Annotated in this window: 53 protein-coding genes (1 of these 53 running past the window's edge); 21 read left to right on the top strand and 32 right to left on the bottom strand. The window is 61.8% G+C overall.

Annotated features, from left to right (window positions below; genetic code table 11):
* The 3 genes from CKW24_RS07850 to CKW24_RS07840 form a co-directional block, all read left to right on the top strand.
* On the top strand, positions 1–154 hold the 3' portion of the coding sequence (locus CKW24_RS07850) for a pilin assembly protein (RefSeq protein WP_095166736.1). It extends 191 nt beyond the left edge of the window; only the last 154 of its 345 coding nucleotides appear in the window; its start codon lies beyond the left edge, outside the window; its stop codon occupies positions 152–154.
* 284 nt (positions 155–438) lie between these two features.
* Entirely contained in the window at positions 439–852 is a 414-nt protein-coding gene (locus CKW24_RS07845; RefSeq protein ID WP_095166735.1) for a DUF4398 domain-containing protein, read from the top strand.
* A 54-nt stretch (positions 853–906) separates the two neighbouring features.
* Positions 907–1695, top strand: coding sequence for an OmpA family protein (locus CKW24_RS07840; protein WP_095166733.1), 789 nt, complete (start codon positions 907–909; stop codon positions 1693–1695).
* Positions 1696–1852: 157 nt separating this feature from the next.
* Here the strand turns inward: CKW24_RS07840 and CKW24_RS07835 are convergent, their stop codons facing one another.
* The 15 genes from CKW24_RS07835 to CKW24_RS07765 form a co-directional block, all read right to left on the bottom strand.
* Positions 1853–2182: a hypothetical protein gene (locus CKW24_RS07835; RefSeq protein WP_095166731.1), complete on the bottom strand. Its 330-nt coding sequence runs from the start codon at positions 2180–2182 to the stop codon at positions 1853–1855.
* Positions 2179–3093 (bottom strand): alpha/beta hydrolase, encoded by a 915-nt coding sequence (locus CKW24_RS07830; protein WP_095166729.1) that lies wholly within the window; start codon positions 3091–3093, stop codon positions 2179–2181. The genes CKW24_RS07835 and CKW24_RS07830 overlap by 4 nt, the downstream gene beginning before the upstream one ends.
* Positions 3094–3138: 45 nt before the next feature.
* On the bottom strand, positions 3139–4416 hold the full coding sequence (locus CKW24_RS07825) for a flavohemoglobin expression-modulating QEGLA motif protein (RefSeq protein WP_095166715.1): 1278 nt from the start codon (positions 4414–4416) through the stop codon (positions 3139–3141).
* Between the two features lie 26 nt (positions 4417–4442).
* Positions 4443–5003, bottom strand: a complete 561-nt coding sequence (locus CKW24_RS07820; RefSeq protein ID WP_095166713.1) for a hypothetical protein — start codon at positions 5001–5003, stop codon at positions 4443–4445.
* Between the two features lie 53 nt (positions 5004–5056).
* Entirely contained in the window at positions 5057–5773 is a 717-nt protein-coding gene (locus CKW24_RS07815; RefSeq protein WP_095166711.1) for a TetR/AcrR family transcriptional regulator, read from the bottom strand.
* A 97-nt stretch (positions 5774–5870) separates the two neighbouring features.
* Positions 5871–7373: a lysine--tRNA ligase gene (gene lysS / locus CKW24_RS07810; RefSeq protein ID WP_095166709.1), complete on the bottom strand. Its 1503-nt coding sequence runs from the start codon at positions 7371–7373 to the stop codon at positions 5871–5873.
* A gap of 115 nt (positions 7374–7488) precedes the next feature.
* Positions 7489–8584 (bottom strand): peptide chain release factor 2 gene (gene prfB, locus CKW24_RS07805; protein ID WP_143501160.1). Its coding sequence is split into 2 segments (ribosomal slippage): positions 7489–8511 and positions 8513–8584, totalling 1095 coding nucleotides; the frame shifts between segments, so codons are not numbered across the junction.
* Between the two features lie 107 nt (positions 8585–8691).
* Entirely contained in the window at positions 8692–9693 is a 1002-nt protein-coding gene (locus CKW24_RS07800; protein WP_095166707.1) for a PleD family two-component system response regulator, read from the bottom strand.
* 48 nt (positions 9694–9741) lie between these two features.
* Complete coding sequence (locus tag CKW24_RS07795) at positions 9742–10752, bottom strand: chemotaxis response regulator protein-glutamate methylesterase (RefSeq protein ID WP_095166705.1); 1011 nt, start codon at positions 10750–10752, stop codon at positions 9742–9744.
* Positions 10749–13040: a hybrid sensor histidine kinase/response regulator gene (locus CKW24_RS07790; RefSeq protein WP_095166703.1), complete on the bottom strand. Its 2292-nt coding sequence runs from the start codon at positions 13038–13040 to the stop codon at positions 10749–10751. Before CKW24_RS07790 ends, CKW24_RS07795 begins: the two co-directional genes overlap by 4 nt.
* A complete protein-coding gene (locus CKW24_RS07785) occupies positions 13037–13720 on the bottom strand; it encodes a chemotaxis protein CheW (protein WP_095166701.1) in 684 nt (227 codons plus the stop codon). The genes CKW24_RS07790 and CKW24_RS07785 overlap by 4 nt, the downstream gene beginning before the upstream one ends.
* Complete coding sequence (locus CKW24_RS07780; protein ID WP_095166699.1) at positions 13717–14994, bottom strand: protein-glutamate O-methyltransferase CheR; 1278 nt, start codon at positions 14992–14994, stop codon at positions 13717–13719. Before CKW24_RS07780 ends, CKW24_RS07785 begins: the two co-directional genes overlap by 4 nt.
* On the bottom strand, positions 14991–15527 hold the full coding sequence (locus CKW24_RS07775) for a chemotaxis protein CheW (protein WP_095166697.1): 537 nt from the start codon (positions 15525–15527) through the stop codon (positions 14991–14993). The genes CKW24_RS07780 and CKW24_RS07775 overlap by 4 nt, the downstream gene beginning before the upstream one ends.
* Positions 15527–17149 (bottom strand): methyl-accepting chemotaxis protein, encoded by a 1623-nt coding sequence (locus tag CKW24_RS07770; protein WP_095166695.1) that lies wholly within the window; start codon positions 17147–17149, stop codon positions 15527–15529. The genes CKW24_RS07775 and CKW24_RS07770 overlap by 1 nt, the downstream gene beginning before the upstream one ends.
* A 266-nt stretch (positions 17150–17415) precedes the next feature.
* On the bottom strand, positions 17416–18090 hold the full coding sequence (locus tag CKW24_RS07765; protein ID WP_095166693.1) for a tellurite resistance TerB family protein: 675 nt from the start codon (positions 18088–18090) through the stop codon (positions 17416–17418).
* Positions 18091–18288: 198 nt separating this feature from the next.
* Here CKW24_RS07765 and CKW24_RS07760 point away from each other — a divergent pair, with 198 nt between their 5' ends.
* The 11 genes from CKW24_RS07760 (at position 18289) to CKW24_RS07710 (ending at position 30991) form a co-directional block, all read left to right on the top strand.
* Positions 18289–19203, top strand: coding sequence for a LysR family transcriptional regulator (locus tag CKW24_RS07760; protein ID WP_095166691.1), 915 nt, complete (start codon positions 18289–18291; stop codon positions 19201–19203).
* Between the two features lie 101 nt (positions 19204–19304).
* On the top strand, positions 19305–20795 hold the full coding sequence (locus tag CKW24_RS07755; RefSeq protein WP_095166689.1) for a gamma-aminobutyraldehyde dehydrogenase: 1491 nt from the start codon (positions 19305–19307) through the stop codon (positions 20793–20795).
* A gap of 87 nt (positions 20796–20882) precedes the next feature.
* Positions 20883–22034 (top strand): putative ABC transporter substrate-binding protein YdcS, encoded by a 1152-nt coding sequence (gene ydcS, locus CKW24_RS07750; protein WP_095166687.1) that lies wholly within the window; start codon positions 20883–20885, stop codon positions 22032–22034.
* 249 nt (positions 22035–22283) lie between these two features.
* A complete protein-coding gene (locus tag CKW24_RS07745; protein ID WP_095166685.1) occupies positions 22284–23321 on the top strand; it encodes an ABC transporter ATP-binding protein in 1038 nt (345 codons plus the stop codon).
* 1 nt (position 23322) lies between these two features.
* Positions 23323–24270 (top strand): ABC transporter permease, encoded by a 948-nt coding sequence (locus CKW24_RS07740; RefSeq protein WP_095166683.1) that lies wholly within the window; start codon positions 23323–23325, stop codon positions 24268–24270.
* Positions 24260–25069 carry an ABC transporter permease gene (locus tag CKW24_RS07735; protein WP_095166681.1) on the top strand — a complete coding sequence of 270 codons (810 nt, stop codon included), beginning with the start codon at positions 24260–24262 and terminating at the stop codon, positions 25067–25069. Before CKW24_RS07740 ends, CKW24_RS07735 begins: the two co-directional genes overlap by 11 nt.
* A 165-nt stretch (positions 25070–25234) precedes the next feature.
* On the top strand, positions 25235–26659 hold the full coding sequence (locus CKW24_RS07730) for a gamma-aminobutyraldehyde dehydrogenase (RefSeq protein WP_095166679.1): 1425 nt from the start codon (positions 25235–25237) through the stop codon (positions 26657–26659).
* A gap of 228 nt (positions 26660–26887) precedes the next feature.
* The gene (locus CKW24_RS07725) at positions 26888–28372 is read left to right on the top strand and encodes an APC family permease (protein ID WP_095166677.1); all 1485 of its coding nucleotides are present in this window, start codon (positions 26888–26890) and stop codon (positions 28370–28372) included.
* 62 nt (positions 28373–28434) lie between these two features.
* Positions 28435–30297 (top strand): NAD(P)/FAD-dependent oxidoreductase, encoded by a 1863-nt coding sequence (locus CKW24_RS07720; protein WP_095166675.1) that lies wholly within the window; start codon positions 28435–28437, stop codon positions 30295–30297.
* A 177-nt stretch (positions 30298–30474) separates the two neighbouring features.
* A complete protein-coding gene (locus CKW24_RS07715) occupies positions 30475–30732 on the top strand; it encodes a CopG family ribbon-helix-helix protein (protein ID WP_095166673.1) in 258 nt (85 codons plus the stop codon).
* Entirely contained in the window at positions 30701–30991 is a 291-nt protein-coding gene (locus CKW24_RS07710) for a type II toxin-antitoxin system RelE/ParE family toxin (protein ID WP_095166671.1), read from the top strand. Before CKW24_RS07715 ends, CKW24_RS07710 begins: the two co-directional genes overlap by 32 nt.
* Before the next feature lie 46 nt (positions 30992–31037).
* On the opposite strand, the gene CKW24_RS07705 is transcribed toward CKW24_RS07710, so the two are convergent.
* Positions 31038–31223 (bottom strand): hypothetical protein, encoded by a 186-nt coding sequence (locus CKW24_RS07705; RefSeq protein ID WP_095166669.1) that lies wholly within the window; start codon positions 31221–31223, stop codon positions 31038–31040.
* Positions 31224–31617: 394 nt separating this feature from the next.
* Between CKW24_RS07705 and CKW24_RS07700 the strand changes: the two genes are divergently transcribed.
* The gene (locus tag CKW24_RS07700) at positions 31618–33252 is read left to right on the top strand and encodes a glucan biosynthesis protein D (protein WP_095166667.1); all 1635 of its coding nucleotides are present in this window, start codon (positions 31618–31620) and stop codon (positions 33250–33252) included.
* Between the two features lie 76 nt (positions 33253–33328).
* On the opposite strand, the gene CKW24_RS07695 is transcribed toward CKW24_RS07700, so the two are convergent.
* The 3 genes from CKW24_RS07695 to CKW24_RS07685 all read right to left on the bottom strand — a co-directional run bounded on the left by CKW24_RS07695 (position 33329) and on the right by CKW24_RS07685 (position 36937).
* Positions 33329–34435, bottom strand: a complete 1107-nt coding sequence (locus tag CKW24_RS07695; protein WP_095166665.1) for an NADH:flavin oxidoreductase/NADH oxidase — start codon at positions 34433–34435, stop codon at positions 33329–33331.
* A gap of 168 nt (positions 34436–34603) precedes the next feature.
* Positions 34604–36313 (bottom strand): single-stranded-DNA-specific exonuclease RecJ, encoded by a 1710-nt coding sequence (gene recJ / locus CKW24_RS07690; RefSeq protein ID WP_095166664.1) that lies wholly within the window; start codon positions 36311–36313, stop codon positions 34604–34606.
* 81 nt (positions 36314–36394) lie between these two features.
* Complete coding sequence (locus tag CKW24_RS07685) at positions 36395–36937, bottom strand: YaeQ family protein (protein WP_095166662.1); 543 nt, start codon at positions 36935–36937, stop codon at positions 36395–36397.
* Between the two features lie 149 nt (positions 36938–37086).
* Here CKW24_RS07685 and CKW24_RS07680 point away from each other — a divergent pair, with 149 nt between their 5' ends.
* Together CKW24_RS07680 and CKW24_RS07675 are read left to right on the top strand one after the other, a co-directional pair.
* The gene (locus CKW24_RS07680; RefSeq protein ID WP_095166660.1) at positions 37087–38286 is read left to right on the top strand and encodes a CaiB/BaiF CoA-transferase family protein; all 1200 of its coding nucleotides are present in this window, start codon (positions 37087–37089) and stop codon (positions 38284–38286) included.
* Complete coding sequence (locus CKW24_RS07675) at positions 38267–39193, top strand: TIGR02285 family protein (protein WP_371917575.1); 927 nt, start codon at positions 38267–38269, stop codon at positions 39191–39193. Before CKW24_RS07680 ends, CKW24_RS07675 begins: the two co-directional genes overlap by 20 nt.
* Before the next feature lie 167 nt (positions 39194–39360).
* Here the strand turns inward: CKW24_RS07675 and CKW24_RS07670 are convergent, their stop codons facing one another.
* The 6 genes from CKW24_RS07670 to xerD all read right to left on the bottom strand — a co-directional run bounded on the left by CKW24_RS07670 (position 39361) and on the right by xerD (position 45987).
* Positions 39361–39648, bottom strand: a complete 288-nt coding sequence (locus CKW24_RS07670; RefSeq protein WP_095166656.1) for a DUF3509 domain-containing protein — start codon at positions 39646–39648, stop codon at positions 39361–39363.
* Positions 39649–39815: 167 nt separating this feature from the next.
* Positions 39816–41177, bottom strand: coding sequence for a transporter substrate-binding domain-containing protein (locus tag CKW24_RS07665; RefSeq protein WP_095167139.1), 1362 nt, complete (start codon positions 41175–41177; stop codon positions 39816–39818).
* A 110-nt stretch (positions 41178–41287) separates the two neighbouring features.
* Positions 41288–42697, bottom strand: coding sequence for a threonine synthase (thrC, locus tag CKW24_RS07660; RefSeq protein WP_095166655.1), 1410 nt, complete (start codon positions 42695–42697; stop codon positions 41288–41290).
* Between the two features lie 63 nt (positions 42698–42760).
* A complete protein-coding gene (locus CKW24_RS07655) occupies positions 42761–44065 on the bottom strand; it encodes a homoserine dehydrogenase (RefSeq protein WP_095166653.1) in 1305 nt (434 codons plus the stop codon).
* A gap of 136 nt (positions 44066–44201) precedes the next feature.
* Complete coding sequence (locus tag CKW24_RS07650; RefSeq protein ID WP_095166651.1) at positions 44202–44933, bottom strand: DsbC family protein; 732 nt, start codon at positions 44931–44933, stop codon at positions 44202–44204.
* 157 nt (positions 44934–45090) lie between these two features.
* Positions 45091–45987 carry a site-specific tyrosine recombinase XerD gene (xerD, locus tag CKW24_RS07645; protein ID WP_095166649.1) on the bottom strand — a complete coding sequence of 299 codons (897 nt, stop codon included), beginning with the start codon at positions 45985–45987 and terminating at the stop codon, positions 45091–45093.
* Between the two features lie 107 nt (positions 45988–46094).
* Here xerD and CKW24_RS07640 point away from each other — a divergent pair, with 107 nt between their 5' ends.
* The gene (locus CKW24_RS07640) at positions 46095–47903 is read left to right on the top strand and encodes a sodium:proton antiporter (protein WP_095166647.1); all 1809 of its coding nucleotides are present in this window, start codon (positions 46095–46097) and stop codon (positions 47901–47903) included.
* Between the two features lie 73 nt (positions 47904–47976).
* Here the strand turns inward: CKW24_RS07640 and rplS are convergent, their stop codons facing one another.
* From rplS to ffh, 5 genes are all read right to left on the bottom strand, one after another.
* Entirely contained in the window at positions 47977–48327 is a 351-nt protein-coding gene (gene rplS, locus CKW24_RS07635) for a 50S ribosomal protein L19 (RefSeq protein ID WP_003175895.1), read from the bottom strand.
* A 45-nt stretch (positions 48328–48372) separates the two neighbouring features.
* On the bottom strand, positions 48373–49146 hold the full coding sequence (gene trmD, locus CKW24_RS07630) for a tRNA (guanosine(37)-N1)-methyltransferase TrmD (RefSeq protein WP_174244565.1): 774 nt from the start codon (positions 49144–49146) through the stop codon (positions 48373–48375).
* Positions 49128–49664 (bottom strand): ribosome maturation factor RimM, encoded by a 537-nt coding sequence (gene rimM, locus CKW24_RS07625; protein WP_095166646.1) that lies wholly within the window; start codon positions 49662–49664, stop codon positions 49128–49130. Before rimM ends, trmD begins: the two co-directional genes overlap by 19 nt.
* 5 nt (positions 49665–49669) lie before the next feature.
* Complete coding sequence (rpsP, locus tag CKW24_RS07620; RefSeq protein ID WP_003198088.1) at positions 49670–49921, bottom strand: 30S ribosomal protein S16; 252 nt, start codon at positions 49919–49921, stop codon at positions 49670–49672.
* A gap of 249 nt (positions 49922–50170) precedes the next feature.
* Positions 50171–51547 carry a signal recognition particle protein gene (ffh, locus tag CKW24_RS07615; RefSeq protein ID WP_095166644.1) on the bottom strand — a complete coding sequence of 459 codons (1377 nt, stop codon included), beginning with the start codon at positions 51545–51547 and terminating at the stop codon, positions 50171–50173.
* 208 nt (positions 51548–51755) lie between these two features.
* Between ffh and CKW24_RS07610 the strand changes: the two genes are divergently transcribed.
* From CKW24_RS07610 to CKW24_RS07600, 3 genes are all read left to right on the top strand, one after another.
* Entirely contained in the window at positions 51756–52568 is an 813-nt protein-coding gene (locus tag CKW24_RS07610) for an inner membrane protein YpjD (RefSeq protein ID WP_095166642.1), read from the top strand.
* Between the two features lie 12 nt (positions 52569–52580).
* Positions 52581–53822, top strand: coding sequence for a transporter associated domain-containing protein (locus tag CKW24_RS07605; protein WP_095166641.1), 1242 nt, complete (start codon positions 52581–52583; stop codon positions 53820–53822).
* Between the two features lie 234 nt (positions 53823–54056).
* Complete coding sequence (locus CKW24_RS07600) at positions 54057–55373, top strand: MFS transporter (RefSeq protein WP_095166640.1); 1317 nt, start codon at positions 54057–54059, stop codon at positions 55371–55373.
* Positions 55374–55486: 113 nt separating this feature from the next.
* Here CKW24_RS07600 and purT read toward each other — a convergent pair whose 3' ends face one another.
* Positions 55487–56668 (bottom strand): formate-dependent phosphoribosylglycinamide formyltransferase, encoded by a 1182-nt coding sequence (gene purT, locus CKW24_RS07595; RefSeq protein WP_095166638.1) that lies wholly within the window; start codon positions 56666–56668, stop codon positions 55487–55489.
* A gap of 101 nt (positions 56669–56769) precedes the next feature.
* On the bottom strand, positions 56770–57237 hold the full coding sequence (locus tag CKW24_RS07590) for a VUT family protein (protein WP_095166637.1): 468 nt from the start codon (positions 57235–57237) through the stop codon (positions 56770–56772).
* Positions 57238–57671 lie beyond the last annotated feature (434 nt).

The raw sequence follows: 57671 nt of genomic DNA, 5'->3' as shown, positions 1-57671 counted from the left end.
AAGCTTTCCCTACATCAAGGGCCAGCAGGTGATCGCCACCGACGAAGAGGGCGATCCGCTCTACGAGGACGTCGGCCCTACCCCGCGTTTCCTCGCCCTGTCACGGCAACATCTGCATGATCTTTCGGCTGCAGCCGGCAAGCAGAAACACTAGGCGACACCCCGTTCGACACTCCTGAAACCGCGTATTCCCGAGCCCTTGGTGGCTTGGGAATACTCCTGCGCGGGGCAAAAGTTCCCGGTTTAGAGCCTCGCAAAAGTCCTCGAGGTTTTTTCGGGCGATACGCCATCTTTTCTGAACTTTGAAAAAAAGCCTCGGGTCACACCCAGTAACCATCACTGGAACAGCCGTACCACAACCCGCTGTCACAGGCCTCGTCTCATCGCTCTCACGGCTCCACGACCAGGATGGATTTGACGATTTTCAGGAGTTATCCAATGGAGTTGAAGACCATGAAAACCAGCACCGCCACAACCACGTCCACATTCCCGCGCGGTCTCAAGTTGGCCGCCCTGGCACTCGGTTGCAGCTTCGTCCTGGCGGGATGCGCCGGCAACCCGCCGACCGAGCAATACGCCGTCACCCAATCGGCAGTCAACAGCGCTGTCAGCGCCGGCGGTACCGAGTTTGCCGCCGTGGAGATGAAGGCCGCCCAGGACAAGCTCAAACAAGCCGAACTGGCCATGCACGACAAGCAATACGACCAGGCTCGACTGCTGGCCGAACAGGCTGAGTGGGATGCCCGCGTCGCCGAACGCAAAGCCCAGGCGATGAAAGCCGAACAGTCGCTCAAGGACTCTCAGCAAGGCGTTCAGGAACTGCGCCAGGAAAGCCAGCGCAGCGTGCAATAAGCCCTGCCCTCACGCCCCTGTGCACCCGCGAATCGATAGAAAGGACGAACCACTATGCGTAAGCAATTGATGATCCCAGCTCTCCTGGCCGCCAGCGTTGCCCTGGCCGCTTGCTCGACGCCACCCAATGCCAACCTGGAACAGGCCCGGACCAACTACTCGGCCCTGCAGGCCAATCCACAAGCGAGCAAAGTCGCGGCCCTGGAAACCAAGGAAGCCAGTGACTACCTGGACAAGGCCGACAAAGCCTTCCAGGAGCGCGAGAAGACTGAACAGGTCGATCAACTGGCGTACCTGACCAACCAACGTGTTGAAGTCGCCAAGCAGACCATCGCCCTGCGTACCGCTGAAGCCGACCTGAAAAATGCTTCGGCGCATCGGGCCCAGGCCCGTCTTGATGCCCGTGACTCGCAGATCAAGCAACTGCAGGACAGCCTCAACGCCAAGCAGACCGATCGCGGAACCCTGGTGACCTTCGGCGATGTGCTGTTTGCGACCAACAAGGCTGAACTGAAATCCAGCGGCTTGGTGAACATCAACAAACTGGCGCATTTCCTCGCCGAGAATCCGGACCGCAAGGTGATTGTCGAGGGCTACACCGACAGCACCGGCGCTGCCAATTACAACCAGAGCCTGTCCGAGCGCCGCGCCAACTCAGTGCGCATGGCCCTGGTGAAAATGGGCGTCGACCCAGCGCGCGTGGTTGCCCAGGGTTACGGCAAAGAGTACCCAGTGGCCGAGAACAACAGCGTCTCGGGCCGGGCGATGAACCGTCGGGTGGAAGTGACCATTTCCAACGACAACCAACCGGTGATCCCACGCTCGGCAGTGAGCGCCAACTAAGGATTTAGCGCGGTAACGCAAAAGCCCCGCCTGATGTGATCAGGCGGGGCTTTTTTGCAGGACATTGTTGGAGCGGTGCACCCATGGATTGGGTCTGGCCAGATGGCCTCATCGCGAGCAGGCTCGCTCCCACAGGGTTGGCAGCGAATTCATGGACTCAGGGTTCGAGCTGCTGCGGGGTTTCCTCGCCCATGCAGCGCACGGCCTTTTTCTTGGCGTTGATCAGTACACCGGTCAGGCCTTTCTGTTCGGTGTCGAACAATACCAGCACGCCGTCGATGCACTGCGCGACCTGGGCTGCCGGCTCCAGGGAGACCTTGTAATCTTCGCCCGGTACGGTCTTGAGCATGGTGAACTCGTTGAGCAGCAAGGCGTCTTCCGGCTTGGCAAAGTGCAGGTAGCCGTACCACCACAGGGCAGCGACCGTGCCCAGGATGCTGCAGATACCGGTGATGATCAGCGGGATAGCGTTACGTTCTTCACTCATTGCGGGCTCTCTTGCGGTTGATCGGGTGAATGGCTGGGGGCCGGGTAATTGGGGATCTCTCCCAGGCGGCGCACACCATTGAAGTGCTGCGGATCGTCCAGATAGCGCAGCATGACGGTTCGCCAGACCGGGTCGGCGAATGTCTGCACATGGCCACCGCGGGTCAATTGCAGCACCTTTGGCGGGGGCGCAGCTTGATACAGTCGGATGCCGTTGGAAAGAGGCACGATGGGATCGTCGATGCTGTGGTAGATCAATTTCGGTACAGCGTTGACTTGGGGCATGGCGCGGATTGCGCTGTCAGCGTCCGGCACCAGCCACGACAACGGAACCTGGAACGGCCAGGTCAGCCAGGAAGTACTGAGGGCAAACTGGCCCACTTCGCGGTAACTGGCCGGCACGCCGTCGAGCACCAACGCCTTGAGTTGAACCTGGCGCTGCGGGTGTTCGGCCAGGTAGTGCAGCGCCATGGCGCCGCCCAGGCTCTGGCCGAGCACAATCAGCGGCGTGCCCTGTACCTGCGGCGCCTGGTCCAGCCATTTGAAGGCCGCATCGATATCTTGATAGACCTGCGGCAAACCTGGCTCGCCTGCCGACAGGCCATACCCGCGATAGTCCAGCAGCAGCACTTGATAACCCTGCTTGGGCAACCACCAACTGCCCCCCAGGTGCGCCGCCAGGTTGCCGCCGTTGCCGTGCAGATGCAGGACCGTGCCCTTGACCGCGACACCCTCTTTTGCCGGCAGCCACCAAGCGTGCAGCTTGACCCCGTCGGCCGTGGTCAGGCTTACGTCGCGGTACTGCAGCCCGGCTTTATCCGGGGTGAACGGCAGGCCGGGCTCAGGGTAGAACAGCAGTGAGCTGCAGCCATTGAGGGTCAGGAACAGGCACAGGATGCCGAGGATTCTCATCCGTTTGAAGCCTCGCGATGGGTTCAGGGTGGTACCACCCCGGGGTTACAGAATATTCGAATAGTCCGCTTCGATCCGGTCCAGGCTCAGGTGGTTGAGGAAGTTGGAGAAGCACATCCAGGCCGACAGCGCGTTCATGTCACGGAACTGCGCGGGCAGGTACTTGGGCGGCTCCACCAGGCCTTCATCCACCAACTGGCGCAGGGTTCGCATGTCTTCCAGGGTGGTCTTGCCGCAAAACAGCAACGGGATCTGCTCAAGCTTGCCTTTGCGCACGGCCAACTGAATGTAGTTGTAAACCATGATAAAGCCCTTGAGATAGGACAAGTCTTTGGTAAATGGCAGGCCGTTTGGCACCGATCCACGGAATACCCGGCTGGCATTGCCATAACTCTCGGCCATTTCGAAGCCCTGCTCACGGAAGAACTCGAAAATCTGCAGGAAGTCCGCGCCCTCCTCGACCATATGGATCGCCCGGGTACGGTTGGTCAGCTTGCGCAGGCGGCTCGGGTAGGAGGCGAAGGTGATGATCTCCATCAGGATCGCCAGGCCTTCCTGAGTCACGGTCGAAGACGGCGGGCCCTTGGACAGGAAGGTGCAGATTGGCTGGTTCAGCCCGTTGAGCGTGGTGCCAACGTGCACCAGACCCTCATGCACCTCCAGCGCTCGCACGTCACGCTCGTTGAACATCGCATCGGTGCGGATCTTGATGTAGTCGGCGCCAGCCGCCGCGTCGGCGACGATCCCGTCTGACTCGAACACCCGGATGGTTTCCTCGGCCTCGCCGAACACCTTGTTCAAGCGAGTCTGCAGCAGGTGTACCGCCTCTTTGGCAGTGAGGATCTTCGGCTCGTCCTTGAGGTCGCCGCGGCCATCGATGTTGTTCAAGTAGTCGGACATCATCAGGCCCAGATCGGCCAGGGTCGGGTCACCGGCATGGAACGCATCGGAGGCCGCGCCATACAGCTCCTGGGAAATCAGCCCGAAGTCCTCGGTGCCACGGGCCTCGAGCATCCGCACCACCATGCGGTACTCCTTGCACATGCGCCGCATGATCTGCCCGACCGGGTTGAACTGGCCGAGCTGGCGAGTGATGTCGCGCTCGATGTTCTGGAACTCCAGCTTGACTTTGCTCGAATCGAAAGCCAGTGGCCGATTGAGGTAATAGTCCCGGTCCACCGCCGGCATTTCCTTGCCCTTGGCCTTGAGGAACCCCTTGCGGATGCTGTCGTCCCACTTCACCGCATCAAGGACCCGAATCGGCGTTTGCGCCAGCACTATGCGATCAGACAAGGTGCGTATCGTCTGCTGGTAATCGTCCACCGGTTGCTCCCTTGGTTAACCGTTGCCTACTGCGCTGATTGAGTGGTGTGCGGTCGTTGATACCGCGCGGCCTCGACGAACACGTCGGAATTGGCCGGATCGTCGAGGTAGGCGAACACCTGGTCCATGCTGCTGTTGATCAGTACGCCGTCACCATCGTCGGTGCTGAACGGCTCACCCTTGAGTTGTTGCCCAAGCGCCTGGCGGATCTGCTCGAGATCGAGGTTGTAGATCACCAGTTCCTGTTTATCGTTCAGTTCAAACCCGGCGATAGTGAAGTTGCCACCGTACTGGGCCGGCACCTTGGCCGAGAGGTACCAGCGATTGCCGTGGCGCGCCACCGTGAACGGATAGGCCTCGCGCTCCTTGGGCTTGGCCTTGAAGTAGCTGACCGCCTGGTAGCGGTCCGGGCCGACACGGGTCAGGTCCAGGTTCTGTGCTTCACCCCAGGCATTCTTGCTGGTCCATTTACCGAGCAACCCCGCCGGCGCAGCCTCGCTGCCCGGCATGGCCTGCTTGAATGACACCAGGCAGCCGCTGAGCAGCAGGAACGACAGGGTGATCACCACGACACGCCAGTACTTCATTCAAGACTCCTAGTCAGCACACACCGACAGCGCAATCTGCCCTCCCCCAAGGGTTACACCGAGGCCAGCACCAAGTGCATATACCGCGTGAGGATTCCGAGCATTTCATCCTCCGCCAGCGGCTGCGCCTCGTTGAGCAGGCCTTGATATTCCATCCGTCCGATTATCGCCGTCAACACTTTGGCATCCTGTTGCGGTTCCGGCGAGCCCAGCACCTGGAACAGCTGGCAGGTACCCTGCAGGAGAATCTGCTGATGGGAACGCACCAGCAACGCCAGGCGCGGGTTGAGCAAGGCCTCCTGGCGGAACGCCTGTTCCGCCATCAGGTGCTCGCGGCGGTTGAGCAGTTGCCGGTGCACATAGTCGGCGGTAAACCGGGCGATGTCGTCGGCCAGCCGCGAACGTGCCTCGGGGCTGCCATCCCCGCTGTCGACCATCTCGTGCAGCAGCCCTTCATGATTGGCCCACAGCTTGGCCATGTAGGCCGCGCTACGCTCCACGTACTGGGCAAAGGTATCGGTGAGCAGGTCATCGATGTCCTTGAAATAGTAGGTGGTCGCCGACAATGGCACGCTGGCCTCGGCGGCTACGGCGCGGTGCCGCACCGCCCGCACACCGTCGCGCACGACAATGCGCATCGCGGCGTCGAGGATGTCCTGTCGACGCTGTTCACTGCCCTGTCGGCTGGCCTTGCGGCCCTGGTACTGAACACTTTCAGCGACCGCCGTAGCGACCCCCGCTGCTCCTTCTTGAGCATTTGCACGATTCACCGGTCTTACCTCGCAGTTGGAAGCAACAAGTTGATACGTTTGTTCCATACAGGCAATAAAAAGCCGCCTGATATAGGCGGCTTTTTCACTGCGGCATTTACGCTTGCGGTCGCATGTGCGGGAACAGGATCACATCGCGGATCGACGGTGAGTTGGTCAACAACATCACCAGGCGATCGATACCGATGCCCTCACCCGCCGTCGGCGGCATACCGTATTCCAGCGCACGTACGAAGTCGGCGTCGTAGTGCATGGCTTCGTCGTCACCGGCGTCCTTGTCGGCCACCTGGGCCATGAAACGCTCGGCCTGGTCTTCCGCGTCGTTCAACTCGGAGTAGGCGTTGGCGATTTCGCGACCACCAATGAACAGCTCGAAGCGGTCGGTGACGTTCGGGTTGTCATCGTTGCGACGAGCCAGCGGCGACACTTCGAACGGGTACTGGGTAATGAAGTGCGGCTGCTCCAGCTTGTGCTCGACCAGTTCTTCGAAAATCATCACTTGCAGCTTGCCCAGGCCTTCGAAGCCCAGCACCTTGGCCCCGGCTTTCTTGGCGATGGCGCGCGCCTTGTCGATGTCGGTCAGGTCGTCGGCGGTCAGCTCAGGGTTGTACTTGAGGATCGAGTCGAAGACCGACAGACGCACGAACGGCTCGCCGAAGTGGAACACCTTGTCGCCGTACGGCACGTCGGTGCTGCCCAGGACCAGCTGTGCCAACTCGCGGAACAGTTCTTCGGTCAGGTCCATGTTGTCTTCGTAGTCGGCGTACGCCTGGTAGAACTCCAACATGGTGAATTCAGGGTTGTGACGAGTCGAAACGCCCTCGTTACGGAAGTTGCGGTTGATCTCGAAGACTTTCTCGAAGCCACCGACAACCAGGCGCTTGAGGTACAGCTCAGGCGCGATGCGCAGGAACATTTCCATGTCCAGGGCATTGTGGTGCGTTTCGAACGGCTTGGCCGCAGCACCACCAGGGATGGTTTGCAGCATCGGCGTCTCGACTTCAAGGAAGTCGCGCTGCATCAGGAAGCTACGGATATGGGCGATGACTTGCGAACGCACGCGGAACGTCTGGCGCACTTCGTCATTGACGATCAGGTCGACGTAGCGCTGGCGATAACGCTGTTCGGTGTCGGTCAGGCCGTGGTGTTTGTCTGGCAGTGGGCGCAGCGACTTGGTCAGCAGGCGCACGCTGGTCATTTCCACGTACAGGTCGCCCTTGCCGGAACGGGCCAAGGTGCCTTCGGCGGCAATGATGTCGCCCAGGTCCCAGGTTTTCACCGCGGCCAGGGTTTCTTCGGACAGGGTCTTGCGGTTGACGTAGACCTGGATGCGCCCGGACATGTCCTGGATCACCATGAACGAGCCACGGTTGAGCATGATGCGACCGGCAACCTTGACCGGGATTGCAGCCTCTGCGAGCTCTTCCTTGGTCTTGTCCGCGTACTGCTTCTGCAGGGCATCGCAGTAGTTGTCACGGCGGAAGTCGTTCGGGAAGGCGTTGCCCTTGGCGCGCTCGGCAGCAAGCTTTTCCTTGCGCAGGGCGATCAGGGTGTTTTCTTCCTGTTGCAGGGCTTGCGGGTCGAGTTCTAGGTCGCTCATGTCTTCAAAAATTCCATCACGGGTTCGTTGCCCCCAGGCCAGCGGCCTGGGGATCGCCGGCAAGCCGGCTCCTACAGAGGATCGCGGTGAGTCAGGCGATCCCGTGTTGCATGTCTTACAAGCCTTGCTTCAGGCTGGCTACCAGGTATTCGTCGATGTCGCCGTCGAGCACCTTGTCGCAGTCGCTGCGTTCGATGTTAGTGCGCAGATCCTTGATCCGCGAGGCATCGAGCACGTACGAGCGGATCTGGTGACCCCAGCCGATGTCCGACTTGGTGTCTTCCAGGGCCTGCGAAGCGGCGTTGCGTTTCTGCACTTCCTGCTCGTACAAGCGCGCCCGCAACATTTTCATCGCGGTGTCTTTGTTGGCGTGCTGGGAGCGTTCGTTCTGGCAGCTGACCACGGTGTTGGACGGTACGTGGGTGATACGTACGGCCGAGTCGGTGGTGTTAACGTGCTGACCACCGGCACCCGAGGAGCGGTAGGTGTCGATACGCAGGTCCGACGGGTTGATGTCGATTTCGATGTTGTCATCGATTTCCGGCGACACGAACACGGCCGAGAACGAGGTATGGCGACGGTTACCGGAGTCGTACGGGCTCTTGCGCACCAGGCGGTGCACGCCGATTTCGGTACGCAACCAGCCAAAGGCGTATTCGCCCTTGATGTGCACGGTGGCGCCCTTGATCCCGGCGACTTCACCGGCCGACAGTTCCATGATGGTCGCGTCGAAGCCGCGTTTGTCCGCCCAGCGCAGGTACATGCGCAGCAGGATGTTGGCCCAGTCCTGGGCCTCGGTGCCGCCAGAACCGGCCTGGATGTCCAGGTAGGCGTTGTTGGCGTCCATCTCACCGCTGAACATGCGGCGGAACTCGAGCTTCTCGAGGGCCTCGCGCAGGCGTTCGACTTCGGCTGCAACGTCGTCGACGGCAGCTTGGTCTTCTTCCTCGGCAGACATCAACAGCAGGTCCTTGGCATCAGCCAGACCACTGGACATCTCATCGAGGGTTTCTACGATCTGGGCCAGCAGCGAACGCTCGCGACCCAGGTTCTGAGCGTACTCAGGGTTGTTCCAGACAGCCGGATCTTCAAGCTCGCGATTGACTTCGGTCAGACGCTCATGCTTTTGATCGTAGTCAAAGATACCCCCGAATAGTTTCGGAGCGCTCGGACAGGTCCTTGATACTGTTAAGGATCGGGTTGATTTCCATGGCGGGCAGCACTCGTTGGCGAACTTTTGAAAGCCGGCGAGTATAACGTAATCAGGCCGCCACGGCAGCCCGCCTGGCGGCTATTGAGCCACCAAAACGGCTGTTTTTTACTCGATCCCCACCTGATTGCGCCCATTGTGCTTGGCCAGGTACAGGCCCTTGTCTGCCGCCAAAATCAATTGCCGGCAGTCGCTGCCCTGCTGTGGGGTGATGGTCGACAGGCCGATGCTGATGGTCAGGCTCGCGCCTTCGGCCGGGGCGATGTGTGGAATCTTCAGGGCGGCGACGGTCTGACGGAGTTTTTCCGCCACCAGTCGTGCGCCACCCGGCGAAGTGTTGGGCAGCACCAGGGCGAACTCTTCACCACCATAACGCGCAGGCAGGTCCGAGGGCCGGCTACTGGCATCGCGGATCGCGGTCGCTACCTTGCGCAGGGCTTCATCGCCCTCAAGATGACCAAAACTGTCGTTATAGGACTTGAAGTAGTCGACATCGATCATCAACAGCGACAATTGGGTCTGGTCACGCAACGAGCGCCGCCATTCCAGCTCCAGGTACTCGTCGAAGTGCCGGCGGTTCGACAGGCCGGTCAGGCCGTCGGAGTTCATCAACCGTTGCAGCACCAGGTTGGTGTCGAGCAACTGCTGCTGGCTGACCCGCAATGCCCGATAGGCTGCATCGCGCTGGATCAGCGTGGTGTAGGAGCGCGAGTGATAGCGAATGCGCGCCACCAGCTCGATGTTGTCCGGCAGTTTCACCAGGTAATCGTTGGCCCCGGCGGCAAACGCCGCGCTCTTGATCAAGGGATCTTCCTTGGTCGACAGCACAATGATCGGGATGTCCTTGGTCGCCGGGTGGTTGCGGTAGTCGCGCACCAGCGTCAGGCCGTCCAGGCCAGGCATCACCAGGTCCTGCAGGATCACCGTCGGCTTGATGCGAATGGCCTGGGCGATGGCCTGGTGCGGGTCGGCGCAGAAATGGAAGTCGATGTTGTCTTCGTTCGCCAGACCCCGCCGCACGGCTTCGCCGATCATCGCCTGGTCGTCGACCAGCAGCACCATCGCGGCATTTTCATCGTTCTTGAAATCGTCGAGCTGTAACTCATCCATGGGGGTTCACCTGAAATACTACTTGGCCCGTACCGCTGCGGATGTCATTCATTTTGCAAAGATCTCCAGCAATCGTGGCGCTATTTTTTCCAGCGGGCGAATTTCCACCGCGGCGTCGATGGCGGCGGCGGCCTTGGGCATACCGTACACCGCGCTGCTGTGCTGATCCTGAGCGATGGTCAGGTAACCCTGCTGGCGCATCAATTTGAGTCCCTGGGCTCCATCGCGGCCCATTCCGGTGAGTAGCACACCTACTGCATCACCGTTCCAGTAACTGGCCACACTTTCGAAGAACACATCGATCGAGGGCCGGTAGATTTCGTTGACCGGCTCGGCGGTGTACGCCAGCGTGCCGTTTTTCAACAAGCGAATATGGTGGTTGGTGCCAGCCAGCAACACCGTGCCACTTTGCGGCGGCTCGCCCTCCTGGGCCAGGCGTACGTTCAGGCCACTGACACTGCTGAGCCATTGCGCCATGCCGGCGGCGAACACCTGGTCCACGTGTTGCACCAGCACGATGGCCGCCGGAAAATCCCGCGGCAGGCCCTTGAGCAGCACTTCCAGCGCCGCCGGACCGCCAGCCGAGGAGCCAATGGCGACCAGGCGCTGACGCGAGGCCGAACTGCGCAGCGGGCTGGGTGCCGGGCGTTCGCGGTTGCCCTTCTCGCCGATCAGCCAGCCAATGTTGATGATTTTACGCAGCAGCGGTGCGGCGGCTTCCTGGGCATTGCCGGCCCCCAGGGCCGGCGTGTCGACTACATCCAGCGCGCCGTACCCCATGGCCTCGAACACCCGATGCACATTCTGCTGGCGATCGACCGTGACGATGACGATGGCGCACGGCGTATCCGCCATGATCCGGCGGGTCGCCTCGACCCCGTCCATGACCGGCATGATCAGGTCCATGAGGATCAGGTCCGGCGTCAGTTCGGCGCAACGTTGCACCGCCTCCTTGCCATTGCTGGCCACCCACACCACCTGGTGCGCCGGCTCGAACGCCAGGGCCCGGCGCAGCGCTTCCACAGCCATCGGCATATCGTTGACGATTGCGATCTTCATGCCCGCGCTCCTCCTATGAGCTCTACCACTGCGTCGAGCAGCGCATCGTCATGAAAGCTGGCTTTGGCTAGATAATAGTCGGCTCCAGCGTCCAGTCCACGGCGCCGGTCCTCTTCACGGTCCTTGTAGGACACCACCATCACTGGCAGTGACTGCAGGCGATTGTCGCGGCGCAACAGCGAGACCAGCTCGATCCCGTCCATGCGCGGCATATCGATATCAGTAATCAACAGGTCGAAGTCCTCGGCGCGCAGGGCGTTCCAGCCGTCCATGCCGTCAACGGCGACGGCCACGTCATAACCTCGGTTGAGCAGCAGCTTGCGTTGCAACTCGCGCACCGTCAGCGAGTCATCAACCACCAGGATCCGCTTGCGGGCCGCCTGCGCGGCTTGCTGGCTGTGCCGGGCGATCCGCTCCAGGCGCCCGGTATTGAGCAGTTTATCCACCGAGCGCAGCATGTCCTCGACGTCGACGATCAGCACCACTGAACCGTCATCCAGCAAGGCCCCGGCGGAAATATCCTGGATCTTGCCCAGGCGCTCATCCAGCGGCAGCACCACCAGGGTGCGCTCGCCGATAAAACGCTCGACGGCCACACCGTACACCGCATCGCGCTCACGGATCACCACCACCTTGAGGGTGGCGGCACTGTTCTGGCTCACCGGCCGTTGCAGCAACTGGGTGGCGGCCACCAGCCCGACATGCCGGCCCTCGTGCCAGAAGTGCTGGCGCCCCTCCACCTGCACGATGTCCTCTGGCGCCAGGTCGCACATGCGCTCGATGTGCGCCAGCGGGAAGGCGTAGGCCTCCTCGCCGACTTCCACCACCAGGCTGCGCACCACCGACAGGGTCAGCGGCACTTCAAGGTGGAAACGACTGCCCTCGCCCGCCTTCTGCTCCAGCACCACCGCGCCGCGCAACTGGCGCACCATGTGCTGGACGGCGTCGAGGCCGACGCCACGGCCGGAAACTTCAGTAACTTTGTCGCGCAGGCTGAAGCCGGGCAGGAACAGGAACGTCAGCAGTTCCTCTTCACTCAATTGCGCCGCGGTCTCGGCCGGCGACAGTTGACGCTGGACGATGCTGCGCCGGACCCGCTCCAGGTCCACGCCGTTGCCGTCGTCGCTGAGTTCCAGCACCAGCAGGCCCGCCTGATGGGACGCCCGCAGGCGGATCAGCCCTTCGGCCGGTTTGCCGGCCAGCAAGCGCTGCTCCGGCGACTCGATGCCGTGGTCCACCGCATTGCGCAACAGGTGCGTCAGCGGTGCTTCGAGTTTTTCCAGCACGTCGCGGTCGACCTGGGTCTTTTCGCCCTCGATCTCCAGGCGCACCTGCTTGCCGAGGCTACGGCCCAGGTCGCGGACCATCCGCGCCTGGCCGGTCAGCACGTCGGCAAACGGGCGCATGCGGCAGGCCAGCGCAGTGTCATACAGCACCTGGGCACGCTGGCTGGCTTGCCAGGCAAACTCGTCCAGCTCTGCCGTTTGCTCCGCCAGCAATTGCTGAGACTCGGCCAGCAGCCGCCGCGCATCCTCCAGGGCCTCCTCGACTTCCAGGCTCAGGCTCTGCTCCTTGAGCTGGGCATTGAGGTTTTCCAGGGCGCGCAGGCCGTTACTTTGCATACGCTTGAGGCGCTGCAGGGTCGCCAGATAGGGTTTCAAACGCTGGGTCTCGACCAGCGATTTGCTCGACAGGTCGAGCAGGCTGTTCAGGCGCTCGGCAGTCACCCGTAGCACCCGCTCGCCGCCCTCGGTGACCCGTTTGGCAGGCTTGGCGAGTTCCGCCAGCAGAGGCTCCGGCTCCGACAGCTCGAAGCGCGCGGCCGGCGGTTCGAGTTGCAACTCGGCCATCGGCAGCTCCGGCGCCAGCTGTGGCAGGCTCACCGGTGTCGGTGCCGACGCGGGATCGAGCAACTGCCCCATCAACGCCACATAGGCGTAGATATCACTGGGCCCGACCTCGTTGCCAGGCGTGGCGATGCGCATCAGCAGGTCGGTGCCTTGTAGCAACGCGTCAATGTGCTCGGGGCGCAGCAGAAGCCGGCCTTCCTGGGCACTGACCAGGCAATCCTCCATCACATGGGACACTTCGACCCCGGCATCGACGCCAACAATCCGCGCCGCGCCCTTGAGCGAGTGGGCGGCGCGCATGCAGGCTTCCAGATGATCGGCCTGGGTTGGATCACGCTCCAGCGCCAGCAACCCGGCGCTGAGCACTTGGGTCTGGGCTTCGGCCTCCAGGCTGAACAACTCCAGCAGCGACGCGTCGCGCATTTGCTCGGGGGTCATGTGAGGCTCCGGGTCACGGCGGACAGCAACTGCTCTTCATCCAGCCAACGCAAACTGCGACCGTTAAATGGCAATACGCCTCGGGTGTACTTCGCGCTGGCCTGCTGGCCCGAGCGCGAGGCTGCGTCGAGCAGCCGTTGATCAATCGCATGGATCCCATCGACCTCGTCCACCGGCACCACCACCGGACCGCCGTGGGCGGCAATGATCAACATGCGCGGCATGACCCGCGCACCGGACGCGGCCACCGTCGAGGCCTCCAGCCCCAGCAACTCCACCAGCGACAGGCAGGCCACCAGTGCGCCGCGCACATTGGCCACCCCCATCAGCGCCCGCGAGCGCTGGTGGGGCAAGGAATGCACCGGCTGCAAAGGCGCCACTTCCACCAGGCTGCGGGTGCTCAGCGCCAGCCACTCTTCGCCCAGGCGAAACATCAGCAATGAACGGGTGGCGACCTGTACCTCGACCGTCGCCGAGCCATGGGCCTGGTCGTCCTGCTGCAGCGCATAGCGGTCCAGCAAGCGGGTAGCCGCGGCCGAGTAGACCGCGCAGTTGCGGCAATGAATATGCTCGGCCAGCAACCCACAGGACTTGTCACCGTGGACACCGATGCGGTTCCAGCAGTCGTCGATGGCCTGGGCATCGGCGTGGGTCACGTTCAACGAAACTGAACCGATCATCGTTTGCGCTCACTGTCAGCGGTACGTTCGTTGCGCGCCGCGCGCTCCTGCAAGCGTCGGCTCCCAGCCACATCGCCCTGGGACGCGAGCAACGCGGCCAGGTGCATCAGGGCTTCGGGGTGTTGCGGCTCCAGGTACAACGCCTTGCGATAAAACCCCTGGGCTTCCAGCACGCTGCCAGCCACATCACTGAGCAGGCCTAACCAGTAGAACACTTGCGCCACCGGGCCGTGGCTGCGCAGGTACGCCTCACAGGCGGCACGCGCTTGCGGGCTTTTGCCTTCGTTGGCCAGGGTCGCAATGTGTGCCAGCAGCACCGCCGCATCGCCAGCGTCTGGCTGCTCGGCCCGCGGCGACACTGGGCGGGCTACGCTTGCAAAGGGTCGACTGCGCACTGGCGGCGCAGGCGCGCGGCGCACCGGCAAGCTCACTGGCAGCGCTGGCGCAATGTAGGCCGGCAGTGGCTGGGGTTCAGGTTCGCTGTGGCGGCTGAAGGCAAACGACTGGGGAATGCCGATCGAGCGCATGCCCAGGCGCCCCAGCAGACTGCCTTCGGCCGGGCCGATGAACAGCACGCCATCGACGTGGGTCAGGCGCTTGAGCACTTCAAAGACCTGGGTCTGGGTCGGCAGGTCAAAGTAGATCAGCAAGTTGCGGCAAAACACGAAGTCATAGGCCGGTTCATTGGCCAGCAAGCTTGGGTCCAGTAGGTTGCCGACCTGCAAACGCACTTGTTCGCGAACCCGCTCGCTGAGGCGATAACCGTCGTCTTCAGCGCTGAAATGCCGCTCGCGAAAATCGCCCTGCTCTCCGCGAAACGAGTTCTTGCCATAGCACGCCCGCTTGGCCCGCTCCACCGACAACGGGCTGACGTCCAGGCCGTCGACCTTGAACTGATGAGGTGCCAACCCGGCATCGAGCAAGGCCATGGCAATCGAATAGGGCTCCTCGCCGGTGGAGCACGGCAGGCTGAGGATGCGCAGAGCCCGCATGTTATTGAGCTCGCCCAGGCGTTTGCTTGCCAGCCTGGCCAGGGTGGCAAAGGATTCCGGATACCGGAAAAACCAGGTCTCGGGCACGATCACCGCTTCGATCAGCGCTTGCTGTTCGTCTCGCGAACCCAGCAAGCGTTGCCAGTATTGATCGGCCGTTTGCACCTGCTGCGCGGTCGTGCGCTGGCGTACCGCGCGCTCGATGATCGCCGGCCCGACGGAGGTCACGTCCAGGCCGATGCGTTCTTTGAGGAAGTCGAAAAAGCGCTGGTCGCTGCTCATGCTCGATCCTCAAGCATTGACAGGTCCAAGGGTGGCGACGGAAACAGCAGGGCCTGCACCTGGGCATCCAGCAGGTCCGCGACCCGCACCCATTGCAGCAGTCCCTGGGCATCTTCGCGCACGGGCCCCAGATACGGCGCCTGGCGATTGTCCAGGCCGTAGGGTTGAAACTCCGCCGGATTGCAGCGCAAGGTGTCGGTGGCCTGCTCGAGAATCAATCCCAGCAGTTGCGCTGGCAGCGTGGCATCGGGTCGATAGTGCACCAGCACCAGGCGGGTGCTGGTGCGTGCTTCGGCAGCCAGGCCGAAGGTCAGCGCGCCGACATCGATCACCGGCACCACCGTCCCGCGGTAGCCGAACACCCCGGCGACCCAATGCGGCGCCTGGGCAATCGGCTTGAGCGGCAGGCGTGGCAGCACCTCCGCCACCTCGACGGCCTGCAAGGCATAACGCTCGCCACCGATGCGAAACACCAGGAACAGCGCTTGTTTCGGGGCCACACCCGCGCCCCGCTTGACCACGAGCTCGCTCATCAGACTTTGAATCGCGAGACGCCGCTGCGCAGCCCGACGGCCACCTGGCTCAATTCGTCGATGGCGAAACTGGCCTGGCGCAGCGACTCGACGGTCTGGCTGCTGGCATCGCCCAACTGCACCAGCGCGTGGTTGATCTGTTCGGCGCCGGTGGCCTGGGCCTGCATGCCTTCGTTGACCATCAGCACCCGCGGCGCCAGCGCCTGGACCTGATGGATGATCTGCGACAGTTGTTCGCCGACCTGCTGCACCTCGGACATGCCGCGGCGCACTTCTTCGGAGAACTTGTCCATGCCCATCACACCGGCCGAGACCGCCGACTGGATCTCACGGACCATCTGCTCGATGTCATAGGTGGCAACGGCCGTCTGGTCGGCCAGGCGCCGCACTTCGGTGGCGACCACGGCAAAACCGCGACCGTACTCACCGGCCTTTTCCGCCTCGATAGCGGCGTTCAGCGACAGCAGGTTGGTCTGGTCGGCGACCTTGACGATGGTCACCACCACCTGGTTGATGTTGCCGGCCTTCTCATTGAGGATCGCCAGCTTGGCATTGACCAGGTCGGCCGCGCCCATCACCGAGTGCATGGTGTCTTCCATGCGTGCCAGGCCCTGCTGACCGGAGCCGGCCAGTACCGAAGCCTGGTCGGCAGCGGTGGACACTTCCGTCATGGTGCGCACCAGGTCGCGGGAGGTCGCCGCGATTTCCCGCGAGGTCGCCCCGATTTCCGTGGTGGTCGCCGCAGTTTCGGTGGCCGTGGCCTGCTGTTGCTTGGAGGTGGCGGCGATCTCGGTCACCGAGGTGGTGACCTGCACCGAAGAACGCTGGGCCTGGGACACCAGCGCGGTGAGCTCGGTCATCATGTCGTTGAAGCCGCTTTCCACGGCACCGAACTCATCCTTGCGGTCGAGGTTGAGGCGATTGCTCAAGTCCCCGGTGCGCATGATTTCGAGGATCTTCACGATGCGGTTCATCGGCGCCATGATCGCGCGCATCAGCAGCAGGCCGCAGAGCGCCGCCGCCAGCACCGCCACCAACAACGACACGCCCATGCTGATTTTCGCCGCGACGACGGCGTCGTCGATGGCGGTGGTCGCGTGGTCGGCAACCGTCTTGTTCTCGCGGATGACGTCATTGAGCTTCAGGCGGCCGGTAACCCAGGCTGGCGTCAACTGCTCGTTGAACAGCTTGATTGCCTCCTGCTCCTGGTGGTTCTTATGCAGCTCAAGGACGGTGGCCAGAATCCGCTTGAAATTCTGATGCGCTTTCTCGAAGGCATCGAACTCGGTGCGGTCCTCGACACCATGAATAGTCGCGGCGTAGTTGGCCATTTGTTCTTCGAGACGCTGCTCGAAGGCCTTGAAATCGGCGAGGTCTTGCTCAGTGACCCCCTGCCCTTCCTCCAGACCGAGCATTTTCTGGATCTTGAGGTAGCTGTCGACCCAGGCACTGCGAATCATCGAGCTGTAGTAGACCCCAGGCACGGCATCGTCGCGAACGCTGTTCTCGCTGGCTTCGATCTTCAGCAGACGTGAATAAGAGACGACCACCATCAACAGCATGATGGCGATAATCACCGCAAAGCTCGCCAAAATGCGTTGGCGCAACGTCCAGTTCTTCACAGTCAGTCCTCGGGGCCATTCAAATGGTGGGGAGTATAGCCGAGGGCGCGCTGGGTTTAAGCAGCGGTTGCGCACTGCGTCTCATCCCGAGCGAAAAGTCTGGATCCGCTCTGGGACGGCTACTTTCCGTCAGATGGGTTGGGGGCCGCCAGTGATATTTGTGTAGAAACAGACGGTGGATTGGCCATTGCGGGCGAGCCGGCGAGGCTGCGTTCGAGGACGCAGTCCTCGCCGTGTTTCACTTGGCGATGGCTCACCTGCGACACTCAGAGACGCACCTGCCGCTCCAGCTCGGCCTTCAATCCTGGCTCCAACTTGAGCTGGCGGGCCAGTTCGTCGAGGTAGGACTTCTCCATGAAGTTCTCCTCGTCCACCAACATCACGCTGGCGATGTACATCTCGGCGGCCATTTCCGGGGTGCTGGCGGCGCGGGCGACGTCGGTCGGGTCCAGTGGTTTGTTGAGTTCGGCGTGCAGCCAATGCTGCAGTTCCTGGTCGTTGTCCAGCTTGCGGAACTCGCCCTCGATCAGCTCACGCTCGCGCGCGTCGACGTGCCCATCGGCCTTGGCAGCAGCCACCAGGGCCTTGAGGATGGCCTGGCTGTGCTGCTCGACCTGCGCCGGCGGCAGGCGATCGAGGGTTTGCGGCTCGGTCTGCGGCGCCGTGCCCTGCTGGGCCTGCCAGTTGCCGTAGGCCTTGTAGGCAATCACGCCGAGTGCCGCGAGGCCGCCATAGACCGCCACCTTGCCGCCGACTTTGCGCGCCTTCTTGTTTCCCAGCAGCAGACCCATCGCGCCGGCGGCCAAGGCCCCGCCGCCAGCGCCGGAGAGCAGGCTGCCCAGTCCGCCGCCAGCTGCTTTGTTCTGGGCTCCACCGGCCTTGTTCTGCAACAGGTCCTGGCCGGACTTGAGTAACTGATCGAGCAAACCACGGGTAATCATGTATCGCCTCCAGAAAATCACGTTTAACCAATAAATAAGGCCATCAGCCTAGATCTAAAGTGCCCGAGGCCCGTCAGCGAGAGTGCTTCCAGATGTTGCCCAGCCCTTGCGGCCGCCTTGCTAGCTGGGTTAGGGCATCGATAAAAAAGATATACACTGGGAAAAATCTATAAAAACCGCCCACCGGGTACTTTTCCCATGATGACCCTGCGTCAGATCCGTCACTTCATCGCCGTCGCCGAAACCGGCTCGATCTCGGCCGCCGCACAAGCGGTGTATATCTCCCAGTCCACCTTGACCCTGGCCATCCAGCAACTGGAGCAGGAGATTGGGGTCAACCTGTTCAACCGCCACGCCAAGGGCATGACCCTGACCCATCAGGGACACCAGTTCCTGCGCCAGGCGCATTTGATCCTGGCCACCGTGGACAATGCCAAACGCAGCCTGCAGCAGAGCACCGACCAGGTGGCCGGGCAGTTGACCATTGGAGTCACCAGCCTGGTCGCGGGCTACTACCTGGCCGACCTGCTGACCCGCTTTCAACGGGCCTACCCCAATGTCGAGCTCCGGGTCATGGAAGATGAGCGCCCGTACATCGAGCACTTGCTGGTCAGTGGCGAAATCGATGTCGGGGTGCTGATCCTGTCCAACCTCGAGGATCGTCACGCCCTGCAAACCGAGGTACTGACTCACTCGCCCCACCGCTTGTGGCTGCCGGCCCAGCACCCGCTGCTGGAGCACGACAGCATCAACCTGGCGGACGTCGCCCGCGAACCACTGATCCAGCTCAACGTCGACGAAATGGACCGCAACGCCCAGCGCATGTGGCGAGCTGCCTCGCTGCAGCCACGCATCACCCTGCGCACCGCCTCCACCGAGGCAGTGCGCAGCCTGGTGGCAGCGGGCCTGGGGGTGTCAATCCAGCCCGACATGACTTACCGCCCATGGTCCCTGGAAGGCGACATCATCGAAGCCCGGCCCATCGCCGACCTCAGCCAGACCCTCGATGTCGGCCTGGCCTGGCGCCGCGGCACCGCCCGCCCGGCACTGGTCGACCCCTTCCTGACGGTGGCCCGCGAACAGCCACCCGGCGGGCGCAAGCCATCTATTTAATCGAACGCTGCATTCAGTATTTAGTATTTGTCGTCCTCAAGCCCCGCCACTAGTCTTTGTACATCTATAAGACGGTCGGGGCCCCAGTCACAGGGAGCACCATGGCCACACAACAAAAGAGAATCCGAAAAATGCCCGCCGCGCAGACCCCTTTGTTCACCGCATTGCTGATCGACGGTGAATTGGTAGCCGGCCAGGGCTTTGTCGAGCCGATTCTCAACCCGGCCACCGGCGAAGTGCTGACCCACATTGCCGAAGCCAGCACCGAACAGGTCGAAGCCGCGATCCTCGCCGCCCACCGGGCCTTTGCCGGCTGGTCGCGGACCACCCCGCAACAGCGCTCGAACATCCTGCTGGAAATCGCCAACGCCATCGAAAAGCACGCTGACCTGCTGGCCCGCCTGGAATCGTTGAACTGCGGCAAGCCACTGCACCTGGCGCGCCAGGATGACCTCAGTGCGACGGTCGATGTGTTCCGCTTCTTCGCTGGCGCCGTGCGCTGCCAGACCGGCCAGCTCAGCGGTGAATACCTGCCGGGCTACACCAGCATGGTGCGCCGCGACCCGATTGGCGTGGTGGCCTCGATTGCGCCGTGGAACTACCCGATCATGATGGCCGCCTGGAAAATCGCCCCGGCCCTCGCCGCCGGCAATACCCTGGTGTTCAAGCCCTCCGAACATACCCCGCTGTCGATCCTGGCCCTGGCGCCAGCGCTGGCCGAGATTCTGCCGCGCGGGGTGATCAACATCATCTGCGGGGGCGGTGAAGGGGTCGGCAGCCACCTGGTCAGCCATCCCAAAGTACGCATGGTCTCGCTCACTGGCGACATCGTCACCGGGCAGAAAATCCTCCAGGCCGCCGCCAAGACCCTCAAGCGCACCCACCTGGAACTGGGCGGCAAGGCACCGGTGATCGTCTGCAACGATGCCGACCTGCAAGCCGTAGTCGCCGGCGTGCGCAGCTACGGTTACTACAACGCCGGGCAGGACTGCACCGCGGCCTGCCGCATCTATGCCCAGGCGGGGATACACGACAAGCTGGTGGCGGAACTGGGCGCAGCGGTCAGCAGCCTGCGGTTTGCCGGCAAGCGTGACGCCGACAACGAGATCGGCCCTCTGATCAGCACCCGCCAGCGCGACCGCGTGGCCAGCTTTGTCGAACGCGCCCTCGGCCAGCCGCACATCGAACGGGTGACCGGCGCGGCAGTGCATTCCGGCGCCGGTTTCTATTACCAGCCAACCCTGCTCGCCGGTTGCAAGCAAAGCGATGAAATCGTCCAGCGCGAAGTGTTCGGCCCGGTGGTCACCGTGACCCGCTTCGACGAGCTGGAGCAAGCGGTGGATTGGGCCAACGACTCGGAATATGGCCTGGCGTCGTCGGTCTGGACGCAAAACCTGGACAAGGCGATGCAGGTCGCGGCGCGCTTGCAGTACGGCTGCACCTGGATCAACAGCCACTTCATGCTGGTCAGTGAAATGCCCCACGGCGGTTTGAAACGCTCCGGCTACGGCAAGGACCTGTCCAGCGACTCGCTGCAGGACTACAGCGTGGTGCGGCACATCATGGCCCGTCACGGCAATGACCTGAAATAACGCTACTAAGCTAATAACAAGCCGAAAAGGCCAGCTGCATCACGTTCAACACTGCCCCGACCATAATTTAAAGAAGAGGGAAACCCCATGTTCGTGCACAAGACCGCATTGCTCAGTGCAATCACCACCGCGCTGCTGGCCAGTGCCAGCCTCCAGGCCGCCGAACCGCTGAAAGCCGTTGGTGCCGGCGAGGGCCAACTGGACATCGTGGCCTGGCCTGGCTACATCGAACGGGGTGAAAGCGACAAGGCCTACGACTGGGTGACCGGTTTCGAGAAGGAGACCGGCTGCAAGGTCAACGTCAAGACCGCCGCCACTTCCGATGAGATGGTCAGCCTGATGGCCAAAGGCGGCTACGACCTGGTGACTGCCTCTGGCGACGCCTCGCTGCGGTTGATCGTCGGCAAGCGTGTGCAGCCGATCAATACCGCGCTGATCCCTAACTGGAAAAACCTCGACCCGCGCCTCAAGGATGCCCCTTGGTACGTGGTCAACCAGCAGACATACGGCACCCCCTATCAATGGGGCCCGAACGTGCTGATGTACAACACCAACGTGTTCAAGACGGCCCCCACCAGCTGGAACGTGGTGTTCGATGCGCAGAACCTGCCAGACGGCAAGCCCAACAAAGGCCGCGTGCAGGCCTATGACGGTCCGATCTACATCGCCGACGCGGCGCTGTACCTGAAAAGCACCAAGCCGGAACTGGGCATCCAGAGCCCCTACGAGCTGACCGAAGCACAGTACAAGGCCGTGCTCGACCTGCTGCGCGCCCAGCAGCCGCTGATCCACCGCTACTGGCACGACACCACCGTGCAAATGAGTGACTTCAAGAACGAAGGGGTAGTGGCCTCCAGCGCCTGGCCCTATCAGGTCAACGGCCTGATGAACGAGAAACAGCCCATCGCCTCGACTATCCCGAAAGAAGGCGCCACCGGCTGGGCCGACACCACCATGCTGCACGCCGAGGCCAAGCACCCGAACTGCGCCTACAAGTGGATGGACTGGTCGCTGCAACCCAAGGTCCAGGGCGATGTCGCGGCCTGGTTCGGCTCCTTGCCAGCGGTCCCGGCGGCTTGCCAGGGCAGCGAACTGCTGGGCGCCGAAGGCTGCAAGACCAACGGTTTCGACCAGTTCGAGAAGATCGCCTTCTGGAAAACCCCGCAGGCTGAAGGCGGCAAGTTCGTGCCGTACAGCCGCTGGACCCAGGACTACATCGCGATCATGGGCGGCCGCTAAAAGTCATTCCGGGAGCTGCTGCGCGCCGATTATCCGCGCCCGGGCAGTGCTCGCCTCCTCACGTACTGACGTACGCTCCGGGGGCTGTGCGCTGGCCGGACACGACTAATCGCCGCTCGCGACGCTCCCTGAACGACTTTTCCAGCTCCATCGCTTTGCCAAAAGCAGAATTGATTTTCGATTGATAGATTTTTCAGAAGTCCAGGCAGGGCCGCTGCGACGGCCCGCGCCTTTTTGGAGCACCGCACCATGACGCTTGCAGTCCAGTTCACCAACGTTTCCCGTCTATTCGGCGAAGTGAAAGCCGTAGACCGGGTTTCCATCGACATCCAGGACGGCGAGTTCTTTTCCATGCTCGGCCCTTCCGGCTCGGGCAAAACCACCTGCCTGCGGCTGATCGCCGGCTTCGAACAGCCGAGCGCGGGGTCGATCCGCATCCACGGCGAAGAAGCCGCCGGCCTGCCGCCCTATCAGCGTGACGTCAACACCGTCTTCCAGGATTACGCCCTGTTCCCCCACATGAATGTCCGCGACAACGTCGCCTACGGCCTGAAGGTCAAGGGCGTGGGCAAGAAGGAACGCCTGGAGCGTGCCGAAGAATCCCTCGCCATGGTGGCCCTGGGCGGCTACGGCGAGCGCAAGCCGGTGCAATTGTCCGGCGGCCAGCGCCAGCGTGTGGCCCTGGCTCGCGCTCTGGTCAATCGCCCACGGGTGCTGTTGCTCGACGAACCCCTGGGGGCGCTGGACCTGAAGCTGCGTGAGCAAATGCAGAGCGAGCTGAAGAAACTGCAGCGCCAGCTCGGCATCACCTTCATTTTCGTCACCCACGACCAGACCGAAGCCCTGTCGATGTCCGACCGCGTGGCGGTGTTCAACAAGGGCCGCATCGAGCAGGTCGACACCCCGCGCAACCTGTACATGAAACCGGCCACCACCTTCGTCGCCGAATTCGTCGGCACCTCCAACGTGATCCGTGGCGACCTGGCGCAACAACTGAGCGGCAACCCGCAGCCCTTCTCGATTCGTCCGGAACACGTGCGTTTCGCCGAAGGCCCGCTGGCCAGCCATGAGATCGAAGTCAGCGGCCTGCTGCACGACATCCAGTACCAGGGCAGCGCCACCCGTTACGAGTTGAAGCTGGAAAACGGCCAGACCCTGAACATCAGCAAGGCCAACAACCAGTGGCTGGACACCAGCGCCCAGCACCAGACCGGACAACGCATCAGCGCGCGCTGGGCCCGCGAGGCGATGACCCCGCTGCACGACACCGTCACGAGCGGGGTGTGAGATGAACACCGTGACCATGACACAAACGCCTTCGGGGGGCTCGCCGCTGCGCCGGTTCTCCAACCTGCTGTATCGCCGCCCCAATCTGTACCTGTCGATGTTGCTGGTGCCGCCGCTGATCTGGTTCGGCGCGATCTATCTCGGCTCGCTCCTGACCCTGTTGTGGCAGGGCTTCTACACCTTTGACGACTTCACCATGGCGGTCACCCCCGACCTGACCCTGGGCAACTTCGCCGCGCTATTCCAGCCGTCGAACTTCGACATCATCCTGCGCACCCTGAGCATGGCCATCGTGGTCTCGATCGCCAGCGCCATCGTGGCGTTTCCGATTGCCTACTACATGGCGCGCTACACCACCGGCAAGACCAAGGCGTTCTTCTACATTGCGGTGATGATGCCGATGTGGGCCAGCTACATCGTCAAGGCCTACGCCTGGACCTTGCTGCTGGCCAAAGGCGGCGTCGCACAGTGGTTCGTCCAGCACCTGGGGCTGGAGCCGGTGCTGCAATTCGTCCTGGGGATTCCCGGGATCGGTGGCAGCACCCTGTCCACCTCGCACCTGGGCCGCTTCATGGTGTTCGTGTACATCTGGCTGCCGTTCATGATCCTGCCGATCCAGGCTTCGCTGGAGCGCCTGCCACCGTCCCTGCTGCAAGCCTCCGCCGACCTCGGGGCCAAGCCGCGCCAGACCTTCATGCAGGTGATCCTGCCGCTGTCGATCCCGGGCATCGCCGCGGGTTCGATCTTCACTTTCTCCCTGACCCTGGGCGATTTCATCGTGCCGCAACTGGTGGGCCCGCCGGGTTACTTCGTCGGCAGCATGGTCTACGCCCAGCAAGGCGCGATCGGCAACATGCCGATGGCCGCGGCTTTCACCCTGGTGCCGATCGTGCTGATCGCCATCTACCTATCCATCGTCAAACGCCTGGGGGCCTTCGATGCACTCTGAGAAAGCTTCTTTAGGTCTGCGCATCGCGGCCTGGGGCGGGTTGGTGTTCCTGCACTTCCCGATCCTGATCATCTTCCTGTACGCCTTCAACACCGAAGACGCAGCGTTCAGTTTTCCGCCCAAGGGTTTCACCCTGAAGTGGATCGGCGTGGCGTTCTCGCGACCTGACGTCCTGGAAGCCATCAAGCTGTCGGCCCAGATCGCCGCCATCGCGACCCTGATCGCCATGGTCCTCGGCACCCTGGCCTCGGCGGCGCTGTACCGGCGCGACTTCTTCGGCAAGCAAGGCATCTCGTTGATGCTGATCCTGCCGATTGCCCTGCCGGGGATCATCACCGGGATTGCCTTGTTGGCGACTTTCAAATCCCTGGGCATCGAGCCAGGCATGTTCACCATCATCGTCGGTCACGCGACCTTCTGTGTGGTGATCGTCTACAACAACGTCATCGCCCGCCTGCGCCGCACCTCCCACAGCCTGATCGAGGCCTCGATGGACCTGGGCGCCGATGGCTGGCAGACCTTCCGCTACATCATCCTGCCGAACCTCGGCTCGGCGTTGCTGGCCGGCGGCATGCTGGCGTTTGCCCTGTCGTTCGACGAAATCATCGTCACCACCTTCACCGCCGGCCATGAACGCACCTTGCCGCTGTGGCTGCTCAATCAACTGAGCCGCCCACGGGACGTGCCTGTGACCAACGTGGTGGCGATGCTGGTGATGATCGTGACCATGCTGCCGATTCTCGGTGCCTACTACCTGACACGCGGCGGTGAAAGCGTGGCCGGTAGCGGCGGTAAATAAACGGATAACTGGAGGAACAGGGCCACTGTGGGAGCGGGCTTGCCCGCGATTGCGTTGGGTCAATCATCATCAATGTTGGATGCGATGACCTCATCGCGGGCAAGCCCGCTCCCACCTGGGTTCCGGTTTCAGCAGAAAAATAAAAGCGCCAAAGAGGACATGAACATGCAAACCAAACTGCTGATCAACGGCCAACTGGTGGAGGGCGAAGGCCCGGCCCAGGCCGTCTTCAACCCGTCGCTGGGCCGTGTGCTGGTGCAGATCAACGAAGCCAGCGAAGCCCAGGTCGACGCCGCCGTACGCGCCGCCGATGCGGCCTTCGACAGTTGGTCGCAGACCCCGCCCAAGGACCGCTCGCTGCTGCTGCTCAAGCTGGCAGACGCCATCGAAGCCCACGGCGAAGAACTGGCGAAGCTGGAATCGGATAACTGCGGCAAACCGCTGAGTGCGGCGTTGAACGACGAGATCCCGGCGATTGCCGATGTGTTCCGCTTCTTCGCCGGCGCCAGCCGTTGCATGAGCGGCATGGCCGGGGGTGAATACCTGCCGGGCCACACCTCGATGATCCGCCGCGATCCAGTCGGCGTGATTGCCTCGATCGCGCCGTGGAACTACCCGCTGATGATGGTCGCCTGGAAAATCGCTCCAGCCCTGGCGGCCGGCAATACCGTGGTGCTCAAGCCGTCGGAACAGACCCCGCTGACCGCCTTGCGCCTGGCCGAGCTGGCGTCGGAGATTTTTCCGGCTGGCGTGCTCAACCTGGTGTTCGGTCGTGGGCCGACGGTGGGTAGCCCGCTGGTCACTCATCCGAAAGTGCGCATGGTGTCGCTGACCGGCTCGATCGCCACCGGCTCGAACATCATTTCCAGCACCGCTGACAGCGTCAAACGCATGCACATGGAACTGGGCGGCAAGGCGCCGGTGATCATCTTCGACGACGCCGACATCGACGCGGCCGTGGAAGGCATCCGCACCTTCGGTTTCTACAACGCCGGGCAAGACTGCACCGCTGCCTGCCGCATCTATGCCCAGGCCGGTATCTACGAGCAGTTCGTGGAGAAACTAGGGGCCGCGGTCAGCAGCATCAAATACGGTCTGCAGGATGATCCCGCCACCGAACTGGGCCCGCTGATCACCGCCCAGCATCGCGACCGCGTCGCCGGTTTTGTCGAGCGCGCCGTGGCGCAACCGCACATTCGCTTGATCACCGGCGGCAAGGCCGTGGAAGGCGAGGGTTTCTTCTTCGAGCCAACGGTACTGGCCGACGCCCAGCAGGACGATGAAATCGTCCGGCGTGAAGTGTTCGGTCCAGTGGTCTCGGTGACTCGTTTCAACGATGAGGCTCAGGTACTGGGCTGGGCCAACGATTCGGACTACGGCCTGGCGTCGTCGCTGTGGACCGCTGACGTAGGCCGTGCCCACCGTCTCGCCGCGCGTTTGCAATATGGCTGCACCTGGGTGAATACCCACTTCATGCTGGTCAGCGAAATGCCCCATGGCGGTCAGAAACTGTCCGGGTATGGCAAGGACATGTCCATGTATGGGCTCGAGGACTACACCACCGTGCGGCATGTGATGTTCAAGCACTAAAAGCATCGTCAGCAGGCTGGCTCCCACAGGGAAACGCATTTCAAACTGTGGGAGCCAGCCTGCTGGCGATGGCGTCACCTCGGTTTCAAGGCAGAAACCGGCAGTCCGCACCACCAGGCTCCAAACCCAAGAAGACAAAATAATAACCACCGATCCTGGCGGCGCCCTCAAGGCCCCGCCACGGTTTCGGCCATCCGAAATCTGCCGATTTTCCGGAGCATCCACGCCATGAGTGCATTACCCGAACACTCTCCCGTCGTCGCTGACAGCGATGCCGAGCAGCTACGTAAACTGGGGTACACCTCCAATTTCAATCGCAGCATGAGCCTGTGGGAAAACTTCGCCCTGGGCTTCACCTACCTGTCTCCGGTCGTCGGGGTCTATACCCTCTTCGGCCTGTGCCTGGCCGCCGGTGGCCCACCGATGTTCTGGGCCTACCTGCTGGTGGGCTGCGGCCAGATGCTGGTGTGCCTGATCTTCGGCGAAGTGGTCTCGCAGTTCCCGATCTCCGGCGGCGTCTACCCGTGGGCCCGACGCCTGGTGGGCAAGCGCTGGGCGTGGATGGTGGGCTGGATCTACTCCATTGCCCTGTGCGTGACCATCGCTGCCGTCGCGGTCGGCGCCGGCCCGTACCTGGCGGCCATGCTCGGCTTTGAACCGAACAACAACACCAACATCATCATTGCCCTGGTACTGACGCTGTTCGCCACCCTGGTCAACCTCAGCGGCACCAAGGTGCTGGCGCGCATTGCCATGTTCGGTTTCCTCTGTGAACTGATCGGCGCGGTCATCGTCGGTGTCTATCTGTTGCTGTTCGAGCGTCATCAACCCCTCAGCGTGCTGTTCAACACCTTCGACATCAGCGTCGATGGCTCCTACCTGCCGGCGTTCCTGACCGCCTCCCTGGCCGGGATGTTCCTGTACTACGGCTTCGAAGCCTGTGGCGATGTGGCCGAAGAAACCCCCAACCCGAGCAAGAAAATTCCGGTGGCCATGCGCATGACCATCTACATCGGCGGCATTGCCGCGATGTTTGCCTGCCTGGCCCTGATCCTGGCGGTGCCGGACATGCAAGCGGTGATCAATGGCACCGATAAGGACCCGGTCACCACCATCCTCAACAACGCGTTCGGCCCGGTCGGCTCAAAGGTGGTGATGGGCGTGGTGATGATTTCCTTCATCTCCTGCGTGATCAGCCTACAAGCGGCGGCCAGCCGTCTTCTGTACTCCTACGCGCGTGACGAAATGGTCATCGGCAGCGGCCTACTCAAGCGGATTTCGCCGAACACCCAGGTTCCGGTTGCCGCCTTGTTCGTCTCCGGTATCCTGCCGGCGTTGATCATCGCCCTGGGCTTTTTCCTACAGGACGCCGTCGCCACCATCGTCAGCTTCGCTGCCATCGGGATCTACCTGGCATTCCAGATGATCGTGCTCGCGGCGCTCTACGCCCGCGCTCGCGGCTGGAAACCCAGCGGCAAGTTCACCCTCGGGGCCTGGGGCCTGCCCGTGAACATCGGCGCGCTGGTCTATGGTGTCGGGGCAATCATCAACATGGCTTGGCCACGCACGCCGGATGCGCCGTGGTACGTCAACTACGCGATGGTGCTGAGCACGGCCATCGTCATTGGCCTGGGCCTGCTCTACATGTGGCTCGGCAAACCCTATGACCATGGCACCGCCCCAGCAGGCGATGCCTGGAAAGTCAGCCGGTAACGACAACGCCCTGCCCCCCTGCACGCGGGTCGGGGCGACTAAAAAACCACCAAGGATTGAACATGGATATCACCCGCCGCGACTTCCTCAACGGTGTCGCCATCAGCATTGCCGCCGGAATGACCCCGCTGCAACTGCTCCAGGCCGCCCCTGATGGCCGCTACTACCCACCCGCCCTCACCGGCCTGCGCGGCAGCCACGTCGGCTCGTTCGAACTGGCGCACCAGATGGGCTGGGAGAAAAAAGTCTTCGACACCGACCCACTGCCGATCAGCGAAGAGTACGACCTGATAGTCGTCGGCGGAGGCCTGAGCGGGTTGTCCGCAGCCTGGTTCTACCGCGAAAAACATCCCAAGGCACGCATCCTGATCCTGGAAAACCACGACGACTTCGGCGGCCACGCCAAGCGCAACGAGTTCTCCGCCGGCGGACGGATGATCCTCGGCTATGGCGGCAGTGAAGCCTTCCAGTCGCCCAGCCACCTCTACAGCAAGGAAGTGAATGGCCTGCTGAAGAAACTCGGGGTCGACATCAAGCGCTTTGAAAGTGCTTTCGATCGCCAGTTCTATCCTGGCCTGGGCCTGTCACGCGCGGTGTTCTTCGACAAGGAAAACTTCGGCGAAGACAAACTGGTGACCGGCGACCCAACCCCGATGGTGGCCGACGATATCGCCCCGGACCAGTTGCACGCCCGCAGCATTGAAGACTTCATCAACGACTTCCCACTGCCACAGGCCGACCGTGAAGCACTGATCGCGGTGCACAGCGCCCCCACGGACTACCTGGCAGGCCAATCCACCGAAGACAAAACCGCCCACCTGGAGCGCACCAGCTATCGCGACTTCCTGCTCAAGGACGTCGGCCTTTCGGAACAGGCGGTGAAGTATTTCCAGAGCCGCACCAACGACTTCATGGCCCTGAGCATCGATGCCGTGGCAGCGTATGACGCCTACAACGTCGGTTTCCCAGGCTTCTCGGCGATGAACCTGGAGCCGATCAGCGAAGAAGCCCAGGCGGAAATGGAAGAGCCCTACATCTACCACTTCCCCGACGGCAACGCCTCGCTGGCCCGCCTGCTGGTGCGCAGCCTGATCCCGGCAGTGGCCCCCGGTCACACCATGGACGATATCGTCCTGGCACCGTTCGACTACAGCAAACTCGACCAGGCGAAAACCCCGGTGCGCATTCGCCTCAACAGCACTGCAGTCAGCGTGCGCAACGTCGGCAACGGGGTGAACATCGGTTACAGCCGTGGCGGACAACTGAGCCAGGTGCGTGGCAAACACTGCATCATGGCCTGCTACAACATGATGATTCCCTACCTGCTGCGCGACCTCTCGGCCGAACAATCCCACGCCCTGAGCCAGAACGTGAAATTCCCGCTGGTGTACACCAAAGTGGTGATCCGCAACTGGCAATCGTTCCAGAAACTGGGGGTCCACGAAATCTATGCCGCGACCCAGCCCTACAGCCGGATCAAGCTCGACTACCCGGTGAGCATGGGCGGCTACGATCACCCCAAGGATCCGACACAGCCAATTGGCCTGCACATGGTCTATGTGCCCACCAGCCCCAACAGCGGCATGAACGCCCGCGACCAGGCCCGTGCCGGTCGAGGTCGACTCTACGGACAGACCTTCGAGGTCCTCGAAGCCCAACTGCGCGATCAGTTGCAACGCATGCTCGGCCCGGGTGGCTTCAACCACCAGACCGACATCCTGGCCATCACCGTCAACCGCTGGTCACATGGCTACGCGTACTTCTCCAATAGCCTGTACGACGATTCCGACGAGAGTGAAAAACTGATGAACCTGGCGCGTCAGCCAGTGGGCAAGGTCAGCATCGCCAATTCCGACGCAGCCTGGAGTGCTTATGCCCATGCCGCCATCGATGAGGCGTACAGGGCGGTAGGAGAAGTGGGCTAAGGTCCAACAAGCACTGGACGGGCAAGACATCTGGTCATACTTACCGGCAGCCCCCTGGCACCTGCCCCGCTAAGGTTAACGACGACCGGCGCACGCACCGACGGTTGACTGAGGCACGAGCGAAGCCTAGGGTGTATACCTTGTTTACAGCGTATACAACCTCTACAGGAGAGCCCCATGGCTTCGCCCGTTTTGTCCTTTCGAGTAGAAGAGGTCCTGGCCCAGCAGCTGGATCAACTGGCTGCCGCGACCGATCGTGACAGGCAGTACCATCTCAAGCGTGCACTGGTTCGTTATGTGGAAGCCGAGTCCTGGCATCTGCAAGCCATCAGCGAAGGCATTGCCGATGCCGACGCTGGCAAACTGACCGAACTGGACGCCGTCAAGGCTAAGTGGGCGAACCGTGCCGAGAGTCGCACTGACCGAAAAAGCTGAAAGTGATCTGCAGGCCATTCATGAACATTACAGTGGCCTGGTTGGAGTGGCCGGCGCCGACGATGTAGTGGCCGACATCTTCGACAGGCTTGAACAACTGCAACGTTTTCCCGGCTCGGGCCGTCCGTCACAGGTACCGGATGTGCGCGAACTGGTGCTGAATCAAATACCCTTCGTCGTGCCCTATCGCCTGGCCCTGGGCCAGGTCCAGGTTCTGCGGATCCTGCATCAGCGAACCGAGCGTCACCAGCAGTGGTGACGATGCTCTCCCCTGCAACTACCAGGGGAGAGTCCTACCCCCTTCTTCAGAACCGCGACACACTGCGCATTGCATCCACCAGATAGCGCATGGCAATCCGGTCACTCTCCGAGAGCTCGCGATAACGCTCCAGCAGTTTTATTTCCTCTGAACTCAACCGGCGTGACCGCTGCGAAAAGTTCATGCCTGCAAACAAACCCAGCCAACCGATGATGCCTTGCGCTTTAGCCATGGACGATGTCCCTCTGCATGTGATGAAACCCTGATTACTCCATCGCCCTGCTGTTGCTCCAACCTGCGCCAACCCCTGGGCAAGGGCCGGTCATGAACCTAAGAATAGAAACAAAAAATCCGTTGCGAGGTATTTTTAGAGTAATTAGTCAAAAAAATAAAAACGCTTATTTTAAACACTGCATCGGACAGACGTTGAACCCCGTCCACGACCTGACCCGCCGCAGTTTTGCGCAAAGTGCAAGCCAATCAGTTTGCGAGTTATTTCGAACCCTTTAACTTGTTTGGCATCTGTTTAAACTCCCATGCGTTTGGCCGAAGGTTTGTCCGAACCTCTATTTCTGATCCGTAACGCAGCCAGGAACGCCGCGGGATCGTCCAAGACAGGTTGTCCTATGCACCGCAGGAATTTGCTCAAGGCCTCCATGGCCATCGCCGCCTACACCGGCCTCTCGGCCACCGGACTGCTGGCCGCCCGTGCCTGGGCCGGCACGGCTGATGGTGAGGCGCAAGCCTTCGATTTCGAGGCGCTGAAGGTGCAGGCCAAACAACTGGCCAGCACCCGCTACGCCGACACCAAGCAGGTGCTGCCGCCGACATTGGCCAGCATGACGCCGCAGAACTTCAATGCCATTCAATACGACGCCAAACATTCCCTGTGGAATGAACTGAATGGCCAGCTCGACGTGCAGTTCTTCCATGTCGGCATGGGCTTCAAGCAGCCGGTGCGCATGTACAGCGTCGACCCGAAAACCCGGCAGGCGCGGGAAGTGCACTTCCGCCCGGCACTGTTCAACTACCAGAACTCCAAAGTCGATACAGCACAACTCAAGGGTGACCTGGGGTTCTCCGGGTTCAAGCTGTTCAAGGCCCCGGAACTGGACCGGCACGACGTGGTGTCGTTCCTCGGCGCCAGCTACTTCCGCGCGGTGGACAACACCGGCCAGTACGGCTTGTCGGCCCGCGGCCTGGCTATCGACACCTACGCGAAAAAACGCGAAGAATTCCCCGACTTCACCAAGTTCTGGTTCGAAACCCCGGACAAGGACAGCACTCGGTTTGTGGTCTATGCCCTGCTCGATTCACCGAGCGCCACCGGGGCCTACCGCTTCGACATCGATTGCCAGGCCAATCAGGTAGTGATGGCCGTCGATGCCCACGTCAACGCCCGCACCGCCATTGAACAATTGGGCATTGCGCCGATGACCAGCATGTTCAGTTGCGGCACCCATGAGCGGCGCATGTGCGACACCATTCACCCGCAAATCCACGACTCGGACCGCCTCGCCATGTGGCGCGGCAACGGCGAGTGGATCTGCCGTCCGCTGAACAATCCGGCGACCCTGCAGTTCAACGCCTTCGCCGACAAGGACCCGAAAGGTTTCGGCCTGGTCCAGACCGACCACGAATTTGCCAGCTATCAAGACACCGTCGACTGGTACAGCAAGCGTCCAAGCCTGTGGGTCGAACCAACCACCGCTTGGGGCGAAGGCTCCATCGACCTGCTGGAGATCCCTACCACGGGCGAAACCCTGGACAACATCGTGGCCTTCTGGACGCCGAAAAAGCCGGTGGCGGCTGGCGACTCCCTGAACTACGGCTACAAGCTCTACTGGAGCGCCCTGCCGCCCGTCGGTACGCCACTGGCACGGGTTAACGCCACCCGATCAGGCATGGGCGGGTTCACCGAAGGCTGGGCCCCGGGTGAGCATTATCCGAAGGTCTGGGCGCGGCGCTTTGCCGTCGACTTCAACGGCGGCGGTCTGGATCGCCTGCCACCGGGCACTGGCATCGAGCCGGTGGTGACCGCGTCGAACGGTGAGGTCAAGGATTTCAACGTGCTGGTGCTCGATGACATCAAGGGCTACCGGATCACCTTCGACTGGTTCCCCACCAACGACAGCGTGGAGCCGGTTGAGCTGCGTCTGTTCATCCGCACCCAGGACCGGACACTGAGCGAGACCTGGCTGTACCAGTACTTCCCGCCGGCGCCGGACAAGCGCAACTATCCGGATTGGCCTGCTGCGTAAAAGGCCATGCAATAACGTTTGAACGGTCCTACAAGGGGCAGGTTGGCAAGCCTGCCCCTACCCCCCTACAAATCGATCAATCGCGTAGATCCGACTCATGGATCGGCTGATCGCGGTGGGTTGCCCGTTGGTACTGTGACGGCCATATCGCCTTGCGTCCGCCCAGGTCGTCGTCAGCGTGCAGCGGCCAGTAAGGGTCACGCAGCAGTTCACGGGCCAGCAGGATGATGTCGGCCTGGCAGGTACGCAAAATGTGCTCGGCCTGGGCCGGTTCGGTAATCAGGCCTACGGTGCCGGTGGCGATCCCGGATTCCTTGCGCACCCGTTCGGCAAATCGCGTCTGATAACCCGGCCCGGTCGGAATCTCGGCATTCGCCGCCGTCCCACCCGAGGACACATCGATCAGGTCGACCCCCAAGGCTTTCAGGCGACGCGCCAGCTCCACGGTTTCGTCCGGATTCCAGCCGTCCTCGACCCAGTCAGTGGCCGATACCCGCACGAACAACGGCAATTCCTCTGGCCATACGGCACGCACCGCCTCGGTCACTTGCAGCACCAGGCGAATGCGGTTTTCGAACGACCCCCCATACTGGTCGCGCCGCTGGTTACTCAGGGGCGAAAGAAACTGATGCAGCAGATAACCGTGGGCTGCGTGCACCTCGACCACCTTGAAACCTGCCTCCAGGGCGCGTTTGGCGGCCTCGACAAAGGCCTGGATGACCTCGCTGATCTGCGATTCGCTCAGTTGGGTGGGCTGGCTGTGTTCCGGATCGAAGGCTATCGGCGAAGGGCCTACCGGCGTCCAGCCACCATCGGCCGGCTTGACGCTGCCGTGCTTGCCCAACCATGGCCGATGAGTGCTGGCCTTGCGTCCGGCGTGCGCCAACTGGATGCCGGCCACCGCCCCTTGGGCGGTAATGAAACGGGTGATGCGTTGCAGCGGTTCGATCTGCGCGTCGTTCCACAGGCCCAGGTCCTGGGCGGTGATGCGACCATCGGCAGTCACGGCGGTGGCTTCGGTGAACACCAGGCCGGCCCCGCCCACGGCGCGGCTGCCGAGGTGCACGAGGTGCCAGTCATTGGCCAGTCCATCGACGCTGGAGTATTGGCACATCGGCGACACGGCGATGCGGTTGAGCAGGGTCAATTGACGAAGGGTATAGGGTTCAAGCAGCAGACTCATGGGGCACCTCTCGAATCAGTGGGCAGGCTCCAGGGTTCTGTTTGAATAGTCGACGAGTGACAGGAAAGGATGCAGCACCCGCCCCCGCGGGCAAAAAATGGACGATACGTCACAAGGCCAATCAAGCAGTGCTTAGAGCCTAGTCGACATCGGCGCAGCCAGCAGGGTTTAACGCGGTTCGATATGGGCAATCATCAACTGCACGGTTTCCTGGCCACGGAACTCGTTCACATCGAGCTTGTAGGCCAGTTCGACCCAGCGGATAGTCGGGTTCGGCCACACTTCGCGATCGATACCAAAGGCGATGCCGTCGAGCTTGACCGAACCGCATTCGCTCTTCAGGACCACTTTGAGGTGCCGCTCACCCACCACCCGCTGCTCGACCAACTGGAACACGCCATGAAACAGCGGCTCCGGGAAGTGCTGCCCCCATGGGCCGGCGTGGCGCAAGGCGCGGGCCAGTTCCAGGTGAAATTCTTCAACAGCCAGAGTGCCGTCCGACAGCAGACGGCCGGTCAGGTCTTCTTCACGCAACTGACGACGCACTTCGGCGTCGAACGCATCGGCGAACAGCGCAAAGTTCGCTTGCGGCAAAGTCAGGCCCGCGGCCATGGCGTGACCACCGTACTTACTGATCAGGTCCGGGTGCTGCGCCGCCACCACGCTCAAGGCGTCGCGAATGTGGAATCCCTGCACCGACCGCCCGGACCCTTTGAGCATGCCGTCGCCCGCATCGGCAAACGCGATGGTGGGACGGAAATAACGTTCTTTCATCCGCGACGCGAGGATGCCGATCACCCCTTGGTGCCACTCCGGATCAAACAGGCACAAGCCGAACGGCATCGACTCCACGGGCAGGTCCTTGAGCTGGGCCAGCGCTTCACGCTGCATGCCCTGCTCGATGGATTTACGGTCCTGGTTCATGCCGTCCAGTTGCGCGGCCATTTCCCGCGCCAGCTCGACGTTGTCGGTGAGCAGGCACTCGATGCCCAGGCTCATGTCGTCCAGGCGCCCCGCCGCGTTCAGGCGCGGGCCGAGGATGAAGCCCAGGTCGGTGGAGGTAATCCGCGCGTGGTCACGCTTGGCCACTTCGAGGATTGCCTTGATCCCCGGCCGCGCGCGCCCGGCGCGAATCCGTTCCAGGCCCTGGTGCACCAGGATCCGGTTGTTGGCATCCAGGGGTACCACGTCGGCCACACTGCCTAGCGCCACCAGATCCAGCAACTCGCCGATGTTCGGTTGCGCCGTGCTGGCGTACCAACCCAGGCTGCGCAAGCGTGCACGCAACGCCATCAGCACGTAGAAAATCACTCCGACACCGGCCAGCGCCTTGCTCGGAAAGTCGCAGCCCGGCTGGTTCGGATTGACGATGGCATCGGCCAGCGGCAGTTCATCACCCGGCAAGTGGTGATCGGTGACCAGTACCTGGAGCCCGGCCTTTTTGGCTGCTGCCACGCCTTCGACGCTGGAAATACCGTTGTCCACGGTGATCAGTAATTGCGGGGTGCGGGTCAACGCCACCTCGACGATTTCCGGGGTCAGGCCGTAGCCGTACTCAAAACGGTTCGGCACCAGGTAATCGACATGGGCCGCCCCCAGCAGGCGCAACCCCAGCACCCCGACCGTACTCGCCGTCGCGCCGTCGGCATCGAAATCGCCGACGATCAGGATCCGCTGGCGCTGCTCCAGCGCCACCACCAGCAGGTCCACCGCGGCCTCGATCCCCTTGAGCTGCTGAAACGGGATCAAGCGCGCCAGACTCTTGTCCAGCTCAGCTTCCGACTGCACCCCGCGCGCCGCGTACAAGCGGGTCAGCAGCGGCGGCAGATCACCGAGAAATGGCAGGGTGGCGGGAAGCTGGCGAGGTTCTATGCGCATGGGATGACAGTGGTTTCTCTTAAATTCACAGGTTAAATGCGGCGGGACTACAGGCTACTGCTCCCAGATCGGCAACAGGCCTTAGCCGCGCTCGCCCGCCAGCCATTGCAGCTGGACTTCATGCTGGCCACGGTCGTCGGTGACGAAGATCGTGCCCTCGCTGATCATCACGTCCCACTTGATGACGCGGGGCATGTCCTTGGCCAGGGTTTCCAGGACTTCCTGGGGCACCGCCGCGATGTTGACGTTTTTCAGGTTCCTGATCGCCGGTATCACTTTGCCTTCCCAGACTCGCAGGCTGCCGTAGGCCAGCAGGCTGGTGCGCTCGGTGCGACGCGAGCACCAGGTCAGGCGGTCAGCGTCTGGCTGGCCGACTTCGATCCAGTGCAGAACGCGATCGTCCAGGCTCTTTTCCCACAGCGCCGGTTCGTCCACGTCCGACAACCCGCGACCAAAAGACAATTGCTCGTTGTACCAGAAGGCATAGGCCAGCAGCCGCACGGTCATGCGCTCTTCGGTTTCCGAAGGGTGACGGGCGATGGTCTGCTTGACGTTCTCGTACACGCTGCGGTCGAGGTCGGTAAGGTTCAGTTCAAACTTGTAGGTCGTGGACGGCTGGGCCATGAACGGGCTTCTTGATACGAGGAAAGGCGGCAAGTCTAACCGATGCCAGGGCTATTCAACGAATCATCACGACCATCAAGCTTGGGCGATGAGCGCCTGGCTATGATAAAAGGCTGCATTGACTCCGCTTTTGTCCTACAGGATCGCCCATGCCGCTTACCGCCAAACCGCTTTCCGGCCTGAAAGTCATCGAGCTCGGCACCTTGATCGCCGGGCCATTTGCCTCACGCATCTGTGCCGAATTCGGCGCCGATGTGACCAAGATCGAATCTCCGGATGGCGGTGACCCGTTACGCAAGTGGCGCAAACTCTACGAGGGCACCTCGCTGTGGTGGTTTGTCCAGGCACGCAACAAGAAGTCCCTGACCCTCAACCTCAAGCACCCCGATGGCCTGGCCATTCTGAAAAAGCTGCTGGGTGAAGCCGACATCCTCATCGAAAACTTCCGCCCCGGGGTGCTGGAGAAGCTCGGCCTGGGTTGGGATGTGCTGCATGCCCTGAACCCAAAACTGGTGATGGTGCGTTTGTCCGGCTTCGGCCAGACCGGCCCGATGAAAGACCAGCCCGGCTTTGGTGCGGTAGGTGAGTCCATGGGCGGCTTGCGCTACATCACCGGCTTCGAGGACCGTCCACCGGTACGCACCGGGATTTCCATCGGTGACTCGATTGCCGCGTTGTGGGGGGTGATCGGCGCGCTCATGGCTCTGCGCCATCGCGAAGTCAATGGGGGCCAGGGGCAAGTGGTGGACGTGGCGCTGTATGAAGCGATCTTCGCCATGATGGAAAGCATGGTGCCGGAGTTCGATGTGTTCGGCTTCATCCGCGAGCGCACCGGCAACATCATGCCCGGCATCACACCCTCCTCCATCCACACCAGCGCCGACGGCAAACATGTGCAGATCGGCGCTAATGGCGACGCAATCTTCAAGCGCTTCATGCAGACCATCGGCCGCGACGACCTGGCCTGCGACCCGATCCTGGCCAGCAACGATGGGCGCGACAGCCGACGTGACGAGCTGTACGGAGTGATTGATCGGTGGGTCAGCTCGCTACCGCTGGATACCGTGATCGAGCGCCTGAACGCCGCCGAGGTGCCTGCCAGTCGTATCTTCAGCGCCGAAGACATGTTCAGCGACCCGCAATTCCTCGCCCGGGAGATGTTCCTCCAGGCCAAGCTGCCCGACGGCAAGGAGTTCAAGATGCCGGGCATCGTGCCAAAACTCTCGCAAACACCCGGCAGTTGCGAGTGGGTGGGGGCTGAACTGGGCGAACACAACGCCCAGGTGCTGGGTGCGCTGGGCTATGACGCGGCACAGATCACGCGCCTGCGTGAAGATGGGGCGATCTAAGCTGAACAGGCTGTCCGCACTGGGCCGGCTGTTCGGCCGACAACAGCGTCTGGCGCTGGTTGCTGCGGCCCTGGCTGGCCTTGCGGTGATGCCGGCCGCGGCCAATGACAAGGACACCCTGGTCTGGCTGCTGCGCGATTTGCCGCCGCTGACGATTTTCGAGGGAGCGCAGAAAAACCAGGGAGCGGTCGACCAGTTCATGCCGCTGTTGATCGCCAGCATGCCCGAGTACCAGCACAGCCTGATGCGGGTCAATCGCGCGCGCGCCATGCAAATGCTCCTGGAACCAAGCTTCACCTGCGACCCATCGCTGGTGTGGAACCCGCAGCGGGCAAAACGCCTCGCCTATTCGATCCCGGCGTTTCGCATCCGCAGTAACGGCATCACCATCCGCCACAAGGACCGTGGCGCGCTGGCGCCCTACATCATCGACAACCAGGTTGACCTGGAGTTACTGCTGGCGCGCGACAACAGCAAGCTTGGCGTGGTCGCCGAACGCAGTTACGGGCAGATGGTCGATCGCATCCTGCAGCAGGCTCCCGGCAACAGCCTGTCGGCCCACTACGGCAACGACGCCCTGGGCAGCCTCCTGCAGATGCAACGTGCGGGGCGCCTGATGGCGTTGCTGGGCTACTGGCCAGAAATTCGCTATCAGGCACAGCAACAGGGCATCGCGCCCGAGGAGCTGGAGTTCTATGGGATTCGTGGCGCGGACAAGTATCAGTCGATCCATATCGCCTGTTCGGATACAGCCCAGGGGCGCCAAGCCATCAAGGCGATCAACGCCACGGTGCTCAAGCTGCGGGACAATCGCTTGATCGAGTTTTACGCGCAATGGCTCGACCCGCAGATGCGCAACGAATACCTGGAGGACGCCCGACGTTTTTTCCAGGACCAGACCCCCTGATCAAACGCCAGACAAAAGAAACCCCGAGAAGTGGGGAGACGACTCGGGGTTAAACGTGGTCAACAAGGACCCGTACCACAAGCGACAAGCACCGGAGCACAATGCTTGCTCTTGTTGGTACAGGGTCTGACTTACGGGATGTCGGGAAGGTTCCCGAAAAAACTCAATCAGTGGCCCAGCGTTGTCGGCTTGTCTTGCGCGGCATTGCGCAAGGCCGCAATTACACAGGGCTGCAGCCGCCCTTCAGCAATCAGCACATCACGATGCAAGCCGTCGACCACGTCGGTGAGCTGGCGCTTGTCGCGCAGTTGCGCCTGACTGAACTCACGCTCGACCACAATCGCGCCCACGGCATTCTTCAAGGTCACCAGGCACTCTCCAGAAACACCCGACGGGGTCAGCGTTACCTGGTACGGGCTCAGTGCTTCACCCAACAATAGGCTGATACTTTCCATCTCGATCACCACTCAATAGTCCGAAACAAAGTGCCAAGGCGCGTTCACTGTAAATGACCACTGGCCCGAGAAGAAAGTTCTAGATCTCGACTGAAGGCATATCGCAACACCCTAGTTGGCAGAGCATGCCGGGAAAAGATGACAGGATAAAAACACCCCGCCAAACCTCAGCGCGGCTCCTGGTGGCGCGGCCCACGGGGCGCGGTCCAGCCGCCAAGCACGCCACGCAGCACGCCCTTGGCGCTATAGAACGGCACCGTCCACTGGTAAATCTCCCGCGTGCCGTTGTTGAACGTCAGCTGACGTTCGATAAAACGGCCTTTGCGGCTGCCCAGTTGCGCCATGAACTCAGCGTGCAGCAACTGGCCCGTGGCGGCCGGCAGCGTATCGACCTCGGTCAGGCGTTTGCCCTGGACTCGGTCAAAGCGCGTCGACAGGTACTCTTCATAGCTCTTGTTGCACTGGATCAAGCGCCCCTCCAGATCCCTGACGAACACCGGATCGGGCATGGCGTTGATCAGGCATTGTTCGAACGCCAACTGATCGTCCAACGCCTCTTCGGCCCTGACTCGGCGCTCGACCTGGCAATTGAGCCGGCGATTCCACAGCACCGAGATCAGGCCAAACACGCCCGCAAGCACACCCCCCCAGCACGCCCATCGAATCAACCGTTGCCACAGTGATGGCGGCTGCATGGGCACCACGCCACTGAGCCACTTGACGCGGATCGCGCGCAATTCGGCAGGAGGAAATGCCTCGAGAGCCTTGTTGAGGATGCTCAACAGTTGCGGCTGGCCCTTGCGCACGGCCAGATGGTCGGTGACCCAGTGGCCCTCGACGCTCATACCGATGGCCAGTCGCCCCGCCGGAAACTGATAGGCGCCATTTTCGTTCTCGATGGTGGCGTGGGCTTCGCCGCTCTCCACCAGGGCACGCGCCTCGGCGTAGGTTTTCACCGTGCGCAACTGGATCTGTGGGTAGTCGCGCCGGATACCGGCTTCCAGGGCATGCCGGGCCGGTAGTGCCAGGACCTTGCCTGAGAGCGCCTCCAGCGACTGCACAGGTTCGCCTGCGGCCAGCTCGACGAAGACCCAGCCCGACCCGCCAAAGGCGTGGCTGAAGTCGAGGAAGCCCTTGCGCTCATCGTTCACCACCAGCGTGCTGCTCATGTCCGCCTGCCCGCTTTCCAGCAGGCCCAGCAGGTGCTCGGTGGAGAACGACTCCTGATGGACAAACTGCAAGCCCGTCATCCGCGAGAGTCGCAGCAGGATATCGTTGCTCAGGCCAGTCCACTGCCCCTGCTCATCCTTGAACAGGTACAACGGATACTGCACCGAAGCGACGATCACCTGCGGGTGGCGGGCGATCCACTCCCGCTCCTGCGGGCTCAGCACCAGCGGCCTGGTCGTCGCCACGCGCTGCGCTGGCGAGGCGTTCGGCGCCATCGCCAGCCCTTCCCGGCCCAGCATCAGCACGCTGAAAAAAACCAGCCAGCGCAAGGCTGGCGTCACCCGTCTCAAAAGCTGCATGCCCATGTCCTTCACATCCACTCACCCATCCTTGAGGGGCCGCAGTGTGACATGCAGAAATAAGAAAGCCCGTCAGGAGACGGGCTTCAAATGTGTCAGGTTTTTACCGATCAGAGTGGCTTGCCGCGGTTGCCATGCTGACTGACAAAGGCCTGTACCGCTTTCAGGTCATTTGGCAAAACAGTGCAACGCTCATCTCGCTCAAACAAGTCGGAAAGATGGGTAGGCAGTTCAAGCGCTTTTCCTACGCCGGCTTTTTCAACGGCCTCGGGGAACTTGACCGGGTGCGCCGTGCCAAGAATCACCATCGGGATATCCAGGCTGCGACGGCACTCACGGGCCGCCTTGACGCCGATGGCGGTGTGCGGATCGAGCAGTTCGCCGGTCTGGGCAAACACTTCGGCGATGGTCTCGCAGGTCTGCACATCGTCCACGGCCAGGGAATCGAAGAGCTTGCGCGCTTCGGTCCAACGCTCCTGTTCGACGCTGAAACCGCCGCCCTGCTTGAAGTTGTCCATCAGGCCGGCGATTGCCGCGCCGTTGCGACCGTGCAGGTCGAACAGCAGGCGTTCGAAGTTCGAGGAAACCATGATGTCCATCGACGGCGACAAGGTCGCGTGCAGGGTTTCCTTGACGTACTGATTGCCGCTCATGAAGCGGTGCAGGATGTCGTTGCGGTTGGTGGCGACGATCAACTGGTTGATCGGCAGCCCCATGTTGCGTGCCAGGTAGCCGGCGAAAATATCGCCGAAGTTGCCGGTCGGCACCGAGAACGACACTGAACGCGCCGGGCCGCCCAACTGCAGGGCAGCGTGGAAGTAGTAGACGATCTGGGCCATGATCCGCGCCCAGTTGATCGAGTTCACCGCAACCAGGCGCGTGCCCTTGAGGAAGCTCTGGTCGGCGAAGCTGGCCTTGACCATTTCCTGGCAGTCATCGAAGTTGCCTTCGATGGCGATGTTATGGATGTTGTCGCCAAACAGCGTGGTCATCTGCCGACGCTGGACTTCCGAGACCCGGTTGTGCGGGTGCAGGATGAAGATGTCGACGTTTTCGCAGTGTTTGCAGCCTTCGATCGCTGCCGAACCGGTATCGCCCGATGTAGCACCGACGATGACCACACGCTCGCCACGCTTTTGCAGCACGTAGTCAAGCAGGCGGCCGAGCAGTTGCAGGGCAAAGTCCTTGAACGCCAGGGTCGGGCCGTGGAACAGTTCCAGTACCCATTCGTTGCCGTTGAGCTGACGCAAAGGTGCTACTGCGCTGTGGGAAAACGCGCCATAAGTGGCTTCAAGAATCTTCTTGAAATCGGCATCCGGAATGCTGCCGGCGACAAACGGGCGCATCACCCGGAACGCCAGTTCGTGGTACGGCAGGCCGGCCCAGGAAGCTATTTCTTCCTGGGTGAAACGCGGCAGGTTTTCCGGCACATACAGGCCGCCGTCGCTGGCCAGGCCCGCCAGCAGCACGTCTTCGAAATTCAGGGCCGGTGCCTGGCCGCGAGTACTGATATAACGCATAGGGGCAAACCTTCGGTTTGGGCTTCAAGCGGCAAGCACCACGCTACGCCGCTTGCCGCTGAATTAATTCAAATGTTCGACACGGATCCGTACCACCGGACCGTCCACACCTTGCAACGCTTCGAGGGCCGTGATGGCGTCGTTCATGTGCTGTTCCAGCACACGGTGCGTCAGCAGGATCATGGGCACCAGGCCGTCGTGTTCTTCGACTTCCTTTTGCATGATCGATTCGATGTTGATGCCCCGCTCCGACAGAATGCTCGCCACCTGGGCCAGCACGCCCGGATGGTCCTTGGCCTGGATGCGCAGGTAGTAGGCGCTCTCGCAGGCTTCGATCGGCAGGATCGGGTGGGCCGACAGCGAGTCCGGCTGGAAGGCCAGGTGCGGGACGCGGTTCTCCGGGTCGCTGGTCATGGCGCGAACCACATCCACCAGGTCGGCGATCACCGACGAAGCGGTTGGCTCCATGCCGGCGCCAGCGCCGTAGAACAGGGTCGAACCGGCAGCATCGCCGTTGACCATCACTGCGTTCATCACCCCGTTGACGTTGGCCAGCAGGCGGTCCGCCGGGATCAGGGTCGGGTGCACGCGCAGCTCGATGCCGCGGGAGGTGCTGCGAGCCACACCCAGGTGCTTGATCCGGTAGCCCAGGGCTTCGGCGTAGTTCACGTCAGCGGTGGTCAGCTGGGTGATGCCCTCGGTGTAGGCCTTGTCGAATTGCAGCGGGATGCCGAACGCAATGGACGCCAGGATGGTCAGCTTGTGCGCCGCATCGATGCCTTCGACGTCGAACGTCGGATCGGCTTCGGCGTAACCCAGGGCCTGGGCCTCAACGAGCACGTCTTCGAAAGTACGGCCCTTCTCGCGCATTTCGGTGAGGATGAAGTTGCCGGTGCCGTTGATGATCCCCGCGACCCAGTTGATCCGGTTGGCCGACAGGCCTTCGCGAATCGCCTTGATCACCGGGATGCCACCGGCTACCGCCGCTTCAAATGCCACGATCACGCCTTTCTCGCGCGCCTTGGCGAAGATCTCGTTACCGTGAACGGCGATCAGCGCCTTGTTCGCGGTGACTACATGTTTTCCGTTTTCGATCGCTTTGAGTACCAGCTCGCGGGCAACGGTATAGCCGCCCATCAGCTCTATGACGATGTCGATCTCAGGGTTCGTGGCCACTTCGAAGACATCGTTGGTAATCGTAATGCCGGTCGTCTGGAACTGAGGCTTTGGCGTGCGCGTGGCAATTTGTGCCACTTCGATTCCACGCCCGGCACGCCGAGCAATTTCCTCGGCGTTGCGCTGAAGTACGTTGAGGGTGCCGCCACCGACGGTACCTAACCCACAGATGCCTACTTTGACCGGATTCACTTTGAACTCCCCATAAAACGGCCGACACAAGGTCGGCCGTGAAAAACAGCCACAACCTGTGTGGCTCTCTATTAATGGAGCGCCGACCGCTGTCGTCGCTCCATGATCGTCAAAGGCTTACCGTGACGACACAGGATTATTTCGCACCCAACGCCAGTTTGGCGACTTGTGGCGCCGGCTGGTAGCCCGGAATCACCTGGCCATCAGCCAAAACGATGGCCGGCGTGCCGTTCACCCCGATCGACTGACCGAGGGCGAACTGCTTGGAAACCGGGTTGGCGCACTTGGCGGCCTTGATTTCCTTGCCATCGACCATCTTGTCCATGGCCGCTTTCTTGTCGGTGGAGCACCACACGTTCTGCAGTTGCTCATCACCCGGCGAGCCGAGGCCCTGGCGTGGGAAAGCAACATACCGCACTTCGACCCCCATTTTGTTCAAGGCTGGCACTTCAGCGTGCAATTTGTGGCAATACGGGCAGGTGGTGTCGGTGAATACGGTGATATGGGTCTTGGTTTCGCCAATGGCCGGGTAGACCACGGTCTCAGCGACCGGGATGCCGTTGACCAGCTTGGCAACGCCCAGGCGCTCGGTTTTCTCGGTCAGGTTGACCGGCTTGCCGTCCTTGAGCTGAAACAGATAGCCCTGGACGATGTATTGACCGTCGGCGCTGGCGTACAGCACGCGGCTGCCCTTGAGCTTGACTTCGTAAAGACCGGCCAGCGGACTGGCGCTGATGGTTTCGATCGGCGTGTCGAGCTGGAGGGTTTCCAGGCTCTTGCGGATGGCTTTGTCAGCCGCATCATCGGCGACGGCGAAAGTGCTGACCAACGCAATGGCTGCGGCGGTGAAAATCTGGGTCAGACGCATGAGAACTCCTGAAGGCGGACAAATGGATCGACTAGAACGCCCGTGCCGGAACACCGGGTCATAACCGTCCATCGTGCAAACCGGCAAAGCCTATCACATAAGGCCCCTATGGCCGACTGTGGCTGATGAATGCACCGCAACCCCGTAACAGTTCGATTCAACCTCTTGGATGGTGCTTGGCATGCAGGTCCTGCAGGCGAGCGCGGGCCACGTGGGTGTAGATCTGGGTGGTCGACAGGTCGCTATGGCCGAGCAGCATCTGCACCACCCGCAGGTCGGCGCCGTGATTGAGCAAATGGGTGGCGAAGGCGTGGCGCAACGTATGGGGCGACAGGGACTTGCCGATACCGGCGACCTTGGCCTGGTGCTTGATCCGGTGCCAGAACGTCTGGCGGGTCATCTGCTCGCCGCGCAGGCTGGGGAACAGCACATCACTGGGCCGCCCGCCCAACAGCTCGCCACGGGCATCACGCATATAGCGTTCGATCCAGACGATCGCTTCCTCCCCCATCGGCACCAAGCGTTCCTTACTGCCCTTGCCCATGACCCGCAGCACACCCTGGCGCAGGTTGACCTGCTCCAGGGTCAGGCTGATCAGTTCGGTGACCCGCAGACCGCAGGCGTACAGCACCTCGAGCATCGCCCGATCCCGCTGGCCGATCGCCTCACTGAGATCCGGTGCCGCCAGCAAGGCCTCGACGTCAGCTTCCGACAAGGATTTAGGCAACGGCCGACCCAATTGCGGCATGTCGACCCGCAGCGTTGGGTCGACGCTGATCAGCTTTTCGCGCAGCAAATAACGATAAAACCCACGCACACCCGAGAGAAATCGTGCGGTGGAGCGCGGCTTGTAATTCTGTTCCAGGCGCCAGGCCAGGTGGTCGAGGATCAACTCGCGACCGGCGTTGAGCAACTCCAGCCCCTGCTCCGCAAGCCAGCCGTTGAACAGCGCCAGATCACTGCGGTAGGCGTCGCGTGTATTGTCCGCGAGGCCTTTTTCCAACCACAAGGCGTCGAGAAACTGGTCGATCAGGGGATGTTCGATAGCAGGCATGGATACTCAAGACACGCAGGCCAGGCGCTGCGCGTAAAAAAACAGGGAACGGTAAGGATGCCCGCTAGTCTTTCATAGCCAGCTATTTCAAGGAACAGGGAGCATCAATGAACGAGCAGCAAATTCTTTTGGCCTTCGGTGGCATTGGTGCAGCGGCGTTAGGCTGCCAATGGCTGGCCTGGCGCCTGAAACTACCGGCGATTCTGTTTCTGCTGTTGACCGGGATTGTGGTGGGACCGGTATTGGGCTGGCTCGACCCACAGGAAATGTTCGGCCCGCTGCTGATGCCCCTGGTGTCGCTGGCCGTGGCGCTGATCCTGTTTGAAGGCAGCCTGACCTTGCACCTGTCCGAATGGCGCGAGATCGGCAGCGTAGTGCATCGGCTGGTGACCATCGGCGCCTTGGCAACCTGGGTGGTGATCGCGGTGGCCACCCACTGGCTGCTGGGTTTCGACTGGCTGCTGGCGATCCTGTTTGGCAGCCTGACTCTGGTTACGGGCCCTACGGTCATTGTGCCGATGCTGCGGGTGGTGCGCCCGAAGGCCTCGATCGCCAACATCCTGCGCTGGGAAGGTATCGTCATTGACCCAATTGGCGCGTTGCTCGCAGTGGTGGTCTATAGCTTCATCATCGCCAGCGCCGAAGGCCACGGCATCAAGCACAGCTTGCTGACATTCGCTGGGGTGATCCTGTGCGGCAGCTTGTTCGGCATCGGCGGTGGCTGGGCCCTCGGCACCCTGATTCGGCGCCAATGGCTGCCGGAATACCTGCACAACCTGGCGTCGCTGGCCGCCGTACTGGCGATCTTCATCGCCGCCAACGAGGTGATGCACGAGTCCGGACTGCTGGCCGTGACCCTGATGGGGATGTGGCTGGCCAACATGAAGGGCGTGGATGTGCGGCACATCCTGCACTTCAAGGAAAACCTCAGCGTGCTGCTGATCTCCGGCCTGTTCATTCTGCTGGCGGCCCGACTGGACTTGAACGCGATGATCGCCCTCGGGCCGCTGGTCCTGCTGCTATTACTGGTAATCCAGTTCATCGCGCGGCCGCTGAACGTGGTGCTCTCGACCTTGGGCTCCACCCTCAACTGGCGCGAGCGCGCCCTGCTGGCCTGGATCGCGCCACGGGGCATCGTCGCGGCGGCAGTGTCGGCAATCTTTGCGATCCGCCTGCATGAGGCCGGTCATCAAGGTGCGCTGCTGCTGGTACCCCTGACGTTTGCGGTGATCATCGGCACGGTGGTGTTGCAAAGCGCCACTGCCCGCCCCCTGGCGCGCCTGCTGAAAGTTGCCGAACCCGCCCCCAGCGGATTTCTCATCGTTGGCGCCAATGGCCCTTCTCGGGCGCTGGGCAAGGCCCTGCAGCAACTGGGAAGCCGCGTGCTGCTGACCGACTCGAGCTGGGAAAACATTCGTGCAGCCCGCATGGAGGGGCTGCCCACCTACTTCGGCAACCCGGCCTCGCAGCACGCGGATGCGCACCTGGACCTGGTCGGCCTCGGCCACCTGCTGGCGCTCTCCCCTTCGGGAGAACTCAATACCCTGGCAACCATGCGCTTTCGCCATGAGTTCGGGCAGCAGCGCATGTTCGCCCTGGCCAGCGGCCAGGAAAGCCGGCGCACCGACAAGCACCGCGCCAGCCACGAGCACCGTGGGCAACTGCTGGGCAGCCAGGTCCTGACCTACACCAAGCTGGCCAGCCTGCTCAGCCAGGGCGCCGAACTTTATACCACCCACCTGACCGACGGTTTTGCCTGGGAGGACTATCAGGCCCTACACGGTGATCGTGCGACCCTGCTGTTTGCCCAGGACCCCAGCGGCTGGGTCTACGTGCTGACACCCGGAAGCGTGATCAAACCCGCCGCCGGCTGGACCCTGGTGGCGCTGATCCAGCCAGAGGCCAATGGCGCCTGACCAGCGCCAGAGGTAAATTGCGGGCACAAAAAAGCAGCCCGTAGGCTGCTTTTTTCTGCATCGGAAGCTGGACTTAAGCCAGTTTTTCCTTGATGCGAGCTGCTTTACCCGACAGGTCACGCAGGTAGTACAGCTTGGCTTTACGTACGTCACCGCGACGCTTGACAGCCATGCTGTCGATTTGCGGGCTGTAGGTCTGGAAAGTACGCTCTACGCCAACACCGTTGGAGATCTTACGTACGGTGAAAGCACTGTTTACGCCGCGGTTACGCTTGGCGATTACAACACCTTCGAACGCTTGCAGACGCGAACGGTCGCCTTCCTTCACTTTCACCTGAACGACAATGGTGTCGCCCGGGGCAAAGGTAGGGATCTCTTTGGTCATCTGCTCTGCTTCGAGTGCAAGGATGATTTTGTTAGTCATGCTGTGCTCCTAAGGTAAGTCATCGGACCTACCATCGATACGTTGTTAACTATCGTCCCGCTCGCGGATGTATTCCTCGAGCAGCTTCTTCTCTTCTCCAGAAAGCGAGCGGCTTTCCAGAAGATCGGCGCGTCGTTCAAAGGTCCTACCAAGGGACTGCTGTAAACGCCAACGCCGGATATGCGCGTGATTGCCACTTAGCAACACGTCGGGAACACGCTGATCCGCATACACCTCCGGTCGGGTGTAGTGCGGGCAATCCAGCAGACCATCCGTAAAGGAATCTTCCTCGGCGGAGTCCGCATGCCCTAAAGCTCCAGGCAGCAGTCGTGTAACCGCGTCAATCAGGACCATCGCCGGCAGCTCGCCGCCAGACAGTACATAGTCACCAATCGACCACTCTTCATCGACATGAGCTTCAATAAATCGCTCGTCAATGCCTTCATAGCGACCGGCAATCAGGATTAATGCTTCCTCATTCGCCAACTCGCGTACCGCCGACTGAGTCAGTTGACGGCCTTGGGGCGACAGGTAAATGACCTTCGCCGCCTCCCCGGCTGCTGCCTTGGCCTGAACCAGAGCATCTTCCAGGGGCTTGATCTTCATCACCATGCCCGGGCCACCGCCAAATGGGCGATCGTCCACAGTGTGATGTCGATCCGTCGTGTAGTCTCGCGGATTCCAACAGGTCAGCTGCAAGAGCCCCTGTTTCACCGCCCGACTGGTGATGCCGTACTCGCTGATGGCGGAGAACATCTCGGGAAACAAACTGATCACTTCTACGCGCAAGTTAGCCACGCTTAGAAGTCCGCATCCCATTCCACCTTCATCTCGCCTGCTGCCAGGTCGACTGCCAACACACATTGCTCCGTATAGGGCAACAGGCGTTCGCGATCATCCAGGCTGCCAGCGCAAGGCTTGACCACCATTACATCATTGGCGCCGGTTTCCAGAAGATGATCGATCTTCCCGAGCAATTGCCCGAGTTGGTCAATGACCTTCAGACCTTCGAGCTGGTACCAGTAGTACTCGCCGTCGGTCAGTTCAGGGAACAGGTTGCGCGGCACGCAGATCTCGTAACCGGCCAGAAGACGCGCTTCTTCACGATCATCAAGACCCTTGAGCTTTGCGACCAGGAACTTGTCGTTCCCACGTCCGCTGACCAGCTCAACCTGCTTTACGCTGCCTTCGCGCTTGAGCGTCCAGGTTTTGTACTGCAAGAGGTTTTCAGTCGGATCAGTAAAGGAATACACCTTCACTTCGCCGCGAACGCCATGAACAGAATAAATTTTGCCGATAACGATCAAATCATCAGCATTGGCTGGCGTCGCGTTCATATTGCTCAGGCCGCAGCCTTAGCAGATTCCTTCAGCAACTGAGCAACGCGCTCAGAAGGTTGTGCACCAACGCTCAGCCAGTAGGCTACGCGCTCTTGGTTCACGGACAGACGGACTTCTTGACCACGAGCAACAGGGTTGAAGAAACCAACCTGTTCTTTGTGCGAACCGTCGCGCGGGTTGCGGCTGTCGGTTACGGTCAAGTGGTAGAACGGGCGCTTTTTGGAGCCGCCAAGGGCAAGACGGATTGTTAGCATGTGAACATAGTTCCTGTAGTCGGTGCTGCAAATCTAAATGCACAGCGGGCATAGGTGCCCGAAAGGCCGCATATTCTAAGGAATATCCGGACTTTTGCAAATGTCTTTTTCTGGCGCCTATCGGCGTGCCATCCAGATTTGCGGTAGAGCCGTTGTCTCCAACGGCGAGTCAGCGCCCGCCAAGGCGGGCTACTGCTGGCCCCACGTCCATGTGGGGGCCGCGCCGACAAGACTGTCGGCGCGAATTCTTTACATTTTTGGCATGCCGCCGCCGGGCAACATACCGCCCATGCCGCGCATCATTTTGGCCATACCGCCTTTGGCGGAGAATTTCTTCATCATCTTCTGCATCTGCTTGTGCTGCTTGATCAAGCGGCCGATGTCCTGCACCTGGGTGCCGGAACCCATGGCAATCCGACGCTTGCGCGAACCGCTGATCAGCTCAGGGTCGCGGCGCTCGGCCGGGGTCATGGAGTTGATGATGGCTTCCATCTGCTTGAACTGTTTCTCTGCCGCGCCCTGGGCATTGCCCATTTGCGCCAGGTTGACACCGCCGATGTTCGGCAGCTTGTCCATCAAGCCGCCGAGGCCGCCCATGTTTTTCATCTGTTGCAACTGATCGCGGAAGTCTTCGAGGTCGAAGCCTTTGCCCTTCTTCAGCTTTTTCGCCAGCTTGTCGGCCTTGTCCTTGTCGAGGGTCTGTTCAGCCTGCTCGATCAGACTGAGCACGTCACCCATGCCGAGGATGCGCGAAGCGATACGCTCGGGATGGAACGGCTCCAGGGCTTCAGTCTTCTCGCCCATACCGATGAACTTGATCGGCTTGCCGGTGATGGAGCGAACCGACAACGCGGCACCGCCACGGGCATCACCGTCGACCTTGGTCAGGATCACCCCGGTCAGCGGCAGCGCATCGCCAAAGGCCTTGGCCGTGTTGGCGGCGTCCTGGCCGGTCATGGCGTCGACCACGAACAGAGTCTCGACCGGCTTGATCGCGGCATGCAGGGCCTTGATCTCGCCCATCATCTCTTCGTCGATGTGCAGGCGACCGGCAGTATCGACGATGACTACGTCGATGAATTTCAGGCGTGCTTCTTTAATGGCGGCTTCGGCGATATCGACCGGCTTCTGGCTCAGGTCGGACGGGAAGAACGTCACGCCAATGTCGTTGGCCAGGGTTTCCAGCTGTTTAATCGCCGCCGGACGGTAGACGTCCGCGGACACCACCATCACCGACTTCTTCTTGCGCTCCTTGAGGAAGCGCGCCAGCTTGCCAGCAGTGGTGGTTTTACCGGCACCCTGCAGACCGGCCATCAGGATCACGGCTGGCGGCACGGCACTCAGGTTCAGATCTTCGTTGGCCTCGCCCATCAGGCTTTCGAGTTCGGCCTGGACGATCTTCACGAACGCCTGGCCCGGCGTCAGGCTGCGCGACACCTCGGTGCCGACAGCGCGCTCCTTGACCGAATTGACGAAGTCCTTGACCACCGGCAGGGCGACGTCGGCTTCGAGCAACGCCATGCGCACTTCACGCAGGGTGTCTTTGATATTGTCTTCAGTCAGCTTGGCTTTGCCGGTGACATGGCGCAGCGTCTGCGAGAGACGGTCGGTTAAGTTTTCAAACATGCGCGATCCTTTCAGGCCCTATGGAGACCGAGGTAATGGCGGCCCAGACCGTGAAAAACATGTGCTCGGCGAGCCTGCGGCGTGGGCAGGTCGCGGATTATAGCGAAGACTGCGTCTGGCGCACACCCGCCGTCTGGTTGTGCGGTCTTTCATGCGACAAGGGTTGTATGCCAAACTCATTCTCTTTCGGGCTTGCCTAACAGGATTTATGCTCCCCTTGTCACCCAGTTTGCTCACGACACTCGCCGCCGCCTGCTTATACGCCGCTGCGACTTTCTACCAAGGCTCTCGCCTGGCCACAGGCGCCAAGGTGAACAAACGCCTGCTGGTCATGCTCGGCATCCTCGCCGTCCTGGCCCACAGCGCGAGCCTGTTCACCCACTTGGTGACGCCGATCGGCCTGGGCCTGGATTTTTTCAGCGCCGCCAGCCTGATTGCCGCCGCAGTGATTGCCCTGACCCTGCTGGCGTGCTCACGCATTCCGGTGGAAAACCTGCTGCTGCTGTTGTTCCCACTGGGACTGGCCACGGTGCTGCTGGCGCAGTTCGCGCCGTCGGGCACGGTGCAGGTAATCGACGAGGAGCCCGGGATTCTCGCCCATATCCTGCTGTCGATCCTGGCCTACGGCATGTTCACCATCGCTGTGTTCCAGGCGCTGCTGGTACTGGTGCAAGACTATCAACTCAAGCACAAGCACCCCTCAGGGCTGATCAAGAACTTCCCGCCGCTGCAAACCATGGAGAGCCTGCTGTTCGGTTTTCTCTGGGCCGGCTGGACCCTGCTGTCGCTGTCACTGATCTCCGGCTGGTTGTTCGTCGAGAACCTGTTTGCCCAGCACCTGGTGCACAAGACCCTGCTGGCGTGCCTGGCCTGGATCGTCTTCAGCGTGTTGCTGTGGGGCCGCAATCGCCTCGGCTGGCGCGGACACAAGGCCATTCGCTGGACCCTGGCCGGCTTCTGCCTGCTGATGCTGGCCTATTTCGGCAGCAAGCTGGTCCGCGAATTCATCCTGCACATCTGACGGGCATTCGTTATGGATAACCTGCCCATAGGGCCATTGCTCGCCGTGCTGGCCCTGCTGATCCTCTGGTCGGGCCTGTTTACCGCCATCGAAGCGGCGCAACAGCAACTGCTGGCTCAACGCACCGCCTCACGGGCGAACGACAAGCCGGTGGCCAGGCTCAACTTCCCGCTCAGCAGCCTGATTCTGTGCAATACCTTGTGCCGGGCACTGGTGGTGGTCATCAGCACCCTGCTGGCGGTATTCGGTTGGGCCGACAACGGCCCCTGGCTCGCCTGCCTGAGCGCCACGGCGGCCTTGCTGATATTCGCCGATTACCTGCCGCGCACCCTCGCCAGTCGTTATCCGGATACCATCCTGGCGCTGGGCAACACCCTGCTCGGCGTGCCATTGAAGATCCTCTACCCGCTCGCCTGGCTGCTCAGCAGCATCAGCCTGCTGCTGCTCAGGCCCCTGGCACGCAAACCCAAGGTGGTGCAACAGAGCGAAGACGAGCCACAGCCCACTCCGATAAACGACAACGAGCACGAACATGCCGCCTGTCGCCCCCACGCCCTGGCCGGCATTCATGCGCTGGACAACATCACCGTCAACGACATCCTGGTGCCACGCAGCGAAGTGGACGGGATCAACCTCGACGATCCGCTCGAAGACATCATCGAACAGCTGCGCGCCACCAAACGCACGCGCCTGCCGGTGTTCCACAGCGATATCAACCAGGTCGAGGCGGTACTCAACACCCGGCAGGTCCGCCACTTGCTGCCCGATGCCAGCCTGACCAAAGAGGCCTTGCTGGCGGCCTGCCACGAACCGTACTTCGTGCCGGAAAGCACCCCACTGCAACTGCAGCTGCTGAATTTCCACAAACAGCAGCGGCGCCTGGGCATGGTGGTCGACGAATACGGCGAAGTGCAGGGCATCGTGACCCTGGAAGACATCCTCGAGGAAATCGTCGGCGAGTTCGAAAGCCAGCACAGCCTCGACAACCCGCACATTCACCCGCAAGCCGATGGACGGCTGGTGATCGACGGCGCAGCGTCCATCCGCGAACTGAACAAGACCCTGGGCTGGCACCTGCCCAGCGACGGCCCGAAAACCCTCAACGGCCTGGTGACCGAGGCGCTGGAAACCATTCCGGACTGCCCGGTGTGCCTGAAAATCGGCCGCTATCGGTTGGAGATCCTCGAAACCGAGGAAAACCGCGTCAGCCAGGTGCTGATCTGGCACACCACGTCCGTGCCTGCAATTGGCTGAAAGAGCACTGCACAGCCTCTTGTTGAATCGTTAGCCCCCTTCCTATAATCACGACGCTTACCCAAGCCCCGCCGCAGACCGTGCTACCCGCACCCAGTGTCTTGCGGCCAGTTGCACGACTCTGCGGCGAACGCTCCTACCTGGAGCGCCCTCCGCGCCCCACCCCAACATCCCTGGGTGCTCCAACCATAATAATTCGCTCCTCGCGAGCACATGACTGTCAGGGATAACCGCATGACGACGAGCACCACTTACGGCGAAGCCACACCTGCCCAACCGACTAACTCCGCCACCCGAGTGGCCACCGCGAGTTTTATCGGCACGGCCATCGAGTTCTACGACTTTTATGTCTACGCCACTGCCGCGGCACTGGTGATCGGCCCGGTATTTTTCCCCCAGACTTCCGGCACCGCGCAAATGCTGTCGGCCTTCCTGACCTTCGGCATCGCCTTTCTGGCCCGGCCGTTGGGTTCGGCGCTATTCGGCCACTTCGGTGATCGTATCGGGCGCAAATCGACCCTGGTCGCCTCGCTGCTGCTGATGGGCGTCTGCACCACCTTGATCGGCGTACTCCCGGGTTACGACAGCATTGGCGCCTGGGCGCCGATCCTCCTGTGCGTGCTGCGCTTCGGCCAGGGCCTGGGGCTGGGCGGGGAATGGGGTGGCGCTGCCTTGCTGGCCACGGAAAACGCGCCACCGGGCAAACGCGCCTGGTTCGGCATGTTCCCGCAACTGGGTCCTTCGATCGGCTTCCTGGCCGCCAATGGCCTGTTCCTGACCCTGGCCATGACCCTGGACGACGAACAGTTCCGTTCCTGGGGCTGGCGCATTCCGTTCCTGCTCAGCGCCGCACTGGTGATGGTGGGTCTGTATGTGCGCCTCAAGCTGCACGAAACCCCGGTGTTCGCCAACGCCATGGCACGCCAGGAACGGGTGAAGATCCCACTGGTCGAGCTGTTCAGCCAATATTGGGCACCGATGTTGCTGGGCGCAGGCTCGATGGTGGTGTGCTACGCACTGTTCTACATTTCCACCGTGTTCTCCCTGAGCTACGGGGTTTCGACCCTGGGCTACAGCCGCGAAACCTTCCTCGGCCTGCTGTGCTTCGCGGTGCTGTTCATGGCCGCCGCCACCCCACTGTCGGCCTGGGCCAGCGACCGTTACGGACGCAAGCCGGTGCTGATCGTCGGTGGCGTGCTGGCGATTCTGTCGGGGTTCCTGATGGAGCCGCTGCTGACCCAGGGTTCGACCTGGGGCGTGGCGCTATTCCTGTGCATCGAACTGTTCCTGATGGGCGTGACGTTTGCGCCGATGGGCGCGCTGTTGCCGGAACTGTTTCCGACACACGTGCGCTACACCGGCGCATCGGCAGCCTACAACCTGGGCGGCATTGTCGGAGCCTCGGCGGCGCCGTTCTTTGCGCAGAAACTGGTGGCGATGGGCGGTTTGAGTTATGTCGGCGGGTATGTGTCGGGGGCAGCGGTGCTCAGCTTGATTGCCGTGTTGTGCCTGAAGGAGACGCGTAACAACGATTTGAATCGGGTGGCCTGATAAGACGCCATCGCGGGCAAGCCCGCTCCCACAGGGTTTCTGGTGTACACAAAATTTGTGATCAGCCGAACATCCTGTGGGAGCGGGCTTGCCCGCGATAGCCGCGCTGCAGTTTAGAGCTCTACCACTACAGCCTGAGAAGCGCGGGTTGCTTTAGCCCGAGCCAATTCAATCGACGCATCACGCGCCAGCGCCACACCCATGCGACGCTGACCGTTCACCTCTGGCTTGCCGAACAAGCGCAACGCGGTATCCGGCTCGCTCAAGGCAGCCCCCAGGTTGGCAAAGGCAGTCTGGGTTGACTGCCCTTCCACCAGAATCACCGCCGAAGCCGAAGGACCGAACTGACGGATCAATGGGATCGGCAGGCCGAGAATTGCCCGGGCGTGCAGCGCGAACTGCGACAGGTCCTGGGAAATCAGAGTCACCAGGCCGGTGTCATGGGGACGCGGCGAGACTTCGCTGAACCACACCTGATCACCCTTGATGAACAGCTCGACGCCAAACAGACCACGCCCACCCAGGGCCTCGGTCACGGCCTTGGCTACCCGCTCGGATTCTGCCAGGGCAATCGGGCTCATGGCTTGTGGCTGCCAGGACTCCTGGTAATCGCCCTTCTCCTGACGGTGACCGACGGGGGCACAGAAAGTGGTGCCGCCAACGTGGCGCACGGTCAGCAGGGTGATTTCGTAGTCGAAGTCGATGAAGCCCTCGACAATCACCCGGCCTTTACCGGCACGCCCGCCTTCCTGCGCGTAGTCCCAGGCGCTCTGCACGTCATCGGCACTGCGCAGCAAGCTCTGGCCCTTGCCCGAGGAACTCATCACCGGCTTGACCACACAAGGGAAGCCCAGGTCCTCGACCGCCTTGCGATAGTCTTCGACGGTATCGGCGAAGTGGTACGGGGAAGTTGGCAGGTCGAGCTCTTCGGCGGCCAGGCGACGGATGCCTTCGCGGTTCATGGTCAGTTGCGCGGCACGGGCGGTAGGGATCACGGTGAAGCCTTCGGCCTCCAACTCCACCAGGGTAGCGGTGGCGATGGCTTCGATTTCCGGCACGATGAAGTGCGGCTTCTCGGCTTCGATCACTGCCCGCAGCGCGGCACCGTCGAGCATGTTGATCACGTGGCTGCGGTGCGCCACCTGCATCGCTGGCGCGTCGGCGTAACGATCCACGGCAATCACTTCAACGCCCAGGCGTTGCAGCTCGATCACCACCTCCTTGCCCAACTCACCACAGCCACACAGCAATACGCGGGTCGCGGTTGGCGACAATGGAGTTCCGATACGAGTCATCTGAAGTTCCTCAAAGGAGCGGATCATCGAGGGATATGGCGCAGCGCGCACTTCCCATGGGGAGAAAGCGCGGCATTTTACATGAACCAGCGGCTTTGGCCTTAGCTGACGATCGCCTGTTTGCGCAGGCGCCAGGCCATGATCAGCCACACGGCCGTCACGCCGGCGAACTTAGAGCCCAGGGCGGTGAGCAGCACGCCGGGAGTCAGGGCGTCGATCATGCCGAAGAAAATGAAGGTATCCAGGGGAATGCTCAGCGCCGAACTGATCCACAGCCGGTCGTGCAAGGGCCGCTTGGTGATGCTGAACACCAGCCAATCGATGCACTCCGACACTGCAAACGCAGTGGCGCTGGCCAGGGCAATGGAAGGATCGGATGTCAGGTACGACAACACCAGCGCCGCCAGCATGGCAATGATCGCGCCATGGCCGAAGCGGATCTGCACCATGTCGCGCAGCACGAACACCAGCCCACCCCAGGCCGACCAGATGATGTCCAGGTGTGGTGCAGTGGAAAAGGCGTAGTTGATCAGCACGACGCTGCTGATGTAGGCGATCAGGAAGAGCATGGGGCGCGGGGATACCTGGCAGATTGGCGCATAGGGTACTGCAGCGGCGCGAAGCCGCCAAATCCCAATGCGGCTGTCTGCTGTCTGCTATCGGTAGGAGCAAGGCTTGCCCGCGATGGGCATAGGTATCTACACGACTGTGGTGCGACGTTGCGCCTGTGGGCCGACCAGGGTGTTGGATCAGGCCGAGTACATATCCATTTTTTCGGTAACGGCCTCCTATGGTTCCGCTTTTACAGCGGCTCACTTTTGGAGGAGCCCAAAAGTAAGCAAAAGGCTCTTGCCCCACCACTTGGCACCTCGCTTGGGCTCGGTGTGCCCTCACTCCGGCTTGAATCCGTGGGCCGCCGCCACGCGCCATCCATGGCGCGGGGCGGCTAACCCGGCGTCCTGCCGGGTTGCCCACGGCTTCAAGCCTGCGTTCGGCCAGCGTG

Origin of the sequence: Pseudomonas sp. Irchel 3H3 (assembly GCF_900187635.1) — a bacterium.
Lineage (GTDB): Bacteria > Pseudomonadota > Gammaproteobacteria > Pseudomonadales > Pseudomonadaceae > Aquipseudomonas.
This window is presented reverse-complemented; position numbering and strand designations above follow the sequence as displayed.

Bases quoted from the DNA above. Each gene is read 5' to 3' on its own strand.
- CKW24_RS07800 (WP_095166707.1), bottom strand. From the start codon at position 9,693: ATGGATGAGTTACAGCTCGACGATTTCAAGAACGATGAAAATGCCGCG.
- CKW24_RS07795 (WP_095166705.1), bottom strand. From the start codon at position 10,752: ATGAAGATCGCAATCGTCAACGATATGCCGATGGCTGTGGAAGCGCTG.
- CKW24_RS07730 (WP_095166679.1), top strand. From the start codon at position 25,235: ATGCAAACCAAACTGCTGATCAACGGCCAACTGGTGGAGGGCGAAGGC.
- CKW24_RS07605 (WP_095166641.1), top strand. From the start codon at position 52,581: ATGGATAACCTGCCCATAGGGCCATTGCTCGCCGTGCTGGCCCTGCTG.
- CKW24_RS07745 (WP_095166685.1), top strand. From the start codon at position 22,284: ATGACGCTTGCAGTCCAGTTCACCAACGTTTCCCGTCTATTCGGCGAA.
- CKW24_RS07755 (WP_095166689.1), top strand. From the start codon at position 19,305: ATGGCCACACAACAAAAGAGAATCCGAAAAATGCCCGCCGCGCAGACC.
- rpsP (WP_003198088.1), bottom strand. From the start codon at position 49,921: ATGCTAACAATCCGTCTTGCCCTTGGCGGCTCCAAAAAGCGCCCGTTC.
- CKW24_RS07670 (WP_095166656.1), bottom strand. From the start codon at position 39,648: ATGGAAAGTATCAGCCTATTGTTGGGTGAAGCACTGAGCCCGTACCAG.
- CKW24_RS07705 (WP_095166669.1), bottom strand. From the start codon at position 31,223: ATGGCTAAAGCGCAAGGCATCATCGGTTGGCTGGGTTTGTTTGCAGGC.
- recJ (WP_095166664.1), bottom strand. From the start codon at position 36,313: ATGCGCATAGAACCTCGCCAGCTTCCCGCCACCCTGCCATTTCTCGGT.
- CKW24_RS07835 (WP_095166731.1), bottom strand. From the start codon at position 2,182: ATGAGTGAAGAACGTAACGCTATCCCGCTGATCATCACCGGTATCTGC.
- CKW24_RS07720 (WP_095166675.1), top strand. From the start codon at position 28,435: ATGGATATCACCCGCCGCGACTTCCTCAACGGTGTCGCCATCAGCATT.
- thrC (WP_095166655.1), bottom strand. From the start codon at position 42,697: ATGCGTTATATCAGTACTCGCGGCCAGGCACCGGCCCTGAATTTCGAA.
- rimM (WP_095166646.1), bottom strand. From the start codon at position 49,664: ATGAACGCGACGCCAGCCAATGCTGATGATTTGATCGTTATCGGCAAA.
- CKW24_RS07840 (WP_095166733.1), top strand. From the start codon at position 907: ATGCGTAAGCAATTGATGATCCCAGCTCTCCTGGCCGCCAGCGTTGCC.
- CKW24_RS07715 (WP_095166673.1), top strand. From the start codon at position 30,475: ATGGCTTCGCCCGTTTTGTCCTTTCGAGTAGAAGAGGTCCTGGCCCAG.
- CKW24_RS07680 (WP_095166660.1), top strand. From the start codon at position 37,087: ATGCCGCTTACCGCCAAACCGCTTTCCGGCCTGAAAGTCATCGAGCTC.
- CKW24_RS07610 (WP_095166642.1), top strand. From the start codon at position 51,756: ATGCTCCCCTTGTCACCCAGTTTGCTCACGACACTCGCCGCCGCCTGC.
- CKW24_RS07685 (WP_095166662.1), bottom strand. From the start codon at position 36,937: ATGGCCCAGCCGTCCACGACCTACAAGTTTGAACTGAACCTTACCGAC.
- CKW24_RS07765 (WP_095166693.1), bottom strand. From the start codon at position 18,090: ATGATTACCCGTGGTTTGCTCGATCAGTTACTCAAGTCCGGCCAGGAC.
- CKW24_RS07845 (WP_095166735.1), top strand. From the start codon at position 439: ATGGAGTTGAAGACCATGAAAACCAGCACCGCCACAACCACGTCCACA.
- CKW24_RS07830 (WP_095166729.1), bottom strand. From the start codon at position 3,093: ATGAGAATCCTCGGCATCCTGTGCCTGTTCCTGACCCTCAATGGCTGC.
- CKW24_RS07790 (WP_095166703.1), bottom strand. From the start codon at position 13,040: ATGACCCCCGAGCAAATGCGCGACGCGTCGCTGCTGGAGTTGTTCAGC.
- CKW24_RS07775 (WP_095166697.1), bottom strand. From the start codon at position 15,527: ATGAGCGAGCTCGTGGTCAAGCGGGGCGCGGGTGTGGCCCCGAAACAA.
- CKW24_RS07695 (WP_095166665.1), bottom strand. From the start codon at position 34,435: ATGAGTCTGCTGCTTGAACCCTATACCCTTCGTCAATTGACCCTGCTC.
- CKW24_RS07820 (WP_095166713.1), bottom strand. From the start codon at position 5,003: ATGAAGTACTGGCGTGTCGTGGTGATCACCCTGTCGTTCCTGCTGCTC.
- CKW24_RS07740 (WP_095166683.1), top strand. From the start codon at position 23,323: ATGAACACCGTGACCATGACACAAACGCCTTCGGGGGGCTCGCCGCTG.
- CKW24_RS07640 (WP_095166647.1), top strand. From the start codon at position 46,095: ATGAACGAGCAGCAAATTCTTTTGGCCTTCGGTGGCATTGGTGCAGCG.
- CKW24_RS07780 (WP_095166699.1), bottom strand. From the start codon at position 14,994: ATGAGCAGCGACCAGCGCTTTTTCGACTTCCTCAAAGAACGCATCGGC.
- CKW24_RS07735 (WP_095166681.1), top strand. From the start codon at position 24,260: ATGCACTCTGAGAAAGCTTCTTTAGGTCTGCGCATCGCGGCCTGGGGC.
- ffh (WP_095166644.1), bottom strand. From the start codon at position 51,547: ATGTTTGAAAACTTAACCGACCGTCTCTCGCAGACGCTGCGCCATGTC.
- CKW24_RS07590 (WP_095166637.1), bottom strand. From the start codon at position 57,237: ATGCTCTTCCTGATCGCCTACATCAGCAGCGTCGTGCTGATCAACTAC.
- CKW24_RS07725 (WP_095166677.1), top strand. From the start codon at position 26,888: ATGAGTGCATTACCCGAACACTCTCCCGTCGTCGCTGACAGCGATGCC.
- purT (WP_095166638.1), bottom strand. From the start codon at position 56,668: ATGACTCGTATCGGAACTCCATTGTCGCCAACCGCGACCCGCGTATTG.
- rplS (WP_003175895.1), bottom strand. From the start codon at position 48,327: ATGACTAACAAAATCATCCTTGCACTCGAAGCAGAGCAGATGACCAAA.
- CKW24_RS07700 (WP_095166667.1), top strand. From the start codon at position 31,618: ATGCACCGCAGGAATTTGCTCAAGGCCTCCATGGCCATCGCCGCCTAC.
- CKW24_RS07760 (WP_095166691.1), top strand. From the start codon at position 18,289: ATGATGACCCTGCGTCAGATCCGTCACTTCATCGCCGTCGCCGAAACC.
- lysS (WP_095166709.1), bottom strand. From the start codon at position 7,373: ATGAGCGACCTAGAACTCGACCCGCAAGCCCTGCAACAGGAAGAAAAC.
- ydcS (WP_095166687.1), top strand. From the start codon at position 20,883: ATGTTCGTGCACAAGACCGCATTGCTCAGTGCAATCACCACCGCGCTG.
- CKW24_RS07600 (WP_095166640.1), top strand. From the start codon at position 54,057: ATGACGACGAGCACCACTTACGGCGAAGCCACACCTGCCCAACCGACT.
- CKW24_RS07665 (WP_095167139.1), bottom strand. From the start codon at position 41,177: ATGCAGCTTTTGAGACGGGTGACGCCAGCCTTGCGCTGGCTGGTTTTT.
- CKW24_RS07650 (WP_095166651.1), bottom strand. From the start codon at position 44,933: ATGCGTCTGACCCAGATTTTCACCGCCGCAGCCATTGCGTTGGTCAGC.
- trmD (WP_174244565.1), bottom strand. From the start codon at position 49,146: ATGGGATGCGGACTTCTAAGCGTGGCTAACTTGCGCGTAGAAGTGATC.
- xerD (WP_095166649.1), bottom strand. From the start codon at position 45,987: ATGCCTGCTATCGAACATCCCCTGATCGACCAGTTTCTCGACGCCTTG.
- CKW24_RS07785 (WP_095166701.1), bottom strand. From the start codon at position 13,720: ATGATCGGTTCAGTTTCGTTGAACGTGACCCACGCCGATGCCCAGGCC.